Source organism: Adlercreutzia sp., assembly GCF_056795635.1.
Genome location: NZ_JBQIIT010000005.1, coordinates 56404 through 114074, shown reverse-complemented (window position 1 = coordinate 114074; position 57671 = coordinate 56404). Strand labels below are relative to the sequence as shown.

Sequence of the window (57671 nt, the reverse complement as noted above, 5' to 3'; positions counted from 1 at the left end):
ACTCCTTGCCGGTGACCACCGTGTACAGCTTCTTCGTGATATCGAAGTCGCCGGCGTGATCCTCGGTGTAGTTGGAGTAGATGCCCATGGCGCTCATGGCGATGTAGCAGAAGATCAGCGAATCGTCCAAAGACTTGAACTGGTGGTTCCACTTGCAGAACGGGGCGATGTACTCGCTTTCCCAATCCCAATTGCGGATGTCCTCGTACACCTGGGGCGTGCCGAACAGCTTCGTGGAGTTGCCGTCCACGAGCGCCTGCCACTGATCGGAACCGGGAGGGAGCAAATCGCCGTTGGAGCCGAACAAGAGGTAGGTCTCGGCGCCGGTGCAGCGGATGTCGGTGGCGTTCAGATTCGAGGTAGCGAAGCGCAGAAGGCCGGGGGCCAGATAGGCGCCGGGGATGTACCAGCCGCACACGCCGCCGCCGTTGTGCTTGGGGCTGTTGCGGATGCCGCGGATGGCGCGGTAGAAATACTTGGCCTCGGGCGTGCCGACGAACTCCTCGAGGAAGTAGCGCCAGCCCTTGGCGATGGCCTTGCCCACCTCGGTGGTCTGGTAGGCCACCGAGTACATGAGCTCGCGGGTGAAGTCCTCAATGCCGAAGTTCGTCCAGTCGATGCCCGTGTTCTCCTCGGTGAGGATGTTGCCGGCCTGGAAGATGGGGTCGAGGCCCTGGAACCAGGTGTTGCAGTCGGACAGGCCCAAGCGCTCGTTCAGGGTGAGGCGGCGCATATGGGCGCGGCCCACGTACTCGCCGCAGGCGGCGGACTCGGCGGACACGGGAATGGCCTCGGTGCAGCGCAGCTGGCCCAAGCTCATGCCGGAGCCGTCCTTGAAGCGCACGCCGTAGCCGCAGCCGCCCCAGGGGCAGGAGTAGCAGCCGGTATAGGCGATCTCCAGCTTGCCCTCCGGATCGCGCGCTTCCTTGTACAGATCGGTGTCGGTCAGGGGCAGCGACGCCTGCCAGGAGCCCACATAGGAGTTAGCCGGAGCCTCGGGACTCGTCTCGTAGAGTTTGCGGCAGCACAGGTTCTGCACGTACTCCACCAGATCGAGCAGACCCTGCGGGTCGGCCACCTTCACCGAGCCGGAGCCCTGGATGGAAATGGCCTTGAGGTTCTTCGAGCCCATGACGGCGCCGAAGGAGCCCATGCCCGTGGCCGAGGACTCATCGGAGAGGATGGTGGAGAACATGGACATGTGCTCACCGGCGGGCCCGATGGAGGCGATTTTCGCCTTGTTGCCGGAGCGGCGGTACAGCTCGTTCTGCACGGCGAAATTGTCCATGCCCCACAGATCGCGGGCGTCGCGGATCTCGGCGATGTCGTCGTTGATGTAGAAGTACACCGGATAGGGCGCCTTGCCCTTGAAGATAATGCCGTCGTAGCCGGCGAACTTCATCTCCGGCGCGAAGGAGCTGCCGAAGCTGGAGCGGGCGAAGGAGCCGGTGTCGGGATAACCGGCCGGCGATACGGCCTGCACGAAGGTGCGGCCGCCGTCGAGCATGGTGCCGGTAACGGGTCCGGTGAGGAAGGTAAGCACATTCTCGGGGTCCAGCGCGCCGGCGGAGGGGTCGCACTCGGCCCACTGGATGATGGAGCCGAGGCCGCGGCCGCCGATCCACTTGTCCAGATCGTAGGTGTCGGTCGGAATCTTCTCGACGGTCATGTTGGTCAAGTCGACCTTCAGCAGGGTACCGACGTACCCGTAGTATTCATCTGCCATGGAAATCTCCTCAGATAGAATCGATGCGAACGATGCGGTGCGGGCGGTCTAGTACTCCTCGTCGACGCCCTTGACCCAGTAGCTGATGTCGCCCACAAGCACGACCTCGGCGATTTTGGAGGGGTCGTCGATGGCGAAACTGAACTCGAGAGGCAGATGCTCGTGAATGGACATGCACCACATATGCTCCTCGCTGGAGCCGAGCACATTGCCCGAGGCATCCTTGAAGTCGCAGTGCATCTTCACGCGAAGGTCGGCGCCATCGGAAGACGTGACCTGGCCCTTCACCTGCACGCCGCCGTCGGCGGCCACAAGCGCCCAGTCCTGCTCGTCCATGGCCTTGCCAGCATGGGGGCCGGTGTACTCCTTCGTAAACGTAACGCCCTCGAGCGCCCCTTCGGTAGCCTTCTCGACGTAATCGTCGATGCCAGGGCGCACCACGGTGTACTCCTCCCAGGACAGCTGGGACGCGCCGAGCGGGCAGCGCTTGACGCACATGGGGTCACCGCCGCACAGATCGCACTTGAAGCAGGTGTTCGTCTCGGAGTTGTACTTGATGCGCGAGGCGGCCGGCGCGAACACACAGGCGTTCAGGCAGGTCTGGCAGCCTACGCACACGTCCTGATCGATGACGCGGGCGCCGGTGCTCTCGTCCACATGCAGCGCGCCTGTGGGACAGGCGGCCAGGCAGCGGGCATCGTCGCACTGCTGGCAGTACAGCACGTCGGTGAGATAGGCCTGCTGCACGTCAGTCAGCACCGTGTTGCGCGCCAGACGCGGGTTGATCAGCTGCTCGTGGGACAGCACACAGGTCAGCTCACAGGTGCGGCAGCCGCTGCAGATGTACTGCTGGTGCACCACATGTCCCTTGGCCTTGGCAACCTCGCCCGTCTCGGCCAGATCTCCCTTGCCGGACGGCGCGCAGCCGGCCAGCATGCCGCCCATGACGGCGGCGCCGGCGAGAATACCGCCGCCGGTGAGGAACCCTCGGCGCGAGACGCCGACGGCCTGCTCCCCGCAGGCAGCGGTCTCTTCGATGGTCTTGCTCATGTAACCTCTCCCCTCTCCTGGGTAGAATTGCCTTGCGCGGCAAGGCCTTGGTCCCTCGACGGGGCCAGCCCTGTCGCATGGCGTCATTCTAGGAGGGCCTGCACTGGGAAAAGGTGCCCTGTCCACCAACTTCCCCGCTCGCTTTGTGACAGACGCAACAATTAAACCGCCGTACATTGTGTAAAGTACACCACAGAGGAGGTTTCCCCTTTTGGGGAAGGACAACGCGCGGCGCTCCCGTACCATATAGGGTGTTGAGAGCGACGAGGAGGGAACTGAGGGGACTGTGAGGCTGAGAGATTTCCAACGGGCCGAGGAGTCCGTCATCACCCACTGCCCGGCGAGACGCCTGTGCCCCGTGGGGCTCGTGTGCGGCCGCGGCAACGAGGAGGGCAAGCTCATGCCCACCGTCATGGAGTTCGACAAGGCGGACCTGCTGTGGACCGACCACCGCTATGAGCGCCATGTGTTCATCGTGCGCGAGGGCGTGCTCTCGTGCATGGCCCACGTCGATCCCGACGGCGAGGCCCCCTTCACGTTGTACGGGGCCGGCATCGGCGTGGGCATCGCCGATTTGTACGTACCCCACGCCAACGCGAGCACCTACCATCTGCACGCTATCGTCCCGGGCCGCATCTGCTCGCTGCCCGCAAAGGCGCTCAAGCGGCACCTGGAAGCCCTCGGCGGTGATATTCAGCAGAAGATCCTGGCCGCATCCCTGTACAACCAGTCAACCGGCGCACTGTTCCAATCGATGATCTCGTCGCGGCCCTTGCTATGCCACCGCCTTGCCATGTTGCTGCTGTGTTTGGAGACCCTGGCCGCGCGCGGCGGAACGCGCCCCGACGCTCTGCGCGTCACCCACGACGAGCTGGCCAGCCGTGTGCTCTCCGACCGCGCCTCGGTGACGAGGGCGCTCCACCAAATGGAGGGACAGGGCCTTGTCGAGCTGGGCTACCGATCGGTACGCATAACCGACATCCTGCGCGAGAGCGATCCCGAATGGGTAGCCCTCTGCGAGACCTTCAGCTGCGTGAGGTAGGGCTATTCACTTTCGGGCAAGATCTCGGCCTTGGCGCAGACCGCCTTCAGCCGACGGGGAGATGGTCGGCCTCAAGACCGCACGACCCCTCCAACAGGGGCGAGGCAGCCTGCTACTCCCTCTCGGCCTCTACCTTCGCGGCCGATTCTAGCATAGTGGAAAGCCCGTATGGGCTGCCGTAGCGCACAGCAGTGACCTCGGCCATGATGGACAGGGCGATTTCCGCCGGCTCGCGACCGCGCAGATCGAGCCCGATGGGACCGTAGATGCGGCCGATCTGCCCATCGGTCGCGCCCTCCTCCTTGAGCGCCCGCCAGCGGGCCCACTGGGTGGTGGACCGCCCGAGCGAGCCGATGTAGAAGGCCGGCGAATCGAAGGCGGCCATAAGCGCCGGCACGTCGATCTTCGGGTCGTGGGTAAGGGCGCACACGGCCGTGCTCGCCGTGAGGGAAATATCGCGGAATGCCTCCTGGGGCCAGGCGTGCACGAGCTCGTCCACGGCCGGGAAGCGCTCATCAGTAGCAAAGATGCCCCGCGGGTCGATAACCACGGTGCGCCAGCCCAGCACATGCGCGATCTCGCACAGGCGCACGGCGATGTGCACGCCGCCGATGCAGACGAGCTGCGGCTTGGACGCCACGCGGGCGAAGAACCAGTCCAGGCCGCTCCCAACGATATGGCCCGTGCTCGTTGTGCGGGGACGGGCGGCCACGGCGCCAGCCACCGACGCGAGGACCCGATCATCAGCCGCGCCGGCCGGCACGATGAGGGCCAGATCGGCGCGCTCGGGCACAGCGGCCAGGGCAAGTCCTGCCGCCTGCGCGCCGCCGGCAAATGAGAGCGCCGCTTCGGCGGCCGCGCGATCGGCTACGAGGAAGGAGAGCCCCACGAAGGGGGCGCCGCTCTCGGAGCTGTCCGCCGATGCTGGGGAGGGAGCGGCGTCGCGGACAGCTCCGAGAGCAGGTTCCGCATCGGGCGCGGGGACACAGGCGGCCGCAGGTGCGACGCTCGCGCCATCCGCCCCGGGCTCGGCGCTGATCGCAACCTCCTCCACCGCCGTCACACGCACATAGTCGGCGTCGGCAGCGATGAGAGCGTCCTCGCAGGCGAACAGCGCCCCGTCCAGTACAGACACGAACACCTCGATGTTGCCCCCGCACGACAGGCCCACTTCCTGGGCCCGCCGCGTGGAGGCGTGGAACTTCTCCAGGGAGGAGAGATGCCCGTCCAGGCAATCGAGCGCCACCTGGGCGATGGCGCCCTCGATGCAGCCGCCCGATACCGATCCGGCAATGCGCCCGTCGGCCGTGACGGCCATGCAGGCGCCGGGCGTGCGGGGCGATGATCCCCAGGTCTTGGTCACCTGGGCCAAGGCCACGCTCTCGCCCGCCGCAAGCCAACGGCGCACGTCATCTCGAATCTCGCGCATCTTCTCCTCCTCAAATCTCTAGCAACACCCACCAGTTCGCCCAAGGAAGCCAGTGGGCGCCTGCCGCCCCATTGGGACAAGCAGAGCCTAAATCTCGTGGCAGGTGAGGCACTCCTCGTCGGCCAGGTTCTGGTCCGCGTGGCTTCGGGGCACCTGCGTGCCGGAACCCGAGCCGTCGGCGGTATGGCAGCTCGTGCACGCCGCGCCGTTGCCCTCGCCGTGCACCACCTCGGGAATGTCGCAGGCAATGCCATAGACAGGCACGTACTCGCCTTCGGAGTAGTCGGTGACGCCCTCCAGGGGCTCCAGGTTCTGGGACACCACGGCCCCGGCGGCACCGCCGGCGATGCGCTCCTGCTGGAGCTGCTCCTCCTCGGAACCCTCGATACCCGCGCCGCCCGTGACCTCGGCCTCGACGGAGGGATCGTAGGGGGTGTACTCGCCCCGCACCACCATGTCGTTGGAGGCAAGCCCATCGCTCGGGGCGGCCTCCTGAGCCTGGGGCGCGCAACCTGCCACCAGACCCGTCAGGGCCACGGCGCACACCGCAAGTCCGACGGCCCCCTTCCTGTATGTGTTCTTTCTCATATCTCGCTCCTTCATCCACCGCGCCTTCAAGGCGCGCAACGAACAGGTTCCTTATCGAAGTTTCTCGGCGATGGTCGCCAGCGCCTCACGACACAGGCCCGCCGCGCACCACTCCACCGGCGGCACCTCCCCATCGGCCTCCATGGCCCGGGGGAAGCGGGCCGCCTCGTCGTAGGAGACGACCGTAAGCGGCCGGCGAGTGCGCAGCGTGCGCAGCCGTGCGATAAAGGCCCCCAGATACGAGGGGTTCTCCATCTCGGCTGGGGCCAGCACCTCCACGGCCAGGTCGGCAAACCGCTGCAGACGCTGCTTGCGATCCACCGTGGCCTGCACCTTCTCAGGCGATTCCAGCTGGTACAGCAAAAGCACGCGATGACCCAGCATACCCGCCGTGTTTCCCCCGGCCGACGTATCGCGTGCGACGGGCGCCAGGGCATCGTAGTAGTCGATCTCGCGAGCCGCCTCGCACTTGAGGGCGAAGACGCGCCCGTCGACGCACCGGACGACCGCCTCGGGGAAACGCCGCTCCCGGGAGGGCACCTGGGCTCCCATGGTGAGCACGTCGGTCGGTGCGACGCAGGCCGTCTGACCGTCCCCGCATCCCACGGCCCAGACGCGCACGAGGCCAAGCGACGCCAGGACACCCAGGTAGACCCAGGCCTCGTAGGCACCCCGCGCAAGCGCGTCAGCCGTGGCGCGCACACACCGGCGCGCCTGGCCGTCAGCCTCGGACAGGGCCACGCGCCCCGAAAGGGCATCGATAACCACCGACTGCAGCGGCACAGCCAAGGCCTTCGCGGGGTTGGCTGCGAAGGCCTCCAACCGACCGGGTAGCGCGACCTTCGCCAAGCCGGCAGCACGGGACAAATCCTCGCACACCGCTGCCAGTGCGTCGGCAAGCAGCCCCATCGAGACCCGCTCGCCGTCGGTCAGCACCGCATCGACGATCTGATGCTGGATGGCCCCCACGCGCTCGTAGAACTCCCCGCGCAACGGGGCGGCCACCGAGAGCATCTGCGGAGTCACGCTCACGCCGTCACGCTCCTGCGCCCACTGGCGCAGCTCGACCAGCGCCTCGCCCCATGTTGCTGTCTTCGCCTGCCCCATCGTCGTCAGCTTCCCTTCCGCATCCTAGCCCGCGATGTCCATCAGCGTGCGCTTGACGAGCGTACGGGCGATGTCCACCTTGTAGGCGTTCTTGCCCAGGGGCCTGGCCACCGACACCGCCGCCTCGCCGGCCGCCTCGGCCGCGTCAGCCGTCACGCCGCCGGCCACAGCCTCCTCGGCCTCCCTCGAACGCCAGGGCGCCGGGTGAACGCCGCCGAGCACCACGCGGGTGGCTCCGTCGGCGGTTTGGGCCACGGCACAGTTCGCCACGGGAAAATCGATGGACTTGCGCAGGGCGAACTTCTGGAAGGCGCTCTTGGCGGCCTTGGGCACGCGGAACTCCTTCACCACTTCCCCATCCTCCAACACGTTGGAGCGATGCCCGTGGGCACCGAAGAACTCCTCGGCCGGCACCTCGCGCTTGGTGGTGACCACCGTGGCCCCCAGGGCCACAAGCGCCGGCGCCGTGTCGTGAGACGAGGAGGCGAAGCAGCCGTTATCGTCGCCGAAGATGGAGTGGTAGCGGTTGTCGCCGATGCGGGCCGGACAGGTCGCCCCGCCCTTGCGCTTGCAGTGGAAGCGATCGTCGGGCACGCGGAAGTACCAGCAGCGGTGCATCTGGCAGATGTTCCCGCCGAGCGTGCCCATGTGCCGTATGGTGGGCGATGCCACGCGCCCAGCCGCCTGGGCAAGGGCCGCGGCATGGGTCTTCACCAGGTCGCTCTCGGCCACATCGGCCAGCTTGGCCAGAGCGCCGATGCGCAGCGCATCTCCCTCCTCGGCGATGCCGTCCATGTCGGGGATGGTCTTCAGGTCGATGACGCACTCGGGGTACTCGGGGAAGATCTCGTCCTTCAGGGTTCCCAGAAGGTCGGTACCTCCGGCCATGACCCAAGCCGTCCCGTTCTTCGCCTCGTTCGCCGCCTCATCGGCCGAGGAGGCCTGCATATGCTTGAAATGCTTCATGTCGTATCCTCCTTCGCCTTACGCCTGCTGGGCGGCCAGCACCGCCAGCACCTTGTCGGGGGTGAAGGGCTGCATGGTGATAAAGTCGCCGCCCGTGGCATTCTGGATGGCGAGCCCCACGAGCCCCGCGTTGGTATGGGCATGGGCCACGCCCGTGGAGCCGTAGGCGCCGCCGCCCATGCGACTCTCCACCGGCACCGAGTCGATCTTGGGCTGATCAAGGGCCGTGGGCACCTTGTAGTCGTACATGTTCCCGTTCAGAAGCACGCCGGTGTTCTCGTCCCAGATGAGCTCCTCGCGCAGCGCGCGGCCCTCGGCCTGGGTGAGCGCCATCTCCAGCTGGCCCAGGGCCGACGCCGGGCGGATGACCTTGCCGAAGTCGTGGGCGGCCACATAGTCGAGCACTTCCACCAGCCCCGTCTCCGGATCGACCGCCACCTCGCAGAAGTCCACGTTCATAGTGCGCACGACATCGTTCTGGAAGGGGGTCTCGGGCTTGCCGCAATACCCCACGGCCAGCTGGCCGATGCCCACGATGGGCATCTGCTGGGCAGGGTCGGCCTTCAGGGTGATCATCGAGTCCACGAGGTCCACCTCGTCGGGAGTCACGCCGAACAGCGACGCACCCGTGGCGAGGATCTGGGCCTTCAGCTGCACCGCCGCCTCCTTGGCCGCCCAGGTGACCGAGCTACCACGATCAGCCGCGTCGCCCTGCTGCCAGTTGTTGTAGTTCGGGGCGTAGTAGACGATAACGTCCTCGGGCTTCATGCCCATCTCCTCGGCGATGACGAGCTGGGCCGCGTCGGGCCAGTAGGTGCCGATGAGGGCCTCGGCGTACGGCATGTAGATCTTACCGTCCACGCCCATGCGCAGATTGATGTTATAGGAGATCATGCCCCAGGTCATCGACCAGCAGGCGCGGGCCGCCACACCGTGCAGACGGCCGTCCTCCAGCGTCTTCGCGCCGGGGGCGTGCCATTTCCCGTCCCAGTCGAAGGCCTTCTTGCCCGCGTCCATGCAGGCGGAAAGCGAGGGATCGGTCACCTTCACGTTCTTCATGATGACGTCGGTGATGGGCATGTTCAGGGCATTGGCAATATGCGCGAAGGCCAGGTTCACCGGCTCCCACATGTCCTTGCCCGGATCGGCCGTGGTGCAGGCGCCGTTGGTGACGTAGTAGGCCATATCCGAGTAGATGTTCGGGCATACGGTGGACTTGAAGGCCTGCGCGTTGGGCGGCAGCACCAAGTGTCCGTGGGTCTTGTCGCCGTAGCCGCCGCGGGCGCCGGACTGGTGCACGTTGCGCTGCTGCACGGCCACGAGCGTGCCGTCGTCGTTGAAGCCGATGCGGCCGGTGATGTAGGTCTGGGGCACGGCGGCGTCGAAGGACTGGCGCCGGGTATTCACGAAACGCACGGGCACCCCACCGAGGCGCTTGGAGAGCAGGGGCGCCAGCTGCGCACCGCGCTTCTCCACGAAGTCGCAGTAGCGGGAGGCCATGTACGGCGTGAGCGCGCGAAACTTGTCGGCATGGGAGCCGAAGCCCATGTAGGCCGACACGATGGGGCCGTTGCTCGGGAAGTGCGCGTGGTTGGTGACGTAGCACATCTTCTCGCCGTCGGGGTTGCCCCACGGGTCGTTGGCCCAGTAGCTAAAGTAGGCCGGCGGCATGGAACGGAACTGGCTCCACATGGGGCGGCCGTACTCGATCATGGCCACATGATCGGCAGCCGCCAGGCCCTCCTCCACGTTGCCGTTCTCCCACTCCACCGGTGCGCCGAAGGTGTTGCCGGTCATGTTGGAGTCGGGGTTCATCTCGGGGCGCAGGATGGGGGCGCCGGGCTTGGCGGCCTCGCGGGCGTCCAGGATGAAGGGCAGCGCCTCCCAGTCGACCTTCACGGCGTCCAGGGCGCGCTTGCAGGTCTCCTCGTTCACGGCCACCACGACCACGCCCACCTCGTCGCCCTCGAACTCGGCCTCATCGCCCAGAAGCGGGCTCGCGCCGAACTCGTAGTAGCTGGGGCGGTACTTGGGCATGGAGGCGATCTCCTCGTCCTCGTAGGTGAGCACGAGCTTCACGCCCTCGATCTTCTCGGCCTCGGAGGTGTCGAGCCCGGTGATCTTCGCATGGCCGTAGGGGGAATGCAGGGCCATGGCCGTGAGCGTACCCTCCTCCCACAGATCGGTGGGGTACACCGCCACGCCCGAGATCATATCCCAGGACTGGCGACCAGGATGGTCCCACGTGCCGACGTACTTGAAGTCGGTGCGATCGTCGTTGACGCCCGACAGGATGGACTCGCACTTCTCTCCCATTAGTTGCCTCCCTTCATGGCGGCGGCAGCCTCGGTGATGGCCTGCACGTGGCGACTGTAGGTGCCGCAACGGCAGATGTTGCCGGCCAGCTCCTCGCGGATCTGCTCCTCGGTGGGCTCGCCGTACTTCTCGATGATGTACTTGGCCACGGTGAACTGGCCGGGCGTGCAGTAGCCGCACTGGGCCGCATCGGCCTTGGCGTAGGCTTCTACCAAGGGGCGGTAGCGCTCGTCGGCAGCGATGCCCTCGGAGGTCTCGATGACCTTGCCCTCGCACTGGACGGCGAGCGTCGTGCAGGCCAGCGCCGGCACCCCATCGATGAGCACGGTGCAGCTGCCGCAGCCGCCGCGATCGCACATCTCCTTGGTGCCGCCGTGCAGATCGGTGGCTCGAAGCAGGGTCTCGCGCAGGGTCCACTGGGGCTCCACCTGCACCTTCAGCTCGTTGCCGTTGATGGTGAGGGTGGCGCACTGGGGAATGCCGCAGGAGGCATCGGGATGGGCCTCCTCGAAGTGCTTGACCAGGCTGTCGTAGTCGGTGGTCTTGCTCCCGCAGACCGGGCAGGTGTACACGAAGTCCGTGACGGTCACGGTCTGTGCCACCGCTTCCTCAGGCACGCCGAGCACGCTGCCGATACCGAGCCCGGCGACCCCGGCGGCAATGCCCGCCAAACCGCCGGCCTTGAAGAAGTCGCGACGGGACACGTTGCTCATCGTCATACTCCTCCTCCTTCTCTTCTCGTCGTCGTTATTGACGTTCTCAGCATAAGAAGGAGAAAGGGTAGGCGCATTACACCAAAGGGGTAGCCCCGAGGGGTATTTTGGGAAAGGAAGGCGAAGAAAAGGGGCGAAAGGAAGGTAGGCGGCCGGCTGGGGCGAGGGGGTCCGCGCGCAGATTCCGCAGCGACTGGAACAGCCCAGTGGGCTGTTCCACCAAGCGAGGACTGTCCGAGCGCGGCGCCCCCTCGCCCCAGCCGGCCGCCGGAGGGACGGATCCCCTACAGCGAACCCTCTTCCCGCAGCAGAGCCACAGCCTGCATCTTCGAGTGCACGCCGAGCTTGGCGTACACGTTGCCGAGGTGCTTCTTCACCGTCTCGCGGGACACCACGAGCGCCTCGGCGGCTTCGGCCACCGAGGCTCCCCCGGCCACGATGCGCAAGCACTCCAACTCGCGCTCGGTGAGCAGGTCTGCGCAGGTCCGGCGCGGGCGCACAGCCTCATCGACGACGCACATGATAGCGGCGTCATCAGCCGCACCCTCCTCCCCGGCCGCCTCGGGCGCGCGCAGCAGGTCGGCCACCGCCCGCATCTCGGAAGCGTACTCGGCAAAGGCCTGGACAAGGCCGCTCTCCCGCGACAGGGCGTAGGCCTCGCGCACGAGACGGCGGGCGGCGGCGTGGCGGCCGGCACGGGCGGCCACGAGGGCCACAAGGCAGCACGCCCTCACCTTCAGAGCAAAGTCCTGGGTCTGAACCGCATCGACGAGCACCGCCCCGCGCTCCCAAGCATCCTCATCGCCCATGCAAAAGGAGCAAGCCAGATCGAAAAGGCCCGCACGTCCGGTGCGAAGGCCCGCGCCCACCCGCTCGCGAATCTGGGGGCGGAAGGCGGCGCACCAGTCGCGCACCATGGGAAGAGTTGGCATGATGCCGCAGACCGATTCCGCATCGGCGCGCCAGGCGGCGAGAAACTCGTCTCGGGCCGTTGCGGCACCGGCAGCATAGGCCACCTTCGCCGCGATGCCGTTGAGCTCCGCGGTGTTCGCAGCTACCGCCTCGGAAGCCGTCTGCGCCCGATAGCGCTCCCGCTCGCAGGCGAATCCCTCGATATCCCCCCGCTCGTAAGCCGTCACGGCCAAGGCGGCGTAGGCCAGGGCGAGCATGGGCTTGCGTGGACGCTCCCGCTCGCTGTACAGGGAAAGAGCGCGCTCGGCCAGCATCTCGGCGTCGGTGAGGTGCCCGATGAGCGCCGAGAAGATGGCGGCATTGGAAAGCGCGGAGCACGTGAGGTTGGCATTGCCGATGTCCTGTTGGAGCCTTACCGCCTCGCGAAACCCCTCGACCGCCCCCACCGGATCCTCCGTCCACCGGGACGAGGCGAGCACCTGGGTCATCATACCCCGTAGGTAGCGCTCCTCGGCGGGCAAGAAGCACAGGGCCTTCTCAGCGAAGCGGCCGCTCTCATCGCTGCGACGATCGAACGACGCCACGAAGGCTTTCTGCACCATGCAGAAGGCGAACAGGAAGTCCTCGCCCTCCTTCAGCGACAAAAGAGCCTGGTGGATGAGCTCGTTGGAGAGGACCGCATCGCCCGCCAGCGCCGCCGGCATGGCGGCCACGGCGCACAGGAAAGGCCGCTCGCGCAGAAAGTCGTGAGGAAGGAGCAGCGCCCAGCGCAGCACCGTGCCCTGCTCGTCGTTCATGTAAAGCGCCTTCCACCGCGCGACGATGATGTCGGCGATGCCGTCCCAGTCGCGCATCCAGAACGACAGCCCCACCGCCGTGTCGTCGAAGCCGCGATCCAGATACCACTGGCGGGCGGCCACGGCGCAGGCGCGGGCGTCCCCATCGGGCATGCGCCTCAAGTTCGCGCGGAGCGCATCTAGGAGCATCTTGTGGTAGCGGTACCAATCCCCCTCGTCAGCCCCGGTGATGCGCTGGACGAACAGCCCTTGGGAGATGAGCCGGTCGGCGCACTCGCGTACTTGAAAGGGCTCGAGGCCCGTCACCGCCGCCGCCAAATCCACGGAGAACGAGTCCACAACGCTCGTCTTCACCATGAAGTCGAGCAGGGGCGCCTCCAGGCCGCCGAGCACTTCCTCGAACAAATACGCGCTCACATCGTCGCCGGCCCGGGCGAGCGCGGACGCCACCTCGGTGCCCGACCCGTCGGCGCAGCACAGTTCCACCAGACGGCAGCCGGCCGCCCAGCCCTGGGTAGCCGCGTCCAAGCGCGCGGCGTCATCGTCGTCAAGCGCCACGCCGGCCCGGGCGAACAGCACACGCTGCTCGCCCGGAGTCAGGCGCAGATCGGCCTGGGACAGCTCGCCGAGGCCGCCGGCCATGCGCAGCTTCGCCAGGGGAAGGCGCACGGGAACCCGGGAGGTCATGACCAGGTGGAAGGTCGCGGGAAGGTTGCGCAGCAGATAGGCCAGGCCGTCGGAGAGCAGCGGCGCGTCCTGCACCGCATGCACGTCCTCCAGCACGAGCACGCGATGGGCGCCGTCGGCGGCCACGGCCTGAATCAGGCGGGCAAGCGCATCGCGGGCCTCCCCCGCATCGGACCAGTTGACATCCTGGACGCTCAGGGGCATATCAAGCGCAGGATCGGCCTCCTCCAACGCGGATACGGCCATACTCCAGAAACGCAGGGGATCGGCATCGTCCTCGTCCAGCGAGCACCAGGCCACCGCCTTGTCGCAGGAGGCGGCCCATTGGGCCACCGCCGTGGTCTTCCCGAAGCCGGCGGGCGCTACCACGCAGGTCAGAGGCCGCGCGCAGGCACCTTCCAAAACGCGCGCCGTCCGCGGTCGCACGAGGGCATCGGCAGCCACCTGCGGACGGCGGATCTTCGTCGGCAGTATCGTGCATCCCACGCTCATCCCCGTCACCCCTCCTCGCATGCCTGCTCCCCAGTCCTCGGCTCTCCCGCTATTCTACCACCGTCAACAGCGCCCGGGAAAGCACCGTGGCCGGCAACTCGACGCAGCCCTTGCGGGTGCGCCCCACTTCCAGGCCGCCGAGCAGGGCGCAGGCCTCCTCGCCCGTGAGCGCGCAAGCGTCTGCCGCCAACATGCCCTCGGCAGCCTCCATGAGCGCGTCGGCGGCGGCCAGGCACAGCGTGCAGGCATAGCCGTCGAAGGCGGCCCTCTCGACGACCCAGTCGCCGGCGCCGTCGCGTCTCAGGCGCACGCGCACCTCCAACTCGTCACCGCAGAACGGGTTGTCGCCCCGTGCGCTCGCCTCGCGCACCTCCCCCGCCTTCTCCGATGCGGCCCCCGAAAGGAGCAGCCCCTCGAAGCCGCGATGGGATGCCTGCCGGCTGCGGCGGGCGATGGAGGGGTCGTCGACAGTCACGGTCATGACCGGCCTCCCTTTTCGTTGGCCCTCTCCCCGTCGATGGCCCGCGCGAGCGCTTCCACAAGCGCATCCACCTCGGCCTCGGTGGAGTAGCCGGCGAAGCTCGCCCGCACGCTCGCTCGCACGCCGAGGGCCGTGTGCACGGGCTTGGCGCAATGGTGGCCCGCGCGCACCATTATTCCGGCCGCATCCAGGGATTGGCCCACGTCGTGGGGATGCATGCCCTCTACAGTGAAGCTCACGAGCGCACGGAAGGACTCGGGCGCGCCGCCTCCGAGCAGCGAGACACCGGGCAGGGCCGCCAGGCCGCGCCGCGCCCGCTGGGCCAGGCACCCGATGTGGGCGGCAATGCGCGCGGTGCCGGCCGTCTCAAGCTCGTCAAGGGCCGCGCTCCACGCCACCGCCGCCGCGATGGGCGGCGTGCCGGCCTCGAGCGCCGCCGTGCCCGCAAGCGGGCGCCACCCGTCGCGCCCCACCGCCGCCGCCATGCCGCCGCCGAGAAGCATCGGCTCCATCTCGTCAAAGACGCGCGGCGAGCACAGCAGGGCGCCCACGCCGGTGGGGCCTCCCATCTTGTGGGCCGAACAGGCGTAGAAGTCCGCATCGCACCGGTCGAAGGCCACGGGGTCGCAGGCGGCGCTCTGGGCCCCGTCGAGCACCACCGCCGCGCCTGCCGCCCTCGCATCGCCCATGATGCGATCGAGGACGGGCTGGCGGAAGCCCAGTACGTTCGATTGGCTGGAAAGCGCCACGAGCCGGGGGCGAAGCTCGGCGATGCTGCTCCACACGCCGTAGTCGAGCACGCCGTCGGCGTCAAGGGGAATCCAGGCCACCTCCGCGCCGGCGCGCTCGGCCGCCGCGAGCCACGGGACGAGGTTCGAGTGGTGGCCGTCCTCGGCCACGGCGATCACGTTCCCGCGCCGCAGATGCCCCTCTGCCCAGCCCCGGGCCGCCAAGTTCAAGGACTCGGTCGCCCCATGGGTGAGCACGACCCGTGCCGCGTCGCCCACCCCGAAGAAGCGGGCCACGTGCTCGCGGGCGCACTCGTAGGCGTCGGTGGCCTCCTCGGCCAGCGCATGGGCACCGCGATGGATGTTCGCGCAGCTCGTGTGCAGGAAATCGGCATAGGCATCGGTGACGGCGCTGGACACAAGGGCGGTAGCCGCGCTGTCCAGGTAGACGAGCGGGCGTTCCCCCGCAGGCCCCATGCGCCGCTCCAGGATGGGATAGGCACCGCGGTCGAGCGGCGGTGCGGCGGGAGCGGCCAGAGCGGGTGAGGCGAATGCGGTGAGATGCGGGCTAGCCACGAGCCATCGCCTCCTCGAGACGGCGCAGGTCAGCCGATATGTCCACATCCTCGAACAGGTGGGGATCGTCGAAGTGTACATGGCGCGCCGTCACGTCGCGGCGCGTGCGGAAGAGCGCCCGGGCCCCCTCGTCGCCTTGCAGGGCGAGCAGGTCGTCGAAGAGCGACTCATCGAAAATGCAGGGATTGCCGTGGCCGTGGTCGGTGGCGGACAGGTAGGCCTGGGCACTTCCCTGATCGTACTCCCACAGAAGCGCGTTCAGGTGCGCCGCGGTCACCCGGGGCTGGTCGGCCACCATAACCAGCAACGCGCTCGCACCCTGGGCCCGGGCGAAGCGCACCGCCGCGTGCACGGAGGCGGCCTGACCGGCCTCCCACTGGCGGTTGCGCAGGATGCGGCACGGCGTGCAGCACGCCTCCAAGTGCTCGGTCATCTCCCGATGATAGGCCCCTGCCACCACGGCGGCGCAATCGGCCGCCGATCCCGTCGCCGCGGCAACGGCCCGATCGAGCAGGGTCGAGCCGGCGAAGGGGGCGAGCAGCTTCGGTGCGCCGAAGCGCCGGGAGGCCCCGGCGGCCAGCACGGCGACGCACGTCTTCGAGAACACTTCCATAGCCCGCACCTCCTCTCTTCACGAGAGGAGTCTATCCGCGTGCCGCCTTCCCCGCATTCCCCAAAAGGGGTAGGCACATCGGTATTTCGGTTCGTTCGAACAGTCCGCTTACTCCAGGGACACGAACTGCTCGGCGAGCGCGGCTGCGATCGGCTCGGGCAGAGCGGCCTCATCAGCGAAGGAGGCCCAGCGGTTCACTGCCCCATTCACCTCGGCCAATATCTCTTTCGCCCGCGGCGCCTTGATGCTCATGGCCGCCGCGGCGGCGAGGCAGTCTTCCCGTCCGATGCCGTCGCGCTTGCCGTTGACGGTCATCTGGTGGCTGTCCGTCCAGGCGCCCGCAGGATTGTATGCATAGGTGACATCGTAGGCGGGCGCAAGACTCCAAGCGCCCCTTCTGTCCATCAGGAAGGAGATGTTCTTGACATGATCGTCCTGGTTGCGCGCAGCCACGTTGAACGCCATGCGCCGGAACAGCTCCTCGGCTTCCGCCTGGCCCAGCCCGACGCGCCGGGCCACAAGAGCAGCCTGCTCGTAGCTGTGGGCACCGGGCACGTTGAAGTCGAAGTGGGCCAAGCCGCCCAGAGTCTGCATATGGAGCTTCGACCCGTCGACACCCGACCGGTCGAACCGCCGCGTCATGAAATGCCTCCGGCCGCCCTCGTCGAAAAGACGGCATTCGGTCATCGCTATGCCCGCAGCGCGCGCCATGAGGTAGTAGGCGTATTCGATCACCGTGTAGCGCGGGCCGTCCTCGGCCTCCTTGTCGCGGTTCCCCGCAACGCCATCGAACTTGATGAGCCAATGCCCGAATCCCCGACCCGCGTCCACCTGACCGGAGCGCATCTCCCCCGTCTCCTCGTTCCACGCCACCACGGCCTTGGCGCGCGCGCCGCCGGCCGAGGTGCCGACCCTGATGATCTGTTCCATGGCGTGATCGGCGTCAGAGACCCGCACCGACTCGCGCTGGGAAAGGATCCGAGACGCGAGTTCGACCAGGGCGTCGACGCGCAGGACCTCCCGAGGATCGGAAACCGGCCCGATAGCGGGAACGTACTCGAGAGCGCCCATGCCGCGGGATCCGGTGTAGCAGAGCCGCTCCACAGCGTTCAAGGACCCCCGCGGTCGACCCTGGGACTCGAGCCAGCTGTCGATGACGGCGTTTCCGAACTTGTCGGGCAGCGAATCGGAGAGAAGTCCGGGCAATCCGTGGAACGAGTCGACGGAAAGCTGGGGAAAGGAATATACCTGCTGGGAAAGCGGCATCGCAAGAGGGGCGAGCTGAATGCCGCTTCGCGAGAAGGCCTCGTCGTACTCGAATCGCGCGAAGGGGCTTCCCTCTTCTACGGCCACCGAGCCGATGGTCGTTCCCCACAGGCGCACTTCCGCCGCCGTTGTCATTGCTCATCCCCCCATTTCCACTCGCCGCTGGAAATCGCCTTGCGCGGGGGGCGCACCCTCTGCCTGGGGGCGCGCTCGTGCAGAAGATCGGAGGGCCGCGTCTCGGGGGCCGGAACGAGAAGCTCCATACGGGAGAGCAGACCGAGGGCGCGCAGCACGCTGACGAGGCTCGCCACAGTGACGTCCGTCCCCTTCTCCAAGTTCGCGACGGTGCGCTGGGACACCCCGGCCCTCTCGGCCAGCTGGGCCTGGGTAAGCGGATAGGCTATCCGCGACGCACGCAGGCGACGGCCGAGCTCGCCTCCCACCGCCTGATTCGAGATGAAGCCGTCGATAACCATCGCCACCCCGCTTCTATAAAAGGAACTCTTTTGCACATTATATAGCATTATAGGCTCTATGATGCAAGATAGTTCCCTTTACTAGAAACACAAAGCAGCCAGGAACCAGTTATTCCGCGAGCTTTAAGGCCTGGTCGAGCTTCTGGCTGATGACCTTGGTCACGCCGTCGCCCTGCATGGACACGCCGAACAGGGTGTCGGCCATCTCCATGGTGCGGCGCTGGTGGGTGATCATGATGAGCTGGGTCTCCTCCCGCAGGCTGTTGATGTAGGCCGCGAGGCGCCGCAGGTTCGTGTCGTCCAGGGCCGCTTCCACCTCGTCCAAGATGTAGAACGGCGTGGCGCGGGTGCGGTACACGGCGAACAGGAGCGCCAGGGCCGTGAGCGACTTCTCGCCGCCCGAGAGCAGCATCATCTTCGCGATGCGCTTGCCCTTGGGCTGGGCGTTCACCTCCACGCCGGTGTTCTCCACGTCCTCGGGATCCACGAGCGACAGATGGGCCTCGCCGCCGGGGAACAGGATGGCGAAGATCTCGCGGAAGCTGGCGTCCACGGTCTCGAAGGTGCGAATGAAGTCGTCCTTCATGCGCTGGTCGATGACCCGGTTGATCTTCGCGAGGGACTTGCGGGCCCGATCGAGGTCGTCGAGCTGGGAGGCCAGATAGTCGTAGCGCACCTTCAGGGCATCGTACTCCTCGGCCGCGTCCGGGTTGATGGTGCCCAGATTGGCGATGCGGCGGTTGATCTTGAACAGCTCGTCCTCCACCTCGGCCCGTCGCTCTAAGGGCTCCATGGCCAGGGCCGTCTCCAAGGGCGTCTTCAGGTCCTGCACGATGTGACTCACCGCGGCCTCCACCTGCAATTCCAGGCGCCCCTTCTGCACCCGGGCCTCGCTTAGGCGCTCGGTCACGGCGTCGAAGGCGGCGTGGGCCTCGTGGGCGGCGGCGCGGGCCTCGGTGACCGAGGCGTGCAGCCCCGTGGAAGAGTCCTGGGCGGCCGTGGCCTGCTCCTCCAGGGTGCGGGTCCAGCGCTGCGCCGAGGCCACGAGCTCGTCGAAGAGGGCGAGCAAAGGCTCGATGCGCTCGGCCGACACGGTCTTCACCCGCAGGGAGGCCGCAGCCTCTGCCTTGGCCTCGGCCAGCGACTCCAGGTCGCGGGCCCGGGCGTCGCGCACCCGCTCGGCGTAGGTGGTGCGCTCCACCAGGGTGGCGGCGGCCAGCTTCGCCTCGGCCAGGGCATCGGAGGTGCGGTGGGCCTCGCGGCGCAGGGGCGCCAGCTCGTCTTGGATGGCCGCTTGGGAGCGCTTGCCCTCGGCGATGGCGGCCTGAAGCTCGGCCAGGCGCGCCTCGAAGGACTCCACATTGGGGCGGGCCGCCGAGATGACGGCCTCGGCCTCGGCCCGCTGGCGCTCCACGCCCTCCAGCTCGCGACGGCAGGCCGTGAGCTTCTCGGCCGCCGCATCGGCAGCGGCGCGGGCGGCCTCGGCCCGGCCCTTGCAGGCGGCCAGGGACTGGGAGAGCTCCAGACTCATGGCCTGGGCATGGCGCAGGGCCTCCTCGGCCATGCGGTGGGCCTCCTCGGCCTTGTCCACGGCGGCCTGGGCACAGGTCAGCTGATCGCGCAGGCCCTCCAGGCGGCGGTGGCGGGCCAGAGCGCCGGTGCCCTCGTCCACGACGGCACCGCCCACCGACACCTTGCCCGAGGGCCACACCATCGAGCCGTCGGGAGTCACGAAGCGCAGCCCCGCGCCGTCGGCGCCATGGGCCGCCAGGGCCTCGTCCAGGGTGGGGCACACCACCACGTCGCCCAGCAGGGCCTCCACCGCGGCCCGATCGGTCTCAGGGAAGGTCAGCTCGGCGATGAGCGGCGTGCCGGCCGCGCCCGACCAGGCCAGGGAGCGGGCACCGGGGCGATCGGCCCCGTCCCGGCGCAGCAGGAAGGCGGCCTCCCCTTCCACGCCGGCCTCTTCCAGGGCCGCGGCCACGGCGGCCACGGCATCGGCGTCGGCGGCCAGAAGGGTGGTCACGTCGGGGCCGAGCAGCGTCTCTACGAGCCCCTCGTAGCCGGGGCGCGCCTGAATCACATGGGACAGGGGCTCGCCGATGCCGGCCAGCTCGCCGGCATGCTCGGCCAGCCACGCCCGGGCGGCGCCGGCGTCGGCGGCGCTCGTGCGCTCCACCTCTTCCAAGGTGGCGATCTCCACGGTAAGGGCGCGATGGGTGTCCCGCGCCTCGTCGAGAGCGGCTCGGGCCGCGTCGCGGGACTGCACGGCGGCGCCCACGGCCTGACGGGCCGCGGTCTCGTCGGCGGCCAGGCCCGCCAAGGCCCCCTCGGCCTCCGCGGCCGCGGCGGCGGCTTCCTCGGCCTCGGCCTGCGCCCGCTCCAGCTCCAGGGCCAGCTCGGCGCCGTGGCTCTCGATCACCTGCACGTGGGCCAAACCGTGGGTGAGGGCCTCGGTGTTCTCGGCATGCTTGCGCCGGGCCACCTCCATCTCGGCCTGCATCTTCTCGCCGTCGCGGGACAGGGCCGCCAGCTCGCGCTCCAGCTTGCCGCGCTGGGCCCCCAGATCGCGGTAGACACAATCCAGGTCGGCCACCTTCTTCTCGGCGCCCGCCCGCTCGCCGGCCGCCTCCTCGTACAGGGCGCTCGCCCGCTCGAGCTCGGCGGCGGCCTCGGCGGCCTTCACGGCGTTGGCCTCCAGGGTCAACCGCAGCTCGCCGGCCCGGGCCGTGGCGGCCCGGCGGCGCTCCCGCAGCATCATCACCGTGGAATCGAAGCGCTCCACGGCCGCCGCGGCCGCCCGATGGCGCCGCGACAGGTCGCCGGCGTCCAAGGTCTCCTGGCGGATGCGCTCCTGCAGGGCCTCCACCTGGGCCTCGGCCGCCTCGATGACGGCGCGGCGCTCTTCCAACTGGGCGGCCAGCTCCGCCTCGCGGGCCTGGGAGCCGTCCCACTGGCCCTGGAGCTGCCGCAGGTCGTCCACGGCGATCATGAGGCTCATCTCGGCCTGCTGCACCGCCAGCTCCTGGTAGGTGCGGGCCTTCTTCGCCTTGCGCTCCAAGGGCCCCAGCTGGCGGGCCACCTCTCCCACCACATCGCGGGCCCGCAGCAGATGCTGGTCCATGTTGGCCAGCTTCCGCTCGCTTTTGGCCTTGCGCTGCTTGTGCTTGAGCACGCCGGCGGCCTCCTCGATGAGCGCGCGGCGGTCCTCCGGCTTGCTCTGGAGGATGGAGTCCAGCGACCCCTGGGAGATGATGGAATGGGTGCCGGTGCCCAGGCCCGAGTCGTGCAGGATGTCCAGCACGTCCATGCGCCGGGCCACGGTGCCGTTGATGAGGTACTCGCTCTCGCCGTTGCGGTACATGCGCCGGGTGATGGCCACCTCGTCATAGTCCACCGGCAGCGTGCCGTCGGAGTTGTCCAGCACGAGGTCCACCTCGGCCAGGCCCGCCCCACCGCGCCCCGAGGAGCCGGCGAAGATGACGTCCTCCATGGCCTGGCCGCGCAAATTCTTGGCATTGCGCTCGCCGAGCACCCACAGCACCGCGTCGGAGATGTTCGACTTGCCGGAGCCGTTGGGTCCCACGATGGCCGTGATGCCCGGCTCCATGGACAGCACGCTGCGGTCGGCGAAAGATTTGAAGCCCTTCAGAACGAGTGATTTCAGGTACATGGGCGCCTAGTCCTGCTTCCTCTTGGCGGCGCGGGCGGCCTTCTCCTCGGCCCGGGCGGCCTTCTCGGCGGCGCGGGCGGCCACCTTGGCGGCCTTCTCCTCGGCCCGGGCGGCCTTCTCGGCCGCGGCCTTCTCGGCGCGCTCGGCCTGCTGCTCGCCCGTCAGACCGATGCCGAAGAACTCCGAGAGCCGGGCCAAGGTGGATTTGGCCGCCTGGCTCTCGGCCTCCTTCTTCGTGCGGCCCACGCCCTGGGCAAGCCCCTTGTCGCCGGCGTACACCTGGGCGACGAAGGTGCGGTCGTGGGGCGGTCCTTGGGTCTCCACGAGCTTGTAGGTGGGGGTGATGCCGCCTTCCTGGAGCTTCTCCTGCAGGGCGCTCTTGGGGTTCTCCGGCTCGCGGGCCAGCGACAGCGACATCTTCGGAATGAGCGTGCGCTCCACAAAGGCGCCGGCCACGTCCACCCCGCCGTCGAGGTAGAGGGCGGCCACCACGGCCTCGTAGACGTTCTCGAGGGCCGAGTGCAAGCCGCGCCGGCCGGTGCCGGTCTCCGAGGAGCCGAACACGATAATGTCGGTGAAGCCGAGTTTCTCGGCCACCCCGGACAGGCTCGCCCCGGACACGAGGGCCACCTTGATGCGCGTGAGGCCCCCCTCGTCCAAGTCGGGGAAGCGGTGGAAGGCCTCGTTGGCCACGAGCGCCCCCAAAATGGAGTCGCCGAGGAACTCGAGGCGCTCGTAGGAGAACTTCACCGAGCGCCCCTCGGTGGCCGAGGGGTGGGTGATGGCGGACAGGAGGTACTGGGTGTTGTCGAACTCGTAGCCCAGGATCTCCTGGGCCCGGGCCAGCTTGGTCTGCTGCTCGTCGGTGAGGCTCATCGCGCATCCGAGGCCGCGGCCTCCCCTTCCCCGCCCGCAGGCGCCTCGGCGACAGCGGCATCACCAGCGGCCGGGACGGCGCTATCGGCCGCGGCGGCCTTCGCCGTGCGGCTCACCGTGGCGGCGATGACGCCGGCCACATCGGCCCGCACCGTGGCGGCAGCCACGGCGATGCCGTTCTTGATGGCAGTGGCGTTGGAGGACCCGTGACCCACGATGACGGCCCCCTTCACGCCGAGCAGGGGCGTGCCGCCGTAGGTATCCGGCGAGAGCTTGGCCTTGAGCGCGGACAGGTTCCCCTTCACGAGCAGGGCCCCCAGCTTCGAGGGCAGCGAGCCCATGAGGGCGTCCTTCACGTACTTGAACAGGGTCTTGGCCGTGCCCTCGATGGTCTTCAGGCACACGTTGCCGGTGAACCCGTCGCAGACCACCACGTCGAAGGCACCGGCCATGAGATCGCCCCCCTCGCAGTTGCCCGCGAACTGGGGCACCGAGGCGGCCAAGAGCCCGTGGGCCTTCTGGGCGAACTCGTCGCCCTTGGTGTCCTCGGAGCCGATGTTCAGAAGTCCCACCCGCGGGTTTTCCACCCCCATGATGGCCTCCATGTACACGGCGCCCATCTGGGCGAACTGCACGAGGTACTCCGGCTTGCAGTCGGCGTTGGCCCCCACGTCGATGAGCAGGCACGGACGCTGGTAGGCCGGCAGCACCTGACCGAGCGCCGGGCGCTTCACGCCCTTCACGCGGCCCACCACCAAGGTGGCGGCGGCCAGGCAGGCCCCGGTGGAGCCGGCGGAGAAGAAGCCAGCGGCCGCGCCCTCCTTCACGAGACGGCAGCCCACCACGATGGACGAGTCCTTCTTGGTGCGCACGGCATTGGCCGGGTGCTCGGCCATGGCGATGACCTCGGTGGCGACCACGGCGCTCACCCGGTCATGGGCGGCGGCGAAGGGCTCCACCTCCCCGGCGGGGCCCACGAGCACGAGGTGCAGGTCGGGGTCGGCCTGGAGCGCCTGGGACGCGCCGTCGAGCACCACGGAAGGCCCGAGATCGCCCCCCATGACGTCCACGGCGATAGTTACTGGTTCAGCCACGAAATATACTCCTTGCGGTAGCGGACGGTGAGTCCGCGCCAGCACCCCGCTCAGGGCGGCCGACACGGGCACGATGGCCTATAGCCAAAAAGCCCCCTGGCAAACCAGGCCCTGACAGCTTGGCATGCGAGGAGGCTTTGCCGACATCACGGAAGGAACCTCGGGCACCTTCCGTGACCGTCAACAGCATGGGACTACTCGGTCTCGATGACCTCGCGGTCACGGTAGAAGCCGCAGTTTCCGCACACGCGGTGGGGAAGCTTCACTTCGCCGCACTGCGGGCACACGGAACGGGCGGGCGCGGCGATCTTGTCGTTAGTGCTGCGACGGGCATGGGTGCGGGCACGGCCCATTTTGCGCTTAGGTACTGCCATCTCGATTACTCCTTCTATAGCTGGAACGACAGGTGCCGTTCACAACCTCTTGTGTAAACGCACGATCTGGTATGTTATCAAACCCGTACCCCTGTCGCAAGGGGAAATATATCCCGATTTCGCCAACGGCACGGGTTTTCCAGATTCCCTAGATCACCAGCGTCGCGATGCGCAGCAGGAACAGGGCGGCGGCGATCCACATGACCCAGTGGACGTCCTTGGCGCGGCCCTGGCAGATGCGCACGATGACGAAGGCCAGGATGCCAAACATGATGCCGTTGGCGATGGAGTAGGTGAAGGGCATCATGATGATGGCCAAAAAGCCGCCGACGGCGCCGGCCGCGTCCTCGGAGAAGTCCATCTTAGTGACCGAGGACATCATGAGCAGGCCCACCCACACGAGCGCCGGCATGGTGGCGAAGCTGGGGATGGCCAAGAAGACCGGCGAGAGCACCAGGGCCGCGATGAACAGCAGACCGGTCACGAGAGCCGTGAGGCCCGTGCGGCCGCCCGCGGCCACGCCGGCGCTGCTCTCCACGTAGCTCGTCGTGGTGGAGGTGCCCACGCAGGCGCCCACGACGGTGCCCACGGCGTCGGCCATGAGGGCCTCCTTGGCCCGGGGCAGACGGCCCTCCTTATCGAGCAGGCCGCCCTTGCTGGCCACGCCGATGAGGGTGCCGGCCGTGTCGAACAGGTCGACGAACAGGAAGGCGAACACGATGACCGCGAAGTCGACGATATGGCTCAGGGCAAACTCGAAGTCGAAGGCGAACAGATAGGGAGCCTGGAGGTTGATGCCCTCGGCGAAGCTCGGGATGAGCGAGTACACACCGGCGGCCGGATCCACTTCGTACCAGCCGATGAGCTGGGCGACGATGCCGAGCAGCCAGGTGCCGAGGATGCCCCACAGGATATAGCCGGGCACCCGGTAGCTGTACATGACGGCCACGGCCACCAGGCCGATGACCGACAGGGCCACCTGGGGCGTGGCGAAGGAGCCCAGGTCGATGAGGGTGGAGGGGTTGTCCACCACGACCCCGGCGTTGGCCAGGCCCACCAGAGCGATGAACAGGCCGATACCGGCGGCGATGCCCATCTTCAGGTTCTCGGGCACATCGTTGACGAGGGCCTCGCGGAACTTGCAGAGGGTGAGCAGGATGAAGATGAGGCCCTCGACGAACACGGCCGTGAGAGCGATGGTCCAGGGATCCTGGATGCCCTGCTCGGCCATGGGCACGCAGACCGAGTAGGCGAAGTAGGCGTTCAGGCCCATGCCGCTGGCCAGGGCGATGGGATAGTTCGCGTAGAAGGCCATGAACAGCGTGCCGAAGGCCGCCGAGATGGCCGTGGCCGTGAACACCGCCCCCGGCTCCATGCCCGAGGCGGCCAGGATGGAGGGGTTGACGGCCAGGATGTACACCATCGCCAAGAAGGTGATGGTGCCGGCCATCACTTCCGTTTTCACCGTGGTGCCGTGCTCCCTCAGCTTGAAGGTGCGCTCGAAGAACTGCTCCATGGGCTCTCTTTCTCGCGGAAAACACTACGGCGCTATTATGACGCACGAACGGGCCCGTGCGGGTAACAGCTTGCTAAGCGTCGAACTTGAAGTCCTTGAGGGCGGCGAAGGGATTGTCCTCCCCCGTCGGGCCGTCACCGCACTGGCAGGGGCCCTCGTTCAGATTCGCGCCGCAGCGGGGGCACAGGCCCCGGCAGTCGTCGTCGCACAGGGGCACGAGGGGCAGCTCCAGCAGCAGCGCCTGTTCCACAAGGGGCACCAGGTCGATGGTATGGCTCTCGGAAAGCACCTCGAACTCGTCGCCCTCCAGGTCCTCGGGAGCCTCGGCGCCGTCGCCCGCGGTGAGGAAGTAGCCCTCGATATCGCCCTCCAAGTCGTAGGGCACGTCCTCCAGGCAGCGGGCGCAGCCCGTGAGGGCCCGGGCGCGGGCCTGCCCCATGACGAGCAGGGCCTCGCCGGTGTTGGTGACGTCCACGGCCCAGGACACCGGGCCGTCGAAGCGGTAGGCGTCGGCGCCGGCCACGAGTTCGGTCAGGGGCAGCTCCCCCTCGAAATGGCGGCTCTCGGCCGTCTCGAACAGCTCGTCGGGAATATGAATGATCGCGGGGTTATCGGTTCTCGCCATAGGGGCACCTTCCTTCCAAACAAAAGGGCGCACCTTCCCGGTGCGCCCCCGAAACTTCTGTGGACCTGCGGCTACCGCGCGTTGAGCGAGGTGGCGTTCAGGCGGTCGCGACAGCGGCGCGTGTTATTCAGCAGCGTGTCGAGGCTCTGCTCGATGTGACCGAACACCTCGTCGGCGTAGTCCTCGGCGCCGGCGCGGGTCTGGCGCTCCAGCTCGCGGGCATCGGCCAGGATGGTATCGGCCTGCTGCTGGGAGATGCGCACGATCTCCTGCTCGCTGGCGATGGTGATGGCCTGGCTGCGGGCGTCCTCGATCATGCGGTTGGCCTCCACCTCGGCGTCGTCCAGAAGGCTCTGGCGCTCGCGCACGATCTGGCGTGCCTGGGAGAACTCGGCGGGGAACAGGTCGCGGATCTCGTCCATGATGTCGAAGGCAGCGGCAATGTCCACCTGGCGCAGGTTGCTCTTGCCGAAAACGGGCTTGGCGTCCTCGAGCAGAATCGAGAGCTCCTCGAGCAGCCCCAACACTCCGGTTTCGTCCATTGATGTTCCTTCCTGACTATGCCACGGCTCTGGCCGGCGCTTACGGCCTCTGCACGCAATCCATCCATGATGAGTTTTTCTATTCTAACATGATGGAGAAGCTATGTAATACAACGGTCACCCCGTGCACAAACGCTCCATGATGGGCACCGATGGCCTTTTACGTCAAGTGAGCCGTCCATTCTCTGCGTCGCCGGAGGCAATGCCCACCATGATGGCGATCAGCACGGCAAAGAACGAGAATTCTAAATCGAAGTCCACGGCCGCGTGCAATGTCAGAAAAACGATGACGAGAGGGGCTTGGCCGCAATGCCTCCCCCGCATCCTGCGCATAGCATTCACCACAACAGTGAGCAACACGGCAGGCGCGAGCAGACCGGCGTTCAGGCCCAGTTGAAGGTAGCTGCAATGCACCAATGTCGCCTCGTACTCCGCGCTCCGAATGGAAGGATACGCGAATTGCCATTGATCGGGGCCGATACCCAGGCCAGGCGATGCAACCAAGACGCGCCAGGCGTCGCCGGCCTGAACGATGCGCTCGGCGAAGGTGGCGGATGCCTGAATGAGACGCCCCTGCATCGCGAGAGCCGCGAGAAGGGCGCTCGCAACGAGTGCAGCCACCGCGAGTATCAGCACCGGGCGGCCCCAGCCACCGCGGCGCAGCGCCCTCTCCATCCGAGGCCAGAATTTTTGAAATGCGGCCACGCTGCCAAGGAACATCACTACGGCCATGGCTTCCCGCGCATTATCGCCCCATGACAGCTTGAAGAAAAGAAACGCAGCAACCGCGAGCACCCCTTGGGAAATAAGGGCTATCGCATCGATGAAAATAGGTGCTCGGCCGTCGGCGGCCGCCGTCGCCGCTCTTACGAGAAAGTACCCCGTCACAACTACCACGAAGAACAGGATGGATCCCATAGACTGCGTAAAGAGCAGCGCCGTCAGGGGCAGCACCATCCATCTTCGCAGGCGGGCGTCCCGCGCGCCCAGGCACAGCAGAGCCGCGCACGCGAACCATGCGCCGGCCGCATTGGCATATTGGAAGAAAAACTGGAGGCGCCCGGCATTCACGGAGCCAACGACCGAGAGAATGCCGATGAGCATGGCCACACCCGCACCCGTGCTGACGATACCGAGCCAGGAGATGCTCGTCAGGAGGAAATCACGTTGCCGAGCGTCCAAACTCGCGCAAACGAGTGCCGCAACGCCCGCAAGCGCCCAAGGTGCACATTGGACGAGCGACCACGCCGGCAACCCATGGACCACGATGCTCGCAGCGTACAAGCCCCCAATGAGCAGGAATGCCAGGGCGGGAATACACGCCGAGAAACCATCGAATCGGGAAGAACCGTTCCCGCTGTCGGAGACGGCCCCCTCCCGCCCCGACCGGAAGCCGAAGCGGAGAGCCGCCCATAGAACCAGGAACACGCCCCAAGCCACCAGCACCCAAGCGCTCGTCAGTGGGAAGAAGCCGCCCTGACCCACCAAGAGCCCGACGAGCACGAGAGCGGGAGATGCCGCGAACAACCTGTCAAGCAGGGCCGGAAAGCGACGCTCCCCGGCCCTCGCATTCGTTCTCAACGCGCTACCAACCCTGCGGGCCAGCCGTTCCCTTGCCTGTCCAGCGGCGGCGCGCCACTGCGCAAACGCCCACGAGCGCAAGCGCAAGGATCGCGACGGCACCGGCCTTCCCAGGCGCTGCCGACCCATCGCCCGTGGCAGCCAGCGGCGAGGAGGAGGGCTTCGTAGAGGTGAGGACGGTGGCAGTGCCCTCCTCGTCGGTTACCTCGATGGCGAACGTCGACAAATCTGTGATGTCCGAGAGGAAGGCAATACCGTCTCCGGAAACCACCACATCGTGGGCGGTGATGTTCGAACGATCATTCTTATGGCAGTGGTAGACCGTCGCCTTCTTATGGGCGCTCCCATCGCCAGCGGGGAACGAGAACGCCAACGTCCCGAAATTATCGTGGACTTCCTCCCCATCGACATTGAGTACCACTTCGAAAGTGCCACCGGGCCAACCGTCGCCCATTTTGGCCACGAGGGCATCGAACACACCGCCTTCTTCCACTTCGGACACATCTATGGCAACCGAGGCGTCTGCCGGCAGGACGAGCCCATCGGGCTTCACGCTGAAACCGTCGACGACCGGCGCCCCGCGGACGAGAAGGCTTCGCGTAACACCGTTGGCGTCGACCCACGTGAGCGCCAGGCGCCCGTCCCGGTAGCTGCGGCCCGCTATCTGCACCCGGGCCGAATGGCGCGTGCCGCCCTCAACCTGATCGTGGGTCATATCTGCGTCTACGCGCAGCTGCTCCCCGCATCCCCCGCGAACGCAATCGCTGCACGCGAAGGCCGACGAAAGATCGGCAGACCACTCCCACACAGGTGCGCTCCAGGCATGGCCGAGCGGTTTTATCTCCTCCTGCTCGGCAAGGCCGCACCGATCACAGATTCGCTCTTGGAAGCCGTCCTCCGTGCACGTCGGACTCTTCGTCACAACCCAATCGAAGTTAACGTGACCGCCCAAACTGGGCTTGCCCGCATCCCGCTTCACCTTCTGGCAGCGCGTGCACATGTATTCGGCGCCCTTGCCGTCCTCCGTGCACGTCGGCTCCGTGGGCTCGGCGGTGAGGACGTAATCATGACCGAGCATCGGAACGTCGGAGCCATTCACGCGATAGCCGTAACCGCAGCGCTTGCAGACCTTCTGCGTATAGCCGTTCTCTTCACAGGTGGGCTCGTGAACGGCTTCCTCGTAATCGTGGCCCTTGGCCTCGCATTCGGGGTTCACGGTACCGCCTTGAAGCTCCTGCACCGAAACGAAGAACCAGCCCTTCTCATCCCGCAGAAGAATGTAGTCGGACATGCCGTCCGCGTCTGCGCATTCAGCATAGTCCTTATACTGGAAGAGAATGAGCACCTTGCCGGTGCTGTCAATGGCTCCCACCCGCCCTTGGGCGTCCTTGGCGTACACCAGCGCGCTCCCGTTTGGCAAGGTGCGGGCGCTGCCGTAGAAATAGCCGGGATCGATGGGGCGGTAGCCCTGCATATCCACTTCGTGGAACTGGCTATCGAAAACATGGGCGGTTCCGTTCTCGACCACGCGATAGACGCCATGGGCAAGGGCCGACATGGAATCAAAGGAGAACCCGAGGACGTCATTCAAACTGGCATCCAGCAGACGCTGCTTGCCGCCTTGCTCGGCAAGAACGCAACCATTGAGTTCTATAAAGCGAAAACCGCTAATCCACCCGTCTATGCCGTCATAGACGAAATCAGTCTGCGGTTTCAGATTCCCATCGACAAAGCCGTACTTGCCGCCCTTTTTCGCGACATAGAAGGATCCCACCTTATCGTAACCGCGCACTTCCGAAAAATCCGTGAGCTCGAACGCTTTGCTGAGAATCACACGCTCATCCTCAAATGAGGTTCCGTCATCTCCCTCCCCTAGCAATCGCAGATCGAGTTCGATGCAAGGTTCATCATCACCCGCATCAGCGTACAGAGAATCTATGGTGAAACCGGCCGGCACCCGAGAAGACAAGTCGACCGTCTTTGCGGGCTTGAAATCCTTGTCGTAAATTCGCAGCTTGTTCGAACCGCTATCGTCCATCAGATAATAGTGGTCGCCGATGGTTCCCCACATGGAAACATAGGAAGAATCCAAGCCGAGCGATTGCCTCGTTATCGAGCTAGTTCCCTGGTAAAAATCCGAAACCTGATCAACCACGTTGTCGTAGAAACCAACGGTCTGCGAGAGCATCCACAGGTCGTTGCCAAAATCAACGAGATTCCAGTCAACCTGCTCACCGTTCTCCCTCTGCTGGACCAGATTGAGGGATGACGTGAACTCTTTGACCAGCTTGAGATCGGCATCGTAGCGCTGAATCTTGTTATCTCCCGTTAAACACTCGAACCCGTCTTCAACAACCCTGCCTTGCACGCAGGGAATTTCCCGCGAATCGCCATTGGCTCCGCTGGTATCCAAGAAGACGTACGCGTTCTCCTGACTCTCGAAGTCAATGCGCGCATAGGCCACATAGTTGCCGACACCTTCGAACCGCATATCGTCATAGCTTTGCAGCAGATTGCCGCTCAGATCGAAATACTGGTACTCGTGCCCATTTGACTCCCATACTTCAATGATGTTGCTGACCACGCTACATTGATCCGTATCCCTGACATCGGTAGCCAAGGCGATAGAGTTGCCCCACGTCCCATTTTTGTCTCGCACCTTGAAGGAAATACCGGCGTCCGAAGAACTGAACGACACACCGCGGCCATCGTAGGTAACCTGGGCAAAGTCTTCATCGTCGTTTGAAATTGAAACCTGGTGAAAGCCACTAGAGTCTTCGGCGTAATAAAGATTGTGACGCGATCCAGGGCCCGATGTAGAGAGACCCCTCCAATATATATTCCAGAGAACACTGTCTGAATCTGTTCGACACCCTATCGAGCCTGCCTCGGCGTAATCTCCCAAAGGAACGGAGAGTGCTTCGGTCGATCCATTGTAGACAACCGCTTTGGCCTGAGGATAAGTCCCGTCAGCGGCTTTATTGCCCAGCTTTATAAATCCCCACTTCGACCCATTGCCTCTTGATCCAGCAATATCGTATTGCACATCAACAAGCATACGGCCTTCCGTCAAGCTCCACAGACCATACTTGCCATCTTTCTGAAAGGGGGCGACAGATGCGCCAGCCGCCAAGGCATTGCTTATCTCGAAGGCGTTGACGAGCATCCCCGCGCCCATCATTTGCCCGGCGATGCGAGAAATCAATGTGCCGTGCGCATTCCCATACGTGATGGGATCGTTCGAGAATATCGCATGATCATTGGACACTACGCCGTAAACGTACTCGAAGACGTATCGTTCCTCCGGCATCCGAAATGCAGGGGCAGCGGTCGATGTTTGCGAGAGAGCCTCATCTTTGGACTCCTCCCGGGCCTCAACCTGGGGCTCGCCCTCAATTTTTGCGGAAGTATCTGCGGGGACTTCGGTGCCAGCTTCAAGATCAATCTGGGTTCCAGAGGAGTTTTCCGATCGATCATCTGGCTTAGTCTCGGGCGCATCCTGAGCGCCCTCAGAGTCTTCCGCAGAAATCTCAACTGAGACAACGGGGTCGATTTGGGTTTCCGCATCAGCCGCAATCTCCGAGGGCTCGGCAGCGACTGTGTCAGCCAACGCCTGCGTTCCACCCACCCCCAAAAGGGAAAATGCGAGGAGAAAGGCTAGAAAAAGCCTACCACCCCCCCCCATGTCTCTTATGCACATAGTTAGCCATGGCTCTTCCTCTCTACTCAACGCCCATCCTCAAAGGGCCTGATCAAACGATATGGTATCAGTTCTCTCAAGGTTTCGCCACTCCCCTTCTCTGCCTTTATTCGTCCTCGCACACGGACGACGAACGTTCTCGCAATCTCGGTTCACTGGCCGGTGCCAGAAAGCGAATGCTGATCCATTTGAGCGCTTGCGCTGCAACCTCTCTTCCCCGCTCGCAAGCCATAGGGAGATGCTTGTTTACATATATAGTCCTTATTGGTACCATATATGCAAATGAATGCTAACACCAACATACCCGCTGGATATTCCACGCGCCAAGCCGCTCAGCTGCTGGGAGTGTCTTGCCATGAAGTTTCGCGCCTGATTCGAAGCGAAAAGCTGCGTGCGGTGAAAACCCATGCCGGCATGTACATTATCGATTCCAACAGCCTTCATGAACTTGAGGCGAAGATCAGGACCAGGGGAAGGCCATGGGACGCTTCGACGGCATGGGCGGCGCTTCTCGCCCTAGAAGGTTGCCGCGACCACGACTTGAGCTACCACCGCCAAAGAAGGCTCGTCATTGCCCTGAAAGAGATTGATGCCATCGAGTTGGTTGCCAAGTCGTGCAAACGATCATCCGTCGAGCGCTTCGCCGCCTCCCCGTCATTCGCCGAAGATGTGCGCGAACGGCTCGTTCCCAGCGGCATCTCCGACAGGAGATGCGCCCAGCTGGGATTGTCGGTTTCGTCGAACCAGATTGACGGGTACGCCCGCGAGCCGCTTGATGAAATCGTCCGAAGTTGCTGGCTCATTCCCGACAGCGGCGGCGAATGCGTCATCCGAATTCCCCACGACCTCCCCACGGCACTCGACGCGGCACGGGAAATGCCGCTTTCCGTTGTAGCCGCCGACCTGGCCGAATCTGCCAATATACGGGAGCGAAGATGCGGGCTCGATTATCTGCAAAGGAGGCTGGATGAGTATGGCGGTCATTGATATCCCCCTCGGGCTCAAACCCTGGGACACGGTAATGGAGATCGCGAATATTATTCCCAGAGATGAATGGCTGCTTGTCGGCGGCCTGATGACGCAAGCCCATGCCATGCTTTCAGGCCATACATCCCGCGCCACGAAAGACATTGACGTCCTCATCGATGTTTTGGCATCATCGTCCAACGTCTCGAAGATTTTGAGCACTCTTGAGAACATAGGCTTCGAGGCTAAGGAACCGGGGCTGAGGGGGTCGCCCTTCCATCGAATGACGCGAAATGAGACCATCGTGGATATTCTCATTGCCGATCACCTTCCCAAATCAAGGGCGAAATCGGTCAGGGTCAACCGCTGGCCCATGATGGAAGTGCCCGGCGGAGCCCAGGCGGTGAACCGCAAGATGGACATTACGTTGACTTACGGCGATTTGAGCCGCATGATCCAAATCCCCAATTTACTGGGAGCACTGATCCTGAAGTCTGCCGCCTATTGCTCCGACAACCGTGATAGGCAACGTCACCTTGACGACGTCGCATTGCTGGCAAGTCTCATCGAGAACCATAAGGAATGTCTGAGCGATCTCCACGGCTCGGACAGAAAAAGATTGCGGGCAGTTGCCGAGGCTCTCAGCGATTCTGAACTCAGCTCATGGAAGGCGCTCGATCAAGACGCCCGTCGGAAGGGAATGATGACCCTGGCAATCCTGGCGAAGTAAGATTGCCAGTGTCATAACGGCTCTGAGGAGTTACCCGCCCTTGCCTTACTTCGATCAAACTACGATCGACAAGGGAGACAGTCCCCCTGGAACCAGTTGAGAAGCGATCAAGCCAGCTCCATGAGGTCGATGGCCGTGTCGCCGAAGCGGCGGTGGGAGAAGACGCGCCAGCCCTGGGCGGCGGCCAGAGCCTCCACGGTATCGTCGTCGGCGCCGTCGTGCTCGTAGCTGACGATGGCGTCGGCGGCCAGAAGGCCCGCTTCCCGCAAGCGGCCCATGAACCCGAGCACCTCGGAGGGGGCCAGGGCATAGGGCGGGTCCAGGAACACCAGGTCGAAGGTGCCTTCTGCTGGAGGAGCCGGCAACCGCTTGAGCACGTCGCCGCGCACGAGGCGCGCCCGTTCGCGGCCGAGCCCCACGGTGCGCAGGTTGCGCTCGATGACCGAGGCGGCCTCGCGGCCCTGCTCGCAGAAGACGGCCGCCGCGGCCCCCCGGGAGAGCGCCTCTATCCCCAGGCCCCCCGAGCCGGCGAAGGCGTCGAGCACCACGGCGTCCTCGAAGCCGCCCCGGGCCGAGTTCAGGGCGCTCATGAGCGATTCCCGCACCCGATCCGTCGTCGGCCGCGTGCCCTGGCCCTTGGGGGCCTCCAGCCGGCGCCCCCGAAATTCTCCTGCAATGATGCGCATGTCGTCCTTCCTTTACTGTCTCAACAATGACAACGGGCAAAGGGAGTGCGGGGTGCCTTGACCGAGCGAGTTCCGCAGCGACGGGAAATGCCCTGTGGGCATTTCCCCAAAGCGAGGACTGTCTGAGCGAATCAAGGTACCCCGCGATCCCGTCAGGCGGTGAGCCACTACCCGCGGCTCCGACCGGCGGTGGGCCGCCTACCCTCCTGCCACCACTTCTCCGGAAAATGCGATGCGCACTTCCCGGGCGAGGGCCCGGTGGTCGGGCTCCTCCAGGTTGGGATCGACATCCAGCAGGGCCGCCGCGTCGGCATGGGCCGCCTCGATGACGGCGCCGTCCCGCATGATGTTCACGAGCTTGAGGCCGCTGGCCCCGTGCTGGCGGTTGCCGAGGATGTCGCCCTCGCGGCGCAGGGACAGGTCGAAGGCGGCCAGCTCGAAGCCGTCGTCGGTGGTCTCCATGGCCGCCAGGCGCGCGAGGGACTCCTCCCGGGTGGAGGCGGAGACGAGGAACACCTCGGCCGCCTTGGTGCCGCGGCCCACGCGGCCCCGCAGCTGGTGGAGCTGGGCCAGGCCGAAGCGGTCGGCGTCCTGCACGATCATCACCGTGGCGTTGGGCACGTCCACGCCCACCTCGATGACCGTGGTGGCCACGAGCACGTCCACCGCCCCATCGCGGAACCGCTCCATCACCTGCCGCTTCGCCTCGGTGCCCATAGCGCCGTGGAGCAGGGCCACGGTGAAATCGGGGAAGGTGGTCTTCTGGAGCACCTCGGCCTCCCGGGTGGCGGCGGTCACGTCGTCGTCGGCGAAGTCGGCCTCCCCCTCGATGGCCACGGCCGGGTGGTACTCCTCCCCCGCCGCATCGGCATCGGCCGCCTTGCCGGCGGCCTTCTCGTCGCGCTCCTCGGCGCCCTTGCCCACGAGCGGGCACACCACGTACACCTGCTCGCCCCGCTCCAGAGCCGCCCGGGCCGCGTCCAGCGCCTCGCCCTGGAGCTGGCGGGGCAGCACGCGGGTGGTGCGGGAGACGGCGTCGTGGGGACGGTGCTTGATGTAGGACAGGGTGAGATTGCCGTAGAGGGCCAGGGCCAGCGTGCGCGGAATGGGGGTGGCCGTGAGATAGAGGGCATCGGGGGCCTCCCCCTTGGCCAGCAGCTTCGCCCGCTGGTCCACGCCGAAGCGCTGCTGCTCGTCGATGACGGCCAGGGACAGCCGGGCCGGCTGCACGTCGTCGGACAGCAGGGCATGGGTGCCGATGAGCACGTCCAGCTCGCCGGCAGCGAAGCGCTCGGTGATGGAGGCGCGCTCCGGGGCCGGGGTGGAGCCCGTGAGGAGAGCGCAGCCCACGCCGGCCGCCTCGAGGAGGGCGCCGAGCCCCTCGGCGTGCTGGCGGGCCAGCACCTCGGTGGGGGCCAAGAGCATGGCCTGGCAGCCGCTGTCGGCGGCCGCGGCCAGGGCGAAGCCGGCCACGACGGTCTTGCCGGTGCCCACGTCGCCCAGAAGCATGTGGTTGGCCGCCGTCGGCGCGGCGAGCGCCCCTAAGATATCGTCCCGCGCCCGTTCCTGCTCGCCGGTGAGGGCGAAGGGCAGCGCCCCGGTAAAGGCCGCCACGCGGGGGCCGTCCACGGTGTGGGCCACGGCCTCGCGGCCCCGGGCGCGCTCCGCCCCCTCCTGCATGAGGAAGAGCTCCAGGTACAGCAGCTCCTCGTAGACGAGCCGGCGCCGGGCCTCGTCGGCCTCGGCCGGCGTGGCCGGGAAGTGGATGGCGGCCAGAGCCGCCCCCCGGCCCATGAGGCGGTAGCGCAGGCGCAGCCCCAAAGGCAGCGGGTCGAAGACACCTCGGATCTCCTCCAGGCCGTTGGCCACGATGCGGCGCACCCAGGCCGCCGTGAGCTTCTCGGTGGCCGGGTGCACCGGCACCACGGTACCGGTCAGGGCCGGCCCTTCCCCGCCCCCGATCACCTCGATGAAGGGGTTGGTCATGCGCTTGTAGCCGTAGTCGAAGGTCACCTTGCCCGATACGGCCACGGCGTCCCCGGCCTTGATCTGGTCCATGAGCCAGGGCTGCCGGAAGGCGGTCACCACGATGATGCCCGTGCCGTCCACGAGCGCGATCTCCACGAGTTTCAGGTTGTAGCGGGGCTTCTTCAGCTTGATCTCGTGCACGGTGCCGCGAATGGTGCAGGTTTCGCCGATGCGGGCGCTCGCGCAGCTCTCCACGCTCGACAGATCGATGTAGGACCGGGGAAAGTGGGTCACCAGATCGCGCACCGTGCGCACCCCGAGTTTCTCCAAGGCCTGGGCCCGGGCGGGACTCACCAAACGGACCCGCGACACGGGCCCGTCCAATGCCAGCGTAGCTTTTTCACGATCGATGGGCAAAATCCATTCCCCTTTTTCGTTTTGTCGAAGGGACGCGCCCGAGGAAGTCAGCGAGGTTTCGACAGGTGCCTGGAGTTGCGTTGAAAAGCGGCTGAGCGTACTTCGTTACGCGAAGGCAAGCTTTGAAGCGCAAGACCAGGTGCCCGTCGGAACCGCAGCGTCAAGGTCGAATAAAACGAAAGTTTTATTCGACGGAGAAAATAATCGGATACAAAGGCTGCTCGCCGCGCTGGGCATCCACTTCCAGATCCTCGTAGGCCTCCTCCACCGACGCGACCAGGGCCTCCAGATCCTCGTCGGAGTAGCCCTCGCCGGCCAGGATGGTGCAGGTGTCGGCCTCGTCGGCCTCCATCTTTTCCAGCAGGGTGAGCACCGCCCCCTCGATGGTGGAGTCCACAGCCTCGATGGAGCCGTCGGCGATGCCGATGACGTCGCCTTCGGCAATGGGGTTGCCCGCGGCGTCCTTGGAATCGCGGGTGGCCCAGGTGACCTCGCCGGTCTTCACGGCGGCGGCCGCGGCGGTCATCTCCTCGACATTGGTCTCGAGGGAGGCGTCCTGGTCGACGCAGAACAGGGCCGAGAAGGCCTGGGGCACCGACTTGGTGGGCACCACGGCGCACGGAGTCTCGGACAGCTCGGCGGCGGAGTTCGCGGCCATGATGATGTTGGAGTTGTTCGGCAAGATGATGACGGCCTCGGCGTTCACGGCGCCGGCGGCATCCAGCAGGTCCTTAGTGGAGGGGTTCATGGTCTGGCCGCCCGAGACGACCACATCCACCCCGAGGCTTTTCAGGATGGCAGCGTTGCCCTCGCCGGCGGCCACGGCCACAAAGCCCACGGGCTTGCGCTCGGCCTCTTCCTCGGCGGCCAGCTTCTCGGTGCGCTCGGCGGACTGGATCTGCATGTTGTGGATGAACACCTCGGAGACCTGGCCGTGGTCGAGGAAGTACTTGAGCACCTGATCGGGATGATCGGAGTGCACGTGCACCTTGAACTTCGGCACCTCGCCCACGCACAGCTCGCAGTCGCCCATAGTGGACAGGAAGTTCAGCGCCTCCTCGCGATCGAGGCTGTCGGAATCCACCAGGAACTCGTTGCAGTAGCGGTACTGAGAGCCCTCCCAGTCGTTCACCTGCTCGATCTCCACCTTCGGGTGCGCCCCGCGGGCGAAGGACAGCTCGTCGACCATGGTGCCGGCGCGGCCCAGCAGGGCGGCAGTGAAGGCGTCGAAGAGGATGGCCAGGCCGAAACCGCCGGCATCTACCACGCCGTGCTCCTTGAGCACGGGCAGCAGGTCGGGGGTACGCTGCACCGAGGCGTAGGCCTCGGCCACGATGGCATCGAGGGCCGCCTCGGTCTCCAGCTCCTCGTCGGCGGCGTTCTTGGCCGCGGCGGCCGCATCGCGCAGCACCGTGAGGATGGTGCCCTCCACCGGCTTGCGCACGGCCTGGAAGGCCACCTCCACGGCCTTGGCGAAGGCGGCGGCCACGGTGGCGGCGTTGAAGACCTCGGCACCCTGGGCGCCCTCGCACAGGCCGCGCAGGATCTGAGAGGTGATGACGCCGGAATTGCCGCGAGCCCCCATGAGGGCGCCGGTGGTGATGGCCTTGCGGATCTCGGCGCCCGTGGCGCCGATGGGCAGGCTCGCGGCGTTGGACACCACGCTCTGGATGGTGAGCGACATGTTCGTGCCGGTGTCGCCATCGGGGACGGGGAACACGTTGAGGCGGTTGACCTCTTCCTTGCGCTCCTCAAGGGACTTGGCGGCAGCGGCCACGGCGTTCAAGATGTTATTGGAAGAATAGGTAGTAGACATGAGAGGTTGTTTCTCCTTCATGAGGGCGGCGCGACGGAACGGACGGCTCCCGGCACCCAGATCGACGGGGGCTAGCGGCGCACCTTGACATCCATGACGTGCACGTCCACGCCAGCCAGCGGCACCCGTGCGTACTCCTTGAGCGCGAAGCTGACCTGATCGATCAGGTTACGCGACACCGTGGCGATGTTGGTGCCGTACTCCACGATGATGTAGAGGTCCACGTGCACGCCCTCGTCGAGGCTGTTCACCACCACACCGCGGCGCAGGCGGCTGGCGGGCAGAATCTTGGCGATGCCGTCGGCGGCGTTGGGGGCGCACACGCCCACCACGCCATAGCACTCCATGGCGGCATTGCCGACCAGATCGGCGAGCACATCGTTGGCGACGTGCAGATTGCCGGAAATCGCAGAACTCATGGGAGGCGTCCTTTCCTCTGAGTTATTCCTGAGCTTAACGGGAAAAGTATAGCGCATGGACGGTGGCGCGAAGGTTACCTGCGGTTGACCGTCGGGCATAATCCACAAACCTCGGGCCCAAACGGAAAAAGCCCGCGAGGCGGGCTTTGCGTTGAATCTTCGCAGGCAAGACGCGAAAAGCCCGCGAGGCGGGCTTTCGAGCTTCGAGCACTTCGGGGAGCGAGCTTAAGCGCGCTCGACCTTTCCGGCCTTCATGCAGGAGGTGCACACGTTGGCGCGACGAACACGGCCCTTCGCGTCGCGGATGGTGATCTTCTGGATGTTCGGACGGAACATGCGGTTGCTCACACGATGGGAGTGGCTGATGCTACGACCAGCGACGGGGTGCTTACCGCAAACTTCGCAAACCTTCGACATTACTATCAACTCCGTTAAACCAAATTACTTGTTTAAGACACAGCCTTGTTAATATACCACAGTCATATCGGCTGTTACAAGAGAAATTTATGCGATTACCAAAAGGCGCTTGCATGCCGGGCAGATACCGAGCGGTGCCTGGCTGCGCAGATCGATGAGGCGGCCGCTCTCGATGGGCATGCGGCACACGCCGCAACGGCTGCCATCGAGCACACCGATGGCCACGCCGCCGGAACGGGCCACAATGCGATCGTAGGCTCGGGCCAGATCGTCGTCCACCTTGGCCTCCACCGGGCCACGGGCCGCCTCCAGCTTGGCGATGGCCAGCTTCAGGTCGCCCCCCTGCTTCTGGAAGGAGTCGATGGCCTGCTGCTCCTTGGCGCTTATCTCCTCGACGGCCAGGGCGATCTGGGCCTCCATGGCGCCGATCTTGTCGAGCTCGGCCTGAATGGCGGCGCGATCCTCGGCAATGGTGCCGCGCCGGCGCACGATGCCGGCCAGCTCCTTGGTGCGGGCCTCCACGTTGCGGAAATCGCCGTGGGCCGCGTCGATGGCCGCCTGGACGCCGGCCTCCTTCTTGGCCAGGGAGGCATCCTCGTCGTCGATGCGGGTGATCTTCTTCATGGTGGCTCGCTTCAGCTCGGCCACCTTCTCGCCCTTGGCCTGGATCTCCGCCTTCTTGTCGCGGGCGGCCATGATGATGGCCCGCTGGGGAAGCTCGTCGAGTTCCTTGGTGAGGCGCATGATCTCCAGATCGATGCGCTGCAACTCGAACAGGCCCTCGATATCTTCCCGTGTGGCGTCCATGGCACGTCTCCTTCGTCGTCCGGTGAATATACTCATGATAGGCGAAAACCCCCTCCGTGGGAGGGGGCGACGGAAAAATTCTATGGAGTTCGGCGAGCGACTAGACGCGCACGGCCTCGGGATACCACCAGTTCTCGGACTGGTCGATGAGGACGATGGCGTGATCGGGCACGCCGGCCCGATCGAGGGCCTCGGCGAGCACCGCCACGAGGGGCAGCTCGCTGGCATCGTGGCCCAGCTCGATGACGGAGAGCCCCGCTTGAGAGAGTTCCAGGGCGGCGTGGTACTTCATCTCGCCGCAGACGATGACGTCGGCGCCGGCCGCCAGGGCAGCGGCCCCCGTGCCGGCCGCCGAGCCGGTGCAGGTGACTGCCCGGCGCACCGGCGCGGCGCTGTCGCCCCACACCCGCGGAGCGCGGCCGAACACCGCCGTACAGCGGGCCGCAAGGCGCCCCAGAGTCTCCGGCGCCTCCCCGTTGGCAGGCACCTCGCAGATCTGGCCGTAGCCGGCCCGGCGCGTCGCGCCGGCGGACTCGGCCACCTTTCCCGTGAACTTCAGGCCCAACATGCCCGGTAGCACCCGGGCCGCCCGGGGGCTCACGTCCAGGGCCGTGTGGAAGTCCATGAGGGCCACCTGGTGGCGGATGGCCGCCCACACCCCCGCCCCAGGACTTGCCGCCACAGAAGGCTCGGGAGCGAAGGCGTCGGGGGCGGTGAGGAAGGCCGGGTGGTGGGTGACGAGCACGTTGGCCCCCGCCGCAGCCGCCTCCTCGATGGCCCGTACCGTGGGATCGAGAGCCACGGCCACCCGGGTCACGGGCAGAGCCCGCTCCCCCACGAGCAGCCCTGTGCGGTCCCAGTCCTCGGCGTCCTCGGCGGGAAACTCCTTCAGGAGCGCCTTCTCCAGGGCGCCCACGGTCATTGAGAACGACTTGCACGCCAACTCGGCCGAGCCGCGGCGGGACAGGGCGTCCCGCTTCACCGGAGCGCCTCCGCGCTCCCCCTTGTTGAACAGACCCATAGCGATCAGCTTCCTTCGTCGTCGTCACCGGCGCCGGCGGCGCCGATTTCCTCACTCGATGGTAATACTTCGGCGGTCCCCTGTGGCTGTCGGAACGGTAACGCTTCTATAGCCCGCCTCGTACATGAGGTCGTAGGCCCGGCGGATGTCGCGGGCCACGTGGGCCGGGTCGTGGGAATCGCAGCCCACGGTGCAGGGCACCCCCGCCCGGCGAAACGCCGCCAGCAGACCCGGGGCCGGGAACATCTCGGCGCAGGCGTAATAGCCCCCCGACGTGTTCACCTCCACCATGCGCTCGCCGGCCCGGGCCGCCTCGGCCATGGCCTCGTAGAAGGGTGCCAAGTCGAAGGTCGGGTAGAAGCCGAACTTCTTCGCCAGGTCCGGATGGCTCATAGCGTCGTAGAGGTTCGCCCGGTTCGCGGCCGCCTCGCACCACAGCTCCCCGTAGCGGCGCCAGATGGCATCGGGGGCGCCGGGCTCTTCCCAGCGAGCGCGCTGGGCCGGGTCGTCGAAGGCCCAGCCGTCGATGAAGTGCACGCTGCCGAGCTTGAAGGCGAAGGGGGCCAGGGCCGCCTCGTCCAAGGCGCGGTCCTCCAAATCCCCCAGGTAATCCATCTCGGTGCCCGTGATGAACTCGATGGAGGGATGGGCGGCGCGGACCTGCTCGATCTCGGCCAGATAGCGGGGGCGGTTCTCCTCGGTCATGGAGAGGTAGCGGTCGGGATCGAAGGCGCCCGACAGCGGGAAGTGCTCGGTGAAAGCCAGCGTGGTCAGGCCGGCCGCCGCTGCGGCGTCGGCGTATTCCGCAATGGAGCCGGTGCCGTGGCCGGAGTACACGCAATGGCAGTGGGTGTTGACGAGTTCCATAGGGCTCCTTACCAGTTCAGAACTTTTTGGGCGGCCTGCGCGAAGGCGTCGATGTCCGCCTCGGTGGTGTAGCGGCCCAGGGAGACGCGCAGGGCGTTGTAGACCTCGTCGCCGCCGATGCCCATGGCCTTGAGCACGTGGCTCGGCTCCAGGGAATGGGACGAGCAGGCGCTGCCGCCGGCCACGCAGAAGCCGAGCTGGTCGAAGCGCAGCACCATGGTCTCGCTCTCCCACTCGTCGGCGAGCACATGCACGATGTTGGGAAGGAAGTCGCGGCTGCCCGGATCCACTTCCACGGTGGCCTGGAAGCCGCCCAGGGCCCCGAGGGTGCCGTAGAGCCGATCGCGCAGGGCACGCAAGCGCGCCGATTCGTCCTCCTCGCCGGCCACGGCCGCCTCGCAGGCCGCCGCGAAGCCGACGATGCCGGACACGTTCTGGGTGCCGCTGCGCCGGCCGCCCTCCTGACCGCCGCCGAGCAGGAAGGGGGCGAAAGGAGTGCGGGCCTTCAAGTACAGGGCGCCCACCCCCTTCGGGCCGCCGATCTTGTGGGCCGAGAAGGAGGCGGCGTCCACGGCCAGGGCCTCCAGGTTAAGCGGCATCTTCCCCAGGGCCTGCACCGCGTCGGTATGGAAGAGGGCGCCCGCATTGTGAGCCAGGGCCGCCAGCTCGGCGATGGGCTGGATGGAACCCACCTCGGAGTTGGCCGCCTGCACCGACACGAGCACCGTGTCGGGGGTGAGGGCCTCCTCCAAGACCCGGGCCTCGATGAAGCCCTGGCGGTTGGGACGCAGGTAGGTGACGCGCACGCCGGCGGCCTCCAGGCGGCGGCAGGGGGCGAGCACCGCGTCGTGCTCGATGGCCGAGGTGATGACGTGAACCGGACGGCCGCCCTGGCCGGCCAGGCGTCGCTGGTCGCGGGCGGCGGCCACGAGCCCCGCGATGGCCGCGTCGTCGGCCTCGGTGGCCCCGGAGGTGAAGACGATCTCATCGGGGCGGCGCGCCCCCAGGGCACGGGCCAGGCGGCGCCGGGCCCCCTCCATGGCGTCGAAGGCCGCCCGGCCCGCGCCGTAGAGGGCGTTTGCATTGGCCCCGGCCGGCAGGTTTGCCGGCCCCGGCACCCAGAAGGGTTCCATGGCCCGGGCCGCCTCCTCGCCGAGGGGGGCCGTGGCGGCATAGTCGAGATAGACGGGAAGCTCGGTGGCGTTGTCCATGGCTTCTACGCCTCCTCGCCGCCGGCCAGGGCGGCCAGGCGCGCCCCGTCGGCCGCGCCCTTGACGGCGGCCAGGGCCGCGGCTGGGTCGGCGGCCTTGAACACGGCATTGCCGCACACGAGCACGTCGGCCCCGGCCGCGGCCACGAGCGGGGCCGTGGCCTCGCCGATGCCGCCGTCCACCTGGATGAGCAGGGCCTCGTTGCCCGCGGCCCGCGCGAGTGCGGCCACTTCGGCCACCTTCCGGTCGCTGCCGGCGATGTAGCTCTGGCCCGAGAAGCCCGGCTCCACGGACATGACGAGCGCCATGTCCAAGTCGGCGATGACCGGGGCCAGGGCGGACACCGGCGTCTTGGGCTTGAGGGCCACGGCGGCCTTGCAGCCGGCCTCGCGAATCATGGCCACGGCACGGACGAGCTCCTCTTCGGTGAGCGCCTCGGCGTGCACGTTCACCAGATCGGCCCCGGCCTCGATGAACCAGGGGATCTCGGTCAGGGGGTTGTCGATCATGAGGTGCACATCGCAGACGAGCGACGTGGCGGCCTTGAGCTGCTTCAGCAGCGGCACGCCCATGGTGAGGTTGGGCACGAAGTGACCGTCCATGACGTCGATGTGAACGAAGGCCGCGCCGGCCTGCTCGATCATGGCGATGTCGGCGCCGAGATTCATGAAGTCGGCCGACAGGATGGACGGGGCGATTTTCACCGGTTGGTACATGATGGCATCCTCATCTCGCGAAGTTCCAGTGACGCTATTCTAGCGCACCGGCCGCGAGCAGCGGCGTATAATGGACGGTAGCGGCAAACCTGCATCCCAAGAACAAGGAGCGCCCGTGGCCCACGATGCCCGCACCTTCTTCACCTATCCCACCGCCTTCGGCACCGTGACCATCGGCGCCGACGGAGGGGCGGTCACTGCCGTCGTCCTGGGAGAGGCGCCCCTTCCCGGCGAGCGCCGGGCCGTCGCCGTCACCACCGAGGCGGCCAACCAGCTCATGGAGTACCTCGCCGGCAAGCGCACCGCCTTCACCGTGGCCTGCGACCCCGCCGGCACCGATTTCCAGCGCCGAGTATGGCGGGCCCTCGCGAACATCCCCTACGGTCAGACACGCACCACCCGCGAGATCGCCGAGGCCCTCGGTGCCCCCGACGCCTATCGGGCCGTGGGCACCGCCGTGCGGAAGAGCCCCCTTGCCGTTCTCGTCCCCGCCCATCGCGTCGTGAGCGCCGCGGGCAAGGCTGCCGGCGCCGTGGAAAGCGCCCTGCTGAACCTGGAACAGCAAAACATACGGTAGCGCCCGCCGGCGCCCGGGGCGTCTGCGAAGTTCTCTGAACACCACCGTGAAAAAGCGCCCCGAAGGGGCGCCCATAAAAGCATGAGGGAGCGCAGCGCCTGAGCGAAGCGAACAGCGAAGCGGGTACTGCGCGGACGCCCCGGGCGCCGGCGGGCGCGGACGAGCAGAGCCGCCCTACTTCCCTATCGCCTCGTCCTGGAGGGCGTCCAGCTTCGCCATGCACTCGTCCACCGAGGCGCCGGCCAGAAGGTCGCGCACGATGAGACACACGTTGCCCCATTGCTCCACGTCCATGGCGGCGTTGGAGGCCAGCACGTAGGTGTCGGCCTGCACCAGATCGTTCAGGGGCCGCAGCGGCTCCACGCAATCCACGGCCACGTTCTTGGAGGGCGAGATGACGCGGTTGGTCTCGGCATACAGCTGCAGGGCCTCGTCGGAGAGCATCACATCCATGGCGGCCAGGGCCTCGTCGGCGTGCTCGGCGCCCGAGGCGACCCCGTAGCCGGTCATGGACAGCACGGGCATGGGCCCCCGCTCGCTCGGGAAGCCGATCACCTCCATGGTGAAGGAGGGGTTGCCGTAGGCGGTGTCGGTGTTCGCCGCGCCCCAGTAGGCCATGGCCATGGGGCTCTCCCCGGCCATGAAGTCATCGCCCTCGCCGATTCCCTCGAAGGCCTCGCTCTTAAGCGCGTTCTCCGCATCGATGTAACCGCGATCCATCAGCGCTTTCAGAAACTCGAAGCCCGGGCGCATATAGTCGCTGTAGCGGGCCTTGCCGGCGTTCAAGGCCGCCACCTCGGCCTCCACATCGCCCCCGTTGTACAGGGCGGCATAGGCCTGGGCGAAGACGAACGTCTCGAGCCACCAGCGGTTGGCCCCCAAGGGCACCTCGTAGCCCTTCTCCTTCAGGACGCGGCAGACTTCCAGAAATTCCTCGGGGGTGTTCGGCAGGGCCAGGCCGCACTCCTTGAAGATGTCCTTGTTCACGAACAGGCCGTAGGCCACCACTTCCTGGGGAATGGCCACGAGCTTGCCGTCCACGGTGTTGGCCGCGCGCACCTCCTCGCGCAGGTTCTGGGCGCAGGCAAGCCCCGACAGGTCGGCCAACTCGCCTTCGGCCCCGAGGGCGACGATGGCGTCCGCATTCAGCAGGTACAGGTCGTCCTTGGCGCTGCGCACCCGATCGAGGCACACCTCGTCGTAGGTCTTGTCCTGGTAGTCCTCGGCGGTGTAGGTGCGGTAGGCAACCGTCAGGCCCAGGGCCTCCTCGGCCATGGCAATGGTCTGATCGCTGGCGGTACGGGCCGTATTCTCGGCATCGGGGCTGGCCTTCTCCATGGGACTGAAGAAGTTCACCACAAGACCGTCGTCGCCCTCGTCGTGCACGGCCAGGTTCCGCGTCCCCTCGCCGCCCCCGCAGCCGACCAGGGCCAGGGCGGCGAAGGCCGCCACGGCGCCGGAGATGATGCGACGGCGCAAGTTCCCCTGTTGCTGGATCATGACTGTCCTTTCTCGACGAGGCGATCGACGACCTTCTTCAAGTCGCCGATCTCCAAGGGCTTCGCCACGTGGGCGCTCATGCCGGCGGCAAGGGCCGCCTTCTCGTCCTCGACGAAGGCGTCGGCCGTCATGGCGATGATGGGAATGGTGCGGGCATCGGGGCGTTCCAGAGCGCGGATGGCGCGGGTCGCGGCGTGGCCGTTCATCACGGGCATCTGCACGTCCATGAGGATGGCGTCGAACTCCCCGGGCTCGCAGGCCTCGAAGCGCTCCACGGCGAGCCGACCGTTCTCCACGATCTCCACCGTGGCGCCCTCCACCCCCAACAGCTCGCTCAGGATGCCGGCGTTCAGGAAGTTGTCCTCGGCAGCCAGGAAGTGCTTGCCCTGAAGGACCGTGTCGTAGGCCGCGGCTGCGGCGGCTTGCCCCGCCCCGGTGATGTCCTCCACCTTGTGCCTCAGGGTGGAGAGGAAGAAGGGGCGCGTGAGCACACCGGCCCACGGCGGCAGAATAAGGCCCTCTTCCACATCGAAGTTGTGATCGAGCACGAACACGAGGGGAACCGACCGGTCGTCGGCCGCCCCCGCCGCCGCCCGCAGGGCTCCGGCCGCCTCCAGGCAGGCGGAACCGAGCACGTCGCAGCAGACGAGGATGATCTGGTAGCCGCCCCGCGGCGCGGCCGCCTCGGCCCGGGCAAGGGCCTCCTCCACCGACGGCACCGCATCCACCCGCACGCCGGTGCCCTCCATCTGGCTGCGGGCGATCTCGCGGCCGGCGGCGGTGGGGTCCACCACGAGCATGGCACGCACGCCCTGCGAGCGCCAGAAGAAGCCTTGGGCCTGCTCGTCGGGAATGCGCAGCTCCAAATCGACCCGGAACAGCGAGCCGACCCCTTCGGTGCTCTCGGCCTCGATGGTGCCGCCCATGAGCTCCACGAGGCTCTTGGTGATGGACATGCCCAGACCGGTGCCCTGCACCTTGTTGGTGGTGCTGTTCTCGGCCCGCGTGAAGGAATCGAAGATGGTGGCCAGAAACTCCGGGGTCATGCCGTAGCCGTCGTCCTCCACCTCGATGCGGATGCGCTCGAACTGGTTGGAGTGCTGCGCCAGGCCGATGAAGCGCAGGCAGATATGGCCGCCCTCCGGCGTGTACTTCACGGCGTTGGACAAGAGGTTGATGAGGATCTGGTTCAGATGGGTCTCGTCCCCGATCACGCGCTCGTGGTTCACGCCCGCGATCTCGGTGCGGAAGACCTGGTGCTTGTCCCGGGCCATGGGGCCGATGATGGACTCCACGGCCACGAGGGAGTCGCCCAAGTTGAACTCGGTCAGGTTCATGGTGGCCTTGCCGCTCTCGATCTTGGAGATGTCGAGCACGTCGTTGATGAGATCGAGCAGATGGCGGCCGGAGGCCATGATCTTGCTGGCGCAGTCGCGCACCTTGGCCGGATCGTCGGCCTCCTTGGCGATGATGGTGGTGAAGCCGAGCACGGCGTTCATGGGCGTGCGAATGTCGTGGGACATGTTGGCGAGGAAGGCCGATTTCGACTCGTTGGCCACCTGGGCCGCCTGAAGGGCCCGGGTCAGCTGCTCGTTGTGGAGGGCGCGCTCCGCTTCCCGAGCCTTCTGCAGCTGGAGCTGCCGACGGCGGTTGTAGGCGTAGATGACGACGCACAGCACGAAGGCGGCGGCCGCAATGCCAATGACGAGGGCGATGGCGGTGTTGACCGCGTCGGCCTCCTTCTGGATGGCGGTCATGGGCACGTAGCCCACCAGATAGGTGGTGCCCCCGTTGATGGACCACAGGTAGCACAGCGACTCGCGGCCCTTCACCTGGTGGGCGAACATGATGGAGGACTTGTCGGCGATGCCGCTCTCCACGAGGGTCAGGGTCTCCTCGTCCAGCACGTTGTTGGCCCGGTAGAAGTCCTCCAAGTTCAAATGGCCCGCATCGCGCTCCCCCATGCCCTCGGGCTTCAACACGAAGCGCTCGCTCGTGGCGTCCATCAGGTACAGAACCGCCTGCTTGTCGTAGAAGCCCTCGGGCATGGACCGCTCGATGGCGTCGTAGACGTACTCGGCGTACAGAGTGCCCAGCTCCTTGCCGTCGCGCTCGATGGGGCAGGCGATGGTATAGGCCCAGGTGCCCAGATGATTGACGTAGGACTGGGAGATGGGCAGCCCCACGACCGTGCCGCCGGCGGAGAAATCGAGATCGGCGGGGCTGAACGGCTCGCCGTCGTTGGAGATACCCTCGCTCGCGCCCGCGGGCACCACCGACAGCTTGGCCGTGGTATCGTTGTTGCGCAGGTTGAGAATGTAGTCCCGCGGGTCGTCGGCCGCGGCGATCTCCTCGGCGATGAGCTGCTGGAACTCCGCCTCGCTGCGCATAATGGCCTCGACGGTGTTCTCGATGAGGTTCAAATTCTCGTTGAGGTTCTGGATGGCGGCATCGGACATATCGTCGTAGGTTTGCCGCGCCACCCCGTAGATGGAGGCGCCCATGGCCGCGAAGATCACGAGGACAACGATGACCCAGCGGCCATAAGCCCACTTCCCACCGTTCTTCGCTTCGCGCTCCACCACAGTCTCCTCCTTCTTCGACTATCTGATAACGGTACGGTATCAGAAGCAAAACTGCAAGGGCAAAACCACCGCTCCCCTGGTGGCAGGTGATTTCTCCCATAAAAAAGCGACCCTCCGGCAGGGGAACCGGAGGGCCGCATCTCAGTACGCACGGAGGAGAAGGGGAAACGTGCGCATGGACTTGGTTTCCGCCGCGAGGGTTTTGAGAGAGAGGAGAGAGGAGGGTTCACGCAGGAGACGGTGCGACGGAAGCTCTGGAAATGTTGTCAAGGTCCGCGCGGTTCGGGTTCGCTTTCGCGCCTTCCCCGCTTGGCTGATGACAACAATAAGGCCTCCCCGCTCCCACGACAGCGAGAAGGCCTGTCGGTTGCGCCGACGTATGCGCATCGTTGACCGGGCGAAACCTGATAGTGCAGGTGAACAATTAGCAGAAAAGCACTGCGACGACCCTCCGGCGCGAGCTGTCGGGCAGGGGCGCCGTGCTCGGGCAGTCCTCGCTTGGGAGAACAGGACATTGAGTCCTGTTCTCGTCGCTGCGGAATCTGCGCGCGGACCCCCGCCCGACAGCCCGCGCCTTCTCCCCTCAGCTTGAGGCGCCCCTACCCCGAACCCGGAGCCGGACGGCCTAGTAGAACTCGCTCTTCAAGGGCCGGTCGATGAGGACGGCGGCGGCCTCGCGGGGATTCACGCCCTCCCACACCACGCTGCGCACCGTATCGGTCAGGGGCAGTTCCACCCCGTAGCGCTCTTCCAAGGTGCGCAGGGTCTTGCAGGCGATAGCCCCTTCCACCACCATGTGGGTCTGGGCCGTGAAGTCGTCCAGGGTAAGGCCGCGGGCCACGTACTGCTCGCCGAAGCGGCGGTTGCGCGAGTGCCGGGACATGCAGGTGACCACCATGTCGCCGGCACCCCCCAGGCCCATGCAAGTGATGGCCTCGCCACCGGCAGCCACCACCATGCGGCTCATCTCGGCCAGGCCGCGGGTGATGAGCAGGGCCGCCGTGTTGTCGCCGAAGCCCATGCCGTAGCTGATGCCCACGGCGATGGCGATGACGTTCTTGAAGGCGGCGCACAGCTCCACGCCCACCGGATCGTCGGAGGTGTAGGTACGGAAGGCCCGCGTGGCGAACAGGTCGCGGAAGAACAGCGCCGTCGCCTCCGAGGCCGAGGCCACGACAGCGGCCGAGGGCTTGCGGCAGATGACCTCCTCGGCGTGGGTGGGGCCCGACAGCACTGCCAAGCGGTCGCCGTTCCCCAGCTCGGCGGCGAAGGTGTCGATGGGCAACAGACCCGTCTGTTCCTCCACACCCTTGGAGCAGATGACCACGGGCGTATCGGGCGCGATAAGCGCAGCCAGGTCGCGAGCCACGGACCGCAGGGCCGCCGACGGGGTCACGATGACCACGGCCTCGGCGCCGTCTGTGGCCTCGCTGTAGTCGGCCGTGGAGCGGATGGCATCGGGAAGGCGATAGTCGGACAGGTAGCGGGGGTTGCGATGATCGGCATTGATGGCCCGGGCCACCTCGGCCGTGCGGGCCCAAAGTGCCACCTCGTGCCCCGCCTCGGCCAGCACCAGCGCCAGCGCCGTTCCCCAACTACCGGCCCCAATAACTGCTACGCGCATGGGCGCTCCTTTCATTCTTGCTGCCACTCCTCGGGGCGGAGCTACGGGGTATTCTGATTCGCTCTACAGTCCTCGCTCTGCAGAACAGGACATTAAGTCCTGTTCCGTTCGCTGCGGAACTCGCTCGGTCAGAACACCCCGTATCTCCGCTTCACTCAACCATGGTTGAGGTTTATGCCACCTTCTTCTTGCTTCCTATCTTGTTCTCGGTGCCGGCGCGCAAACGCTGAATGTTGGCGCGGTGGGCCCAGATGACCACGAGCGCCGTGGCGGCGATGATGACCCAGGCGATCCAATGGCCCCAGAAGTAGTACAGGCCGAGCAGCGGGCAGATGGCCGCAGCCGCGATGGAGCCCACCGATACGCAGCGGGTAACGAGGATGCCGAGGGCGAACACCGCAATCTCGATGAAGAAGCCCACGGGCCCGTAGACGAACAACAGGCAGGCGGCGGCCACGGCGATGCCCTTGCCGCCGCGGAACTTCAACCACGGGCTGAAGATGTGGCCCAGGGTGCAGCCGGCGAAGGCCAGGGCCAGCGCGAGGTGCGCCGCTCCGAGGGAGGCGACGGGGGGCCAGATCGAGTACTCGGGATGGACGGTGCCGACCACCTCGGCCGCGGCCCAGAGCGCCCGAGGGGCGAATACCCAAGCCGCCAGCCAACCCGACAGCACGCCCTTGCCGAAGTCGAGCAGGAACACGGCCGCGCCGCCCACCTTCCCCAGGGCGCGCATGGCATTGGTGGTGCCGATGTTGCCGCTGCCCTCGTCGCGCAGGTCCTTGTGGAAGGCCAGCTTCGAGACGATGACGCCCCAGGGGATAGATCCCAGCAGGAACGGGACGATGAACGACAGGGTCAGGTAGGTGATGACGGTGTCCACAGCCTAGTCCTTCTTCTTGAACTTGAAGCGGATGGGGGTGCCGGTGAGGTCGAAGGCCTCGCGCATGCGGTTCTCCAGATAGCGCTCGTAGTTGTCGTCCACCACGTCGGGGCGGTTCACGAAGAAGGTGAAATACGGCGGGCAGGTGCCGGTCTGGGTGAGGTACTTCATGCGCAGCACGGCCTTGCCCTTCGACACGGTATGGCCCGTCTCGCGAATGCCGGCGAGCCAGCTGTTCAGCTGGTTGGTGGGGATGGTGCGGCTGAAGTTCGCGTACACGGTGTCGATGGCGTCCCAGATGCGGTCGACGCGCTTGCCCGTGAGCGCCGAGATGGCCACCACGGGCGCATAGCCGACAAACGTCATGCGGTCCTCGATGCGCTCGCGGATCTTCTCCTTGGCCTCGGGGCCCTCCACGATGTCCCACTTGTTCAGCACGATCACCATGGCGCAGCCGCGCTCGGCGGCGTAGCCCGCCACGCGCTGATCCTCGTTGGTGAGCCCCAGGGTGCCGTCGATGACGAGCAGGGCCACGTCGGCCCGGTCGATGGCGCGCATGGCGCGGACGAAGCCGTAGTACTCCACGTCCTCGTCGATCTGGCTCTTGCGGCGCAGGCCGGCTGTGTCCACGATACGGTACATCTGGCCCTCGTGCTCCACCAGGGTGTCGATGGCATCGCGGGTGGTGCCGGCCACGTCGCTCACGATAGAGCGGTCGTTGTTGGTGAGCTTGTTGGTCAGCGAGCTCTTCCCCGCGTTCGGGCGGCCGATGATGGCCACGTTGATGGCGGGCACCTCTTCCTCAGGGGAAAGGTCGCACTTGCGCAGCTCGGCTACCACGTCGTCGAGCAGGTCACCGGTGCCGTTGCCGTGCTGGGCGCTCACGGGCCACGGATCGCCCAGGCCGAGCGCGTAGAACTCCCACACCTCGTCCATGCGGGCCGGGTTGTCCATCTTGTTCACAGCCAGGAAGGTGGGTTTGTTGGTGCGCTGCAGGATGCGGGCAACTTCCTCGTCGTCGGCGTTGATGCCGGTCTTGCCGTCCACAAGGAAGATGATGACGTCGGCCTCGCGGGTGGCCTCGAAGGCCTGGGCGCGGATGGAGCCCTGGAAGGCGTCGTCGCCGCCCATCTCGATGCCGCCGGTGTCGATGAGCATGAACTCCACGCCGTTCCAGTCGGCCTTGTGGTAGCTGCGGTCGCGGGTGACGCCGCGCATCTCGTGGACGATGGCCTCGCTCGTTTGGGCGATACGGTTGACCAAGGTGGACTTGCCCACGTTGGGGCGGCCCACGATGGCGACGATGGGAAGTGCCATGATGTTCCTCTTATCTATGGTTGGGCCGGGCGCGGGGCTGCGCCGGACGACTGGCTCCTACGAACGACCGTCAGCCAGGGCGATGATCTCCGGCAGGTAGTCGAGCGGATTACAGGATACCACGCAAACGGCCGCTCCCGCCGCGTTTTCGATATCCTGCACGGTCATGTCATCAAGCGTGACGCCGTCGTCGTTCAAGATGACTTTGGGAATGAGGAAGAGGGGCTGCGGCTCCCCGCCTGTCGGAGGCAGCGGGTATACCGATTCGCTCAGACAGTCCTCGCTTTGTGAAAATGTCCACCGGACATTTTCAGTCGCTGCGGAACTCGCTCGGTCGGCACACCCGCTGTCTCCTCTACGCTCAACCTTTATTGCCTGCTTTTCGGAAAGCACATTCCGCACGGCAGCGGCGATGTCGCAGCCGCAGAGGAGGCCGGTGACGTTGACGTTGCCGCCGAAGTAGGCGTTTTTCACCGTGAGGGGCACAAGACGGCCCGCCAGGGGGCTTTGGGCCACCATGGCGTCCAGAAAGGGCTGCATGGCCTCGCCGACGATGAAGCGGGCGGTGAAGTTGCGGGCCGTCAGGGCCTCGGCGGCGCGGGCGGCCAGGCCGCTTTCGCAGGCGGCGGCGAACTCGTCCACGTAGGAGCGAACGATGCCGATGCCGTCCTCGAACATCTCGTAGTCGCCGTAATCGCCGGCGGGAGGGATGTGAGCCGGGGTTTCCGCGCCGAAGGCGTTCACGTAGAACTCGTCGGCGGCGAACACCCACGGGCCTCCCCGCTCAACACGGGCGCGGGCCTGGAAGGGCTCGATGGTGCGGATGACATTCAAAGCCGCCTCGGGCGTGGTGAAGCTCTCGTGCAGGGCCGTCTGGTGCTTCGTGAAGCCCAAGGGCACAATGCCCACGTTCTGGATGTTCGGCCGCTCCCAGGCCCATTCCAAGGTCTCGCGCAGGGCATCGCCGTCGTTCACCCCGGGCATGAGCACGATCTGGGCATGGGCCTCAATGCCGGCGGCGAGCAGGCGGTCGAGGGCGTCGAGTCCGTGCTGGGCGCGCCGGCCGATCATGGAGCGGCGCAGCTCGGGATTGCTCGCGTGCAGGCTCACCCGCAGGGGGCTGATCTGCTGCTCGATAATGCGGGCCTCGTCTTCGGGCCTCAGGTTCGTCAAAGTGACGAAGGTGCCCGACAGGAAGCTCAGACGGAAGTCGTCGTCGCGCAGCACGAGCGAGGGGCGCACGCCCTCGGGCAGCTGGCGCATGAAGCAGAACACGCAGGCGTTGCGGCAGAGCTTCACCTGGTCGAAGAGCACGCCGTCGAACTCGAAGCCCCAGCGCTCCCCCGCTTCCCGCTCCAGTTCCACTTCGCCCGCTTCGCCGTCTTGGTCGATATAGCCGACGGTTATGACGTCCTCAGCCGCGAGCCACCTCCAGTCGATGATGTCGCGCAGGGGCTGGCCATCCACCGTCGTGAGATAGCAGCCGGCCGTGAAGCCCGCATCGTCGGCGGGACTCTCCGGCTCCACGGCGGCGATGGGCGCCACGGGGCCGTCCCACGCCGCAGCTGCCGCCTGGGCCGGGGTGAGGGCTGCGGTGCCGCAGCCGGTGCAGACCACGCCCGCACCGGAGGCACCCCCGTCGGAGACGGAGCCGAGGGCGGTCGCGTCGGGGACGCTCGCACCGGGAGTGCTCGCGGAGCCGAGGGCGGCCTGCGCCGCCCGCTCGATATCCTTGCCGGGATAGGTGGCCATGGCGCCTACAGGGTCTTCAAGAAGGCCTCCACGGAGGCGATCTGGTTCTCGGGGGTGGAGGCGCCGGCCGTGACGCCGATGCGATGGCAGCCGGCGAAGGCCGCCGCATCCAACTCGTCCACCGACTCGATATGGAAGGTGCGCGGGCAGGTAAGGGCGCAGACCTCGGCCAGGCGCGTGGTGTTCGACGAGTTGCGGCCGCCGATGACCACCATGGCGTCCACGGCCGAAGCCAGATCGGCGGCAGCCTCCTGACGCTGGCGCGTGGCCGAGCAGATGGTGTTCTTCACGATGGGATCAAGCCCCTGCTCGCGCAGGGCCGCGACCACCGCTTCCAGGTTCTCCTTGCGCTGGGTGGTCTGGGCCACCACGCCCACCGGGTCGTAGAGCCCCGCGGGAATCTCGCCGGGACCGGCCACCACGTCCACCTTGCCGCCGGCCTGACGGGCCCAGGCGGTGAGCCCCTCCACTTCCGGGTGCCCCGCCTCGCCGAGCACCACCACGCGGCAGCCCTCCCGAGCCAGCTCGGCCGCGGCGGCCTGGGCGCGGGACACGTGGGGGCAGGTGGCGTCCACCACGGAAAAGCCGCGATCCACCACGGCTCCCAGCACCTCGGGCGTCACCCCGTGGCTGCGAATCACCACGGCCGGAACCTCATAGGCGCCGTCCGCGCCGATTGCGACCTCGTCGGGAATGTCCTCCACCGATGCCACGGCCGCGGCCCCGCGGGCCGCCAGCTCGTCCACCACCTGGGGGTTGTGGATGAGCGGCCCCAGGGTATAGGCGCGACCGCCGGCCTCTATCACCTCGGCGGCCATGTCCAGGGCCCGCTGCACGCCGTAGCACGCGCCGGCCCGCTTCGCGCGAATCACTTCCATGGCTACTCCTTCTCGGGTGCGGGCTTGCGCCCCCCGCCCGACCTTCTTGGACAAAACTGGCTTCGAATCGACGGTTTGGGGTATTTTCTGTCCCCCAAACCGTTCTTTTCAAGCCATCGACACGGCAAATGTTGCTTTTTCGACAGAAAACCAGAGGGAATTTCCCCAAAACCGTCGATTCCGAGCCAGAAACCTACTCTTCCTCGGCGCCCTCAGCCTTGGCGGCGGCCTTCTCGTCCTTTTCGGCCCGCGCCGCGGCCTTGGCCTCTTTCTCGGCGCGGACCGTGCGGGCCGCAGCCGCCACTTCCTCGCTCGTGTGGCGGGGAATGGGATGCTCGGCGAACACCGGGGCGTAATCGCGGGTCTCGGGGAACAGAGCCACCATGTCCACTTCCTCAGCGGGCACGCGGTAGAACAGAGCGAAGCTCTCGCGCATGGCGTACCAGGTGCAGGCCTCCACCCGCTCCTCCTTGGGCAGGAAGTCGAAGTCCGACACGAGGATGGGGTCGCCGTAGTCCACGGTCACCTTGGGAAAGCGCACGCGCTCCCCCTTGTTCTTGATGCGCTCCACCCCGCGCACGGTCATGGGCAAGATGGACACCTTCGCCATGCGGGCGATCACCGACACGCCGGCATGTAGGCTCGGCACCCGATCGGTCTTGCCGCGGCGCGTGCCCTCGGGCAGGATGCCCACGAGCTCGTCGTTCTTCAGCATGCGCACGGCTCGCTTGATGGAGGTCATGTCGGCCGTGTCGCGCTTCACGGGGAAGGCGCCCACCCGCGAGAGAATCTGACCGAGCAGGCCGCCGGCGTTGCCGAACAGCGAGTCGCGGCCCATGAGGCGCACCCACTGCTTCGGCCGTGCTGCCAGGTACATGAACACCACATCGAAAAACGACGTGTGGTTGCAGATGACGAGCGCCCCCGTGGCGTCTTGGAAGGCGCGCAGCTTTTGGCGGTTGTCCACGCGGTAGCGGAACAGCAGCTTGCACACGGCGCCCACGACCACGTAGACGAGGTTGCCGAACCAGTGGGGAATCTCATGGGAGCGGTCGCGGCCGCCCAGGTCCATGTCCCACATCTCGGAGTATTTCAGGAAGAGGCTCATAGGATTCCATTCCGTTTCTCAGCAAAGTACAAGCGTAGAGGGGACAGGGGGCGTTCCGACCGAGCGAGTTCCGCAGCGACGAGAACAGGACTCAATGTCCTGTTCTCCAAAGCGAGGACTGCAGAGCGAATCAGAATACCCGGCGGCTCAGACCAGCGGGGAGCCCCCCTACATCTTCTCCCGCGCCAGCTCACAGATCTGGTCGATGACTTCCTCGATGTAGTGGCTCGTGGAATCGATCTGCACGGCATCGGGGGCGGCGGCGAGCGGCGCGGTGGCCCGGGAGGAGTCGGCCTCGTCGCGGCGGCGCAGGTCGGCGAGCACCTCCTCGTAGTCGATGGAGCCGATGCCGCGATCCACGTTCTGGCGCACGCGGCGGTGGGCCCGCTCCTCGTCCGATGCGGTGAGGAACACCTTCACGGCCGCGTCGGGGAACACCACGGTGCCGATGTCGCGACCTTCTACCACATAATCGCCGGCGTTGCCGATGCGGCGCTGCTGGTCGAGCAGGGCGGCGCGCACCGAGGGGGCCGCCGACGTGGGGCTCACAGCGCGGTCGATCTCGGCGGTGCGGATAGCGTCGGTCACTTCCGCATCCCCGATGAACACGCGCTTGGGCACCGGGTCGCCGTCCACGTGGCCGAAGGCGATCTCGTAGGTGCGGGCTATCTCGCCCAGGGCCGCCTCGTCATCGAGGGAGACGCCGTTCTGCAGTGCCTGCCAGGCGATGGCGCGGTACATCGCGCCCGTGTCCAGGCAGGAGAAGCCGAGTTCTTTGGCCGCGGCCTTGGCCACGGTGGACTTGCCGGCCCCGGAGGGCCCATCGATGGCGACGATCATTAGCGCACCAGCTCCTTCAGGTCGGCGAGGAAGTTCGGATAGCTCACGGCCACGCAGGTGAAATCGGTCACGGACACGGGCGCCGACCCGCAGGCGCCCACGAGCGCCCAGGTCATGGCCAGGCGATGGTCGCCATGGGACTGGAACACCAGCCCCTCGGGCACGGCAAGGTCGGGGTTGCCCTCGATAAACAGGTCGTCCCCCTCTTCCCAAGCGTCCACGCCCAGCTGGCCCAGACCCTCGATGATGGCGGCCAGACGGTTCGACTCCTTCACGCGCAGCTCGCCCACCTCGTGGAACACCGTGATGCCCCGGGCATGAGCGGCCACGAGCGCCAGCACCGGGATCTCGTCGATGACCGAGGCGATGTGCTGGGAAGGCACCTCGCAGCCGCGCAGGGCAGCGGTGTGGCGCACATGGAGGGTGCCGCGGGGTTCCTTGCCCTCGGCGCCGCCGTAGGTCTCCTCGATATCGGCGCCCATGCGCTCCAAGGTGCGCACAAAGCCGATGCGGGCCGGGTTCAGCGACACGTTCTCGATGGCGACGGCGCTGCCGGGCGTAAGCAGGGCGGCCGCAGCGATAAAGGCGGCCGAGGAGGGGTCGCCGGGCACCACCACGTCGGA

At 66.6% G+C, this 57671-nt stretch carries 47 protein-coding genes (2 of these 47 only partly in view); 4 read left to right on the top strand and 43 right to left on the bottom strand.

The features are described 5' to 3' along the window. Both ACTOXK_RS04665 and ACTOXK_RS04660 read right to left on the bottom strand, forming a co-directional pair. Positions 1-1726 carry the 5' portion of an aldehyde ferredoxin oxidoreductase N-terminal domain-containing protein gene (locus ACTOXK_RS04665; protein WP_482278250.1) on the bottom strand. 329 nt of this gene lie to the left of the window's left edge, so the window shows 1726 of its 2055 coding nt (coding positions 1-1726); the start codon lies at positions 1724-1726; its stop codon lies off the left edge, out of view. A 48-nt stretch (positions 1727-1774) separates the two neighbouring features. Next, on the bottom strand, positions 1775-2776 hold the full coding sequence (locus ACTOXK_RS04660) for a 4Fe-4S dicluster domain-containing protein (protein WP_482278251.1): 1002 nt from the start codon (positions 2774-2776) through the stop codon (positions 1775-1777). Positions 2777-3062: 286 nt separating this feature from the next. Between ACTOXK_RS04660 and ACTOXK_RS04655 the strand changes: the two genes are divergently transcribed. After that, complete coding sequence (locus tag ACTOXK_RS04655; RefSeq protein WP_482278252.1) at positions 3063-3818, top strand: Crp/Fnr family transcriptional regulator; 756 nt, start codon at positions 3063-3065, stop codon at positions 3816-3818. Positions 3819-3930: 112 nt separating this feature from the next. Here ACTOXK_RS04655 and ACTOXK_RS04650 read toward each other — a convergent pair whose 3' ends face one another. From ACTOXK_RS04650 to ACTOXK_RS04550, 21 genes are all read right to left on the bottom strand, one after another. Continuing rightward, positions 3931-5247: an XdhC family protein gene (locus ACTOXK_RS04650; protein WP_482278253.1), complete on the bottom strand. Its 1317-nt coding sequence runs from the start codon at positions 5245-5247 to the stop codon at positions 3931-3933. A gap of 87 nt (positions 5248-5334) precedes the next feature. Next, positions 5335-5835 (bottom strand): hypothetical protein, encoded by a 501-nt coding sequence (locus ACTOXK_RS04645; protein ID WP_482278254.1) that lies wholly within the window; start codon positions 5833-5835, stop codon positions 5335-5337. Between the two features lie 51 nt (positions 5836-5886). Beyond that, entirely contained in the window at positions 5887-6942 is a 1056-nt protein-coding gene (locus tag ACTOXK_RS04640; RefSeq protein WP_482278255.1) for a hypothetical protein, read from the bottom strand. A 24-nt stretch (positions 6943-6966) separates the two neighbouring features. Further along, positions 6967-7908 carry an FAD binding domain-containing protein gene (locus tag ACTOXK_RS04635; RefSeq protein WP_482278256.1) on the bottom strand — a complete coding sequence of 314 codons (942 nt, stop codon included), beginning with the start codon at positions 7906-7908 and terminating at the stop codon, positions 6967-6969. Positions 7909-7926: 18 nt separating this feature from the next. Continuing rightward, complete coding sequence (locus ACTOXK_RS04630) at positions 7927-10224, bottom strand: xanthine dehydrogenase family protein molybdopterin-binding subunit (RefSeq protein ID WP_482279409.1); 2298 nt, start codon at positions 10222-10224, stop codon at positions 7927-7929. Beyond that, positions 10224-10943, bottom strand: a complete 720-nt coding sequence (locus tag ACTOXK_RS04625) for a (2Fe-2S)-binding protein (RefSeq protein ID WP_482277883.1) — start codon at positions 10941-10943, stop codon at positions 10224-10226. The genes ACTOXK_RS04630 and ACTOXK_RS04625 overlap by 1 nt, the downstream gene beginning before the upstream one ends. A 278-nt stretch (positions 10944-11221) precedes the next feature. Next, a complete protein-coding gene (locus ACTOXK_RS04620; protein WP_482277882.1) occupies positions 11222-13825 on the bottom strand; it encodes a helix-turn-helix transcriptional regulator in 2604 nt (867 codons plus the stop codon). Between the two features lie 49 nt (positions 13826-13874). Beyond that, positions 13875-14306 (bottom strand): iron-sulfur cluster assembly scaffold protein, encoded by a 432-nt coding sequence (locus ACTOXK_RS04615; protein WP_482277881.1) that lies wholly within the window; start codon positions 14304-14306, stop codon positions 13875-13877. Beyond that, positions 14303-15610 carry an aminotransferase class V-fold PLP-dependent enzyme gene (locus ACTOXK_RS04610; RefSeq protein ID WP_482277880.1) on the bottom strand — a complete coding sequence of 436 codons (1308 nt, stop codon included), beginning with the start codon at positions 15608-15610 and terminating at the stop codon, positions 14303-14305. The genes ACTOXK_RS04615 and ACTOXK_RS04610 overlap by 4 nt, the downstream gene beginning before the upstream one ends. Then, positions 15603-16223, bottom strand: a complete 621-nt coding sequence (locus tag ACTOXK_RS04605) for a nucleotidyltransferase family protein (RefSeq protein ID WP_482277879.1) — start codon at positions 16221-16223, stop codon at positions 15603-15605. Before ACTOXK_RS04605 ends, ACTOXK_RS04610 begins: the two co-directional genes overlap by 8 nt. Positions 16224-16331: 108 nt before the next feature. Beyond that, complete coding sequence (locus tag ACTOXK_RS04600; protein WP_482277878.1) at positions 16332-17624, bottom strand: type II toxin-antitoxin system HipA family toxin; 1293 nt, start codon at positions 17622-17624, stop codon at positions 16332-16334. Beyond that, positions 17621-17965 (bottom strand): helix-turn-helix domain-containing protein, encoded by a 345-nt coding sequence (locus ACTOXK_RS04595; protein WP_482277885.1) that lies wholly within the window; start codon positions 17963-17965, stop codon positions 17621-17623. Before ACTOXK_RS04595 ends, ACTOXK_RS04600 begins: the two co-directional genes overlap by 4 nt. A 109-nt stretch (positions 17966-18074) precedes the next feature. Continuing rightward, positions 18075-21638 (bottom strand): chromosome segregation protein SMC, encoded by a 3564-nt coding sequence (gene smc / locus ACTOXK_RS04590; RefSeq protein ID WP_482277877.1) that lies wholly within the window; start codon positions 21636-21638, stop codon positions 18075-18077. A 6-nt stretch (positions 21639-21644) separates the two neighbouring features. Continuing rightward, positions 21645-22514: a ribonuclease III gene (rnc, locus tag ACTOXK_RS04585; protein ID WP_482277876.1), complete on the bottom strand. Its 870-nt coding sequence runs from the start codon at positions 22512-22514 to the stop codon at positions 21645-21647. After that, positions 22511-23608: a phosphate acyltransferase PlsX gene (gene plsX / locus ACTOXK_RS04580; protein WP_482277875.1), complete on the bottom strand. Its 1098-nt coding sequence runs from the start codon at positions 23606-23608 to the stop codon at positions 22511-22513. The genes rnc and plsX overlap by 4 nt, the downstream gene beginning before the upstream one ends. A 194-nt stretch (positions 23609-23802) precedes the next feature. Continuing rightward, positions 23803-23982, bottom strand: a complete 180-nt coding sequence (gene rpmF, locus ACTOXK_RS04575) for a 50S ribosomal protein L32 (RefSeq protein ID WP_482277874.1) — start codon at positions 23980-23982, stop codon at positions 23803-23805. 148 nt (positions 23983-24130) lie between these two features. After that, the gene (locus ACTOXK_RS04570) at positions 24131-25498 is read right to left on the bottom strand and encodes an NCS2 family permease (RefSeq protein ID WP_482277873.1); all 1368 of its coding nucleotides are present in this window, start codon (positions 25496-25498) and stop codon (positions 24131-24133) included. Positions 25499-25571: 73 nt separating this feature from the next. After that, a complete protein-coding gene (locus ACTOXK_RS04565) occupies positions 25572-26123 on the bottom strand; it encodes a YceD family protein (RefSeq protein WP_482277872.1) in 552 nt (183 codons plus the stop codon). A 71-nt stretch (positions 26124-26194) separates the two neighbouring features. Then, a complete protein-coding gene (locus ACTOXK_RS04560; RefSeq protein WP_135971490.1) occupies positions 26195-26665 on the bottom strand; it encodes an ATP synthase subunit B family protein in 471 nt (156 codons plus the stop codon). A 165-nt stretch (positions 26666-26830) separates the two neighbouring features. Further along, positions 26831-27775: a hypothetical protein gene (locus tag ACTOXK_RS04555; RefSeq protein WP_482277871.1), complete on the bottom strand. Its 945-nt coding sequence runs from the start codon at positions 27773-27775 to the stop codon at positions 26831-26833. Between the two features lie 475 nt (positions 27776-28250). Continuing rightward, positions 28251-31856: a hypothetical protein gene (locus ACTOXK_RS04550; RefSeq protein ID WP_482277870.1), complete on the bottom strand. Its 3606-nt coding sequence runs from the start codon at positions 31854-31856 to the stop codon at positions 28251-28253. A gap of 366 nt (positions 31857-32222) precedes the next feature. On the opposite strand from ACTOXK_RS04550, the gene ACTOXK_RS04545 reads away from it, so the two are divergent. Both ACTOXK_RS04545 and ACTOXK_RS04540 read left to right on the top strand, forming a co-directional pair. Continuing rightward, positions 32223-32933 (top strand): helix-turn-helix domain-containing protein, encoded by a 711-nt coding sequence (locus ACTOXK_RS04545; protein ID WP_482277869.1) that lies wholly within the window; start codon positions 32223-32225, stop codon positions 32931-32933. Continuing rightward, positions 32920-33642, top strand: coding sequence for a hypothetical protein (locus ACTOXK_RS04540; protein WP_482277868.1), 723 nt, complete (start codon positions 32920-32922; stop codon positions 33640-33642). The genes ACTOXK_RS04545 and ACTOXK_RS04540 overlap by 14 nt, the downstream gene beginning before the upstream one ends. Before the next feature lie 107 nt (positions 33643-33749). On the opposite strand, the gene rsmD is transcribed toward ACTOXK_RS04540, so the two are convergent. The 10 genes from rsmD to rpe all read right to left on the bottom strand — a co-directional run bounded on the left by rsmD (position 33750) and on the right by rpe (position 43987). After that, the gene (gene rsmD / locus ACTOXK_RS04535; RefSeq protein ID WP_482277867.1) at positions 33750-34328 is read right to left on the bottom strand and encodes a 16S rRNA (guanine(966)-N(2))-methyltransferase RsmD; all 579 of its coding nucleotides are present in this window, start codon (positions 34326-34328) and stop codon (positions 33750-33752) included. Positions 34329-34526: 198 nt separating this feature from the next. Beyond that, the gene (locus ACTOXK_RS04530) at positions 34527-36713 is read right to left on the bottom strand and encodes an ATP-dependent DNA helicase RecG (RefSeq protein WP_482279859.1); all 2187 of its coding nucleotides are present in this window, start codon (positions 36711-36713) and stop codon (positions 34527-34529) included. Positions 36714-36897: 184 nt separating this feature from the next. After that, entirely contained in the window at positions 36898-38529 is a 1632-nt protein-coding gene (locus ACTOXK_RS04525) for a DAK2 domain-containing protein (protein ID WP_482277865.1), read from the bottom strand. Between the two features lie 71 nt (positions 38530-38600). Continuing rightward, positions 38601-38948 (bottom strand): Asp23/Gls24 family envelope stress response protein, encoded by a 348-nt coding sequence (locus ACTOXK_RS04520; RefSeq protein WP_016308563.1) that lies wholly within the window; start codon positions 38946-38948, stop codon positions 38601-38603. Positions 38949-39173: 225 nt separating this feature from the next. Further along, positions 39174-39365, bottom strand: coding sequence for a 50S ribosomal protein L28 (gene rpmB, locus ACTOXK_RS04515; RefSeq protein ID WP_160324524.1), 192 nt, complete (start codon positions 39363-39365; stop codon positions 39174-39176). Positions 39366-39452: 87 nt separating this feature from the next. Then, complete coding sequence (locus tag ACTOXK_RS04510; RefSeq protein WP_482277864.1) at positions 39453-40172, bottom strand: zinc ribbon domain-containing protein; 720 nt, start codon at positions 40170-40172, stop codon at positions 39453-39455. A gap of 100 nt (positions 40173-40272) precedes the next feature. After that, positions 40273-41193: a Nif3-like dinuclear metal center hexameric protein gene (locus tag ACTOXK_RS04505; RefSeq protein ID WP_482277863.1), complete on the bottom strand. Its 921-nt coding sequence runs from the start codon at positions 41191-41193 to the stop codon at positions 40273-40275. Between the two features lie 51 nt (positions 41194-41244). Next, positions 41245-42060 (bottom strand): histidinol-phosphatase HisJ family protein, encoded by an 816-nt coding sequence (locus ACTOXK_RS04500; protein ID WP_482279858.1) that lies wholly within the window; start codon positions 42058-42060, stop codon positions 41245-41247. 8 nt (positions 42061-42068) lie between these two features. After that, a complete protein-coding gene (locus ACTOXK_RS04495) occupies positions 42069-43271 on the bottom strand; it encodes a cysteine desulfurase family protein (RefSeq protein ID WP_482277861.1) in 1203 nt (400 codons plus the stop codon). 5 nt (positions 43272-43276) lie between these two features. Beyond that, positions 43277-43987 (bottom strand): ribulose-phosphate 3-epimerase, encoded by a 711-nt coding sequence (gene rpe, locus ACTOXK_RS04490; protein WP_482277860.1) that lies wholly within the window; start codon positions 43985-43987, stop codon positions 43277-43279. Between the two features lie 115 nt (positions 43988-44102). On the opposite strand from rpe, the gene ACTOXK_RS04485 reads away from it, so the two are divergent. Further along, complete coding sequence (locus tag ACTOXK_RS04485) at positions 44103-44564, top strand: methylated-DNA--[protein]-cysteine S-methyltransferase (RefSeq protein WP_482277859.1); 462 nt, start codon at positions 44103-44105, stop codon at positions 44562-44564. 174 nt (positions 44565-44738) lie between these two features. Here the strand turns inward: ACTOXK_RS04485 and ACTOXK_RS04480 are convergent, their stop codons facing one another. The 10 genes from ACTOXK_RS04480 to aroA form a co-directional block, all read right to left on the bottom strand. Continuing rightward, positions 44739-46064 carry an ABC transporter substrate-binding protein gene (locus tag ACTOXK_RS04480; RefSeq protein ID WP_482277858.1) on the bottom strand — a complete coding sequence of 442 codons (1326 nt, stop codon included), beginning with the start codon at positions 46062-46064 and terminating at the stop codon, positions 44739-44741. After that, positions 46061-48649, bottom strand: a complete 2589-nt coding sequence (locus ACTOXK_RS04475; RefSeq protein WP_482277857.1) for a hybrid sensor histidine kinase/response regulator — start codon at positions 48647-48649, stop codon at positions 46061-46063. The genes ACTOXK_RS04480 and ACTOXK_RS04475 overlap by 4 nt, the downstream gene beginning before the upstream one ends. A gap of 625 nt (positions 48650-49274) precedes the next feature. Next, positions 49275-50288 carry an NAD(P)H-dependent glycerol-3-phosphate dehydrogenase gene (locus tag ACTOXK_RS04470; RefSeq protein ID WP_482277856.1) on the bottom strand — a complete coding sequence of 338 codons (1014 nt, stop codon included), beginning with the start codon at positions 50286-50288 and terminating at the stop codon, positions 49275-49277. Between the two features lie 157 nt (positions 50289-50445). Continuing rightward, entirely contained in the window at positions 50446-51153 is a 708-nt protein-coding gene (locus ACTOXK_RS04465; RefSeq protein WP_482277855.1) for a glycerol-3-phosphate acyltransferase, read from the bottom strand. 3 nt (positions 51154-51156) lie between these two features. Next, positions 51157-52470 (bottom strand): ribosome biogenesis GTPase Der, encoded by a 1314-nt coding sequence (gene der, locus ACTOXK_RS04460; RefSeq protein WP_482277854.1) that lies wholly within the window; start codon positions 52468-52470, stop codon positions 51157-51159. 57 nt (positions 52471-52527) lie between these two features. Further along, on the bottom strand, positions 52528-54222 hold the full coding sequence (locus ACTOXK_RS04455) for a DUF512 domain-containing protein (RefSeq protein ID WP_482277853.1): 1695 nt from the start codon (positions 54220-54222) through the stop codon (positions 52528-52530). 5 nt (positions 54223-54227) lie between these two features. Beyond that, complete coding sequence (ispH, locus tag ACTOXK_RS04450; protein WP_482277852.1) at positions 54228-55100, bottom strand: 4-hydroxy-3-methylbut-2-enyl diphosphate reductase; 873 nt, start codon at positions 55098-55100, stop codon at positions 54228-54230. Positions 55101-55293: 193 nt separating this feature from the next. Continuing rightward, positions 55294-56208 carry a lysophospholipid acyltransferase family protein gene (locus tag ACTOXK_RS04445; RefSeq protein ID WP_482277851.1) on the bottom strand — a complete coding sequence of 305 codons (915 nt, stop codon included), beginning with the start codon at positions 56206-56208 and terminating at the stop codon, positions 55294-55296. A 168-nt stretch (positions 56209-56376) separates the two neighbouring features. Further along, positions 56377-57048 carry a (d)CMP kinase gene (cmk, locus tag ACTOXK_RS04440; protein WP_482277850.1) on the bottom strand — a complete coding sequence of 224 codons (672 nt, stop codon included), beginning with the start codon at positions 57046-57048 and terminating at the stop codon, positions 56377-56379. Further along, positions 57048-57671, bottom strand: the end of a protein-coding gene (aroA, locus tag ACTOXK_RS04435; RefSeq protein ID WP_482277849.1) for a 3-phosphoshikimate 1-carboxyvinyltransferase. It continues 711 nt past the right edge of the window; only the last 624 of its 1335 coding nucleotides appear in the window; its start codon lies off the right edge, out of view — the gene reads right to left on this strand; the stop codon is at positions 57048-57050. Before aroA ends, cmk begins: the two co-directional genes overlap by 1 nt.

Coding starts and splice junctions, on each gene's coding strand:
- ACTOXK_RS04510 (WP_482277864.1), bottom strand. CDS start 40,172: ATGGACGCCACACGGGAAGATATCGAGGGCCTGTTCGAGTTGCAGCGC.
- ACTOXK_RS04595 (WP_482277885.1), bottom strand. CDS start 17,965: ATGGTTATCGACGGCTTCATCTCGAATCAGGCGGTGGGAGGCGAGCTC.
- ACTOXK_RS04630 (WP_482279409.1), bottom strand. CDS start 10,224: ATGGGAGAGAAGTGCGAGTCCATCCTGTCGGGCGTCAACGACGATCGC.
- ACTOXK_RS04625 (WP_482277883.1), bottom strand. CDS start 10,943: ATGACGATGAGCAACGTGTCCCGTCGCGACTTCTTCAAGGCCGGCGGT.
- ACTOXK_RS04615 (WP_482277881.1), bottom strand. CDS start 14,306: ATGACCGTGACTGTCGACGACCCCTCCATCGCCCGCCGCAGCCGGCAG.
- rpmB (WP_160324524.1), bottom strand. CDS start 39,365: ATGTCGAAGGTTTGCGAAGTTTGCGGTAAGCACCCCGTCGCTGGTCGT.
- ACTOXK_RS04445 (WP_482277851.1), bottom strand. CDS start 56,208: ATGAGCCTCTTCCTGAAATACTCCGAGATGTGGGACATGGACCTGGGC.
- ACTOXK_RS04540 (WP_482277868.1), top strand. CDS start 32,920: ATGGCGGTCATTGATATCCCCCTCGGGCTCAAACCCTGGGACACGGTA.
- rsmD (WP_482277867.1), bottom strand. CDS start 34,328: ATGCGCATCATTGCAGGAGAATTTCGGGGGCGCCGGCTGGAGGCCCCC.
- ispH (WP_482277852.1), bottom strand. CDS start 55,100: ATGGAAGTGATTCGCGCGAAGCGGGCCGGCGCGTGCTACGGCGTGCAG.
- ACTOXK_RS04570 (WP_482277873.1), bottom strand. CDS start 25,498: ATGGAGCAGTTCTTCGAGCGCACCTTCAAGCTGAGGGAGCACGGCACC.
- der (WP_482277854.1), bottom strand. CDS start 52,470: ATGGCACTTCCCATCGTCGCCATCGTGGGCCGCCCCAACGTGGGCAAG.
- ACTOXK_RS04650 (WP_482278253.1), bottom strand. CDS start 5,247: ATGCGCGAGATTCGAGATGACGTGCGCCGTTGGCTTGCGGCGGGCGAG.
- ACTOXK_RS04605 (WP_482277879.1), bottom strand. CDS start 16,223: ATGGAAGTGTTCTCGAAGACGTGCGTCGCCGTGCTGGCCGCCGGGGCC.
- ACTOXK_RS04620 (WP_482277882.1), bottom strand. CDS start 13,825: ATGAGCGTGGGATGCACGATACTGCCGACGAAGATCCGCCGTCCGCAG.
- ACTOXK_RS04640 (WP_482278255.1), bottom strand. CDS start 6,942: ATGGGGCAGGCGAAGACAGCAACATGGGGCGAGGCGCTGGTCGAGCTG.
- ACTOXK_RS04500 (WP_482279858.1), bottom strand. CDS start 42,060: ATGGAACTCGTCAACACCCACTGCCATTGCGTGTACTCCGGCCACGGC.
- ACTOXK_RS04525 (WP_482277865.1), bottom strand. CDS start 38,529: ATGTCTACTACCTATTCTTCCAATAACATCTTGAACGCCGTGGCCGCT.
- ACTOXK_RS04565 (WP_482277872.1), bottom strand. CDS start 26,123: ATGGCGAGAACCGATAACCCCGCGATCATTCATATTCCCGACGAGCTG.
- ACTOXK_RS04480 (WP_482277858.1), bottom strand. CDS start 46,064: ATGATCCAGCAACAGGGGAACTTGCGCCGTCGCATCATCTCCGGCGCC.
- ACTOXK_RS04600 (WP_482277878.1), bottom strand. CDS start 17,624: ATGACAACGGCGGCGGAAGTGCGCCTGTGGGGAACGACCATCGGCTCG.
- ACTOXK_RS04470 (WP_482277856.1), bottom strand. CDS start 50,288: ATGAAAGGAGCGCCCATGCGCGTAGCAGTTATTGGGGCCGGTAGTTGG.
- ACTOXK_RS04545 (WP_482277869.1), top strand. CDS start 32,223: ATGCAAATGAATGCTAACACCAACATACCCGCTGGATATTCCACGCGC.
- rpe (WP_482277860.1), bottom strand. CDS start 43,987: ATGTACCAACCGGTGAAAATCGCCCCGTCCATCCTGTCGGCCGACTTC.
- cmk (WP_482277850.1), bottom strand. CDS start 57,048: ATGATCGTCGCCATCGATGGGCCCTCCGGGGCCGGCAAGTCCACCGTG.
- rpmF (WP_482277874.1), bottom strand. CDS start 23,982: ATGGCAGTACCTAAGCGCAAAATGGGCCGTGCCCGCACCCATGCCCGT.
- ACTOXK_RS04635 (WP_482278256.1), bottom strand. CDS start 7,908: ATGAAGCATTTCAAGCATATGCAGGCCTCCTCGGCCGATGAGGCGGCG.
- ACTOXK_RS04505 (WP_482277863.1), bottom strand. CDS start 41,193: ATGGGTCTGTTCAACAAGGGGGAGCGCGGAGGCGCTCCGGTGAAGCGG.
- ACTOXK_RS04495 (WP_482277861.1), bottom strand. CDS start 43,271: ATGGACAACGCCACCGAGCTTCCCGTCTATCTCGACTATGCCGCCACG.
- ACTOXK_RS04520 (WP_016308563.1), bottom strand. CDS start 38,948: ATGAGTTCTGCGATTTCCGGCAATCTGCACGTCGCCAACGATGTGCTC.
- ACTOXK_RS04560 (WP_135971490.1), bottom strand. CDS start 26,665: ATGGACGAAACCGGAGTGTTGGGGCTGCTCGAGGAGCTCTCGATTCTG.
- smc (WP_482277877.1), bottom strand. CDS start 21,638: ATGTACCTGAAATCACTCGTTCTGAAGGGCTTCAAATCTTTCGCCGAC.
- rnc (WP_482277876.1), bottom strand. CDS start 22,514: ATGAGCCTCACCGACGAGCAGCAGACCAAGCTGGCCCGGGCCCAGGAG.
- ACTOXK_RS04455 (WP_482277853.1), bottom strand. CDS start 54,222: ATGGCCACCTATCCCGGCAAGGATATCGAGCGGGCGGCGCAGGCCGCC.
- ACTOXK_RS04660 (WP_482278251.1), bottom strand. CDS start 2,776: ATGAGCAAGACCATCGAAGAGACCGCTGCCTGCGGGGAGCAGGCCGTC.
- ACTOXK_RS04645 (WP_482278254.1), bottom strand. CDS start 5,835: ATGAGAAAGAACACATACAGGAAGGGGGCCGTCGGACTTGCGGTGTGC.